We start from the raw sequence: 42055 nt of genomic DNA, 5'->3' as shown, positions 1-42055 counted from the left end.
TAACCATTAATTTGTAGTCACTTTGATCAGCCATTGCAGCAGCTGAGCAAGTTAATAATGAGCCAAGAGCGATGGTTTTTAAAAGTGTACGTTTCATGATTATCTTCCTGTTTGGTTAGTCGTACTTATTGGCGACAACGTAACTTTAGATAAATCCTCTTGCCCCGACAAACGATAAAAACAAACCTAATAAGTGAGAAAATCTAACCTATAGACTTTAGTCTAACACCTGCTTTAAATAGCGTTTCTTTCATTCTCAAAAAATACAGCAAAAACAGGTGAGTTAACAACGTTGGCGGTTAATTTGTAACGGCCCACTTATAAGTAAAACTGAGTTAGTTAGCAGTCAACTTTTTATGTGGGTTTAAAAAAAACATTTTTTTCCACCCTTGGCTTTGTGTTGTAAAAAGCCACGGCATAGGCATAAGCGATAATATAGAATAATGCACATGGGGTTGCTTTCCTGCAGCATTACCGGTATCACCCAGTAAACCAATTTGACTGTTTATGCTAACTACATCCCCTGCACTTACATGGTAGTCATTTAAATGTGCAAAATAATGCACGCGCCATTTTGCACCAAGTACCGCAACCACTTTGCCACCTCGGTTTAGTTCACCTGAAAAAATAACAATACCGCTTGTTGCAGCAACCACAGGCGTGTTTTTAGCGCCAAAAATATCAACTCCTTTATGTACACCCGAGCGCCCCCACGGCTCATACCAAAACGTATTGTGGTTCCAATCTTTACTTGTAGCGCCTTGCACAGGAATTACTAGCTTCTCAGGAATGAGTAAACCCACTATTAATAAAATTATAACTGCGCCCAAAGTCCACTTTAGTAGTTTCAATGCATTACCTTTGCTGTGAATAGTCATTAAATTATTAATTACAATATCTGAACGCCTAGTGAGTATTGTTAGAACGAAACACTTTTTTAACGTGAACTAAACTCATTAATTTTAATACAGGTTTTATTATTAATTGCGCACTGCCAGCTATAAAAAGCCAGGTACCGCTTTCAACTAATGACTCATTTAAAAAGAAAAAGCTACCAATTAAAAACCACACCGCAATTAAAAAATCGTTAACTGCGCCTAATGCTTCATAACGGCGTTGGATAGTAATATGCTCTTGTCCTAAGTCTAAATTAAGCTGATTTTTGCTGGAGCCCATCAATACTACTCACTCTTTTTACTGTGTAATTAAAAAAACTGTTTTCACTAGCATCTAATACCAATTCGCTTAATTAAGTATTATTACGCATTGGTATAGGCTTATCTGCATAATACAATAGCAAAAAACACATAATAAAAAACGCTGGCTGATATATCAGCCAGCGTTTTTATTGGTGTAGAGTCTTTATAACCAAAAACTCACTATTGCTTGTATATTTAATTGTTTATTTTTGGTCTTTTTCTAAACGTTTTTAAGACTTAAAGCCGCATCTGCCGCTAATAACATTTCCAAAAATAAAGCTTTCTAATACGGGCTTTCTCGCTTTTAAATTTACATGTGAGTTTTATAAAAAAATTTTATTACACGCACAAAAAAGCCCCTACCTAATATAAATCGGTAGGGGCTTTTTTGTGACTCTCGCTAATTAAATTGCTTTATAAGGCAAGCTCTTCTTTAGCGCGAGTTAAGTTATGAGACACTAATGTGTTTTCAGAGATTTGTACTGCTTCGTATAAATCAGCTAATGCTGCTGTATCGTTATGCGCTTTTAAACGTGCAACGCCACGGTTGCTTAACGCGTACGATGTAAGCTGGCGTACTTTAAATTTAGGGCCTTGTGCATCTTTTAATAGTGCAATGGCTTTAGTACAAATTTCTTCAGCTTGAGCGTAATTTTTAGATTTAACGTTAAGTGCACAGCTATTGAATGACTCTTCAAGTGGCAATGGTGCAGTAGCGGTTTTGATAACCATTAGTTTGTAGTCACTTGAATCAGCCATTACAGCTGCTGAGCAAGTTAGTAATGAGCCAAGAGCGATGGTTTTTAAAAGTGTACGTTTCATGGTTTGTCTTTCCTAATTAAGTTAGTCGCGCTTGTTGCCGACAACTGAACATTAGAGTAATAGCTCAGCGCCGACAAACGAGAAAAACAAACTCAATAAGTGAAGAAAATTAACCTATAGACTTTAGTCTAATATACGTACAAATTTAAATGTTTAACAGCGTGTAAACCATCGTAATTACTGCTTGTTTTGAAAAAGGTTTTAAAACGAGTGTTATGCAGTAGCTACGCAAACAAGCCAGTGGACTGTACAAAAAACAACCTTTAAAATTTATTTTGTTTTTATGCTTTTGGCGACTTTTCCTACGCTCAAGCCTTGCACTAAAATTGAAAAAACCACCACTGCATAAGTTAAGGCCAATAATATATTACGCTGCGATCCATCAGGTAGCTGCAACACCAGTGCCACCGAAATACCACCACGTAACCCTCCCCAGGTTAACACTTTCCATGCACCGCTGGGCAGCTCGAGCTGTTTATTAAAAATAGTTGTTGTTAGGCCAACCACAATAAGACGTGCGCATAGCGCAATTAAAATGGTTAAAACGCCCGCCACCAGCAAATTAGCTGAGTACACAATCATTACCACTTCAAGGCCGATTAGCACAAATAAAATGGCATTTAAAATTTCATCAATTAGCTCCCAAAACAAATCAACATAGTGGCGTGTTTTATCACTCATGGCTAAATTACGGCCATGATTACCCACCATTAATCCCACCATAACCATCGCAAGTGGCCCCGATAAGTGCCAGTGACTCGCCAATGCATAACCGCCTATAACACCCGCTAGCGTAAGTAATACTTCTTCTTGGTAGCTATCTATTGCTTTTAATAAATAATTTAAAGCACCGCCTAATATTAAACCAAATATTATACCGCCCCCCGCTTCAACAGCGAGTGTATGAGCCACTGAGTATGTAGTTGGCATATCACCACTGGTTAAAATTCCTAATAAAAGCGCAAATACCACCACGCCTATACCGTCATTAAATAGCGACTCCCCCGCTATTACGGTTTCAATACTTTTAGGCGCACCAGCAGAGCGTAAAATACCCATGACCGCTATCGGATCGGTTGGCGAAATCAACGCACCAAATAATAAACACCATATAAACGGTAAATTAAATCCCAATAAAGGCACTACTACATATAACGCTGTAGCAATAATCACTGTTGAAACTAGCGTACCCACACACGCTAAAATACCTATGGGTAATTTATAACGTCTTAAGTCACTTACATTAACGTGCAGCGCCCCAGCAAAAAGCAGCATTGAGAGCATGCCGTCGAGCAATACATGAGTAAAATTGAGTTGATCAAGTAGGCTTACTTCGTAATCAATAAGTTCATCAAACCCTAAAAAGCCCAAAAATATGGCCGCAATAGACACTAAAAGCGAAATAACCATCACCCCAATGGTGGTTGGCAGGCCAATAAACCGATGATTTATATAAGCAAGTAATGCGGTTATAGATAAAAAAATCGCGCTAATTTCAAATATACTCAACGTACTCGTGACATCCATAATCTAGCTCTCTTAAATTTAAAGCCTAATAAGTAGTTTCCACTTTTATGATTTGCACTTTTTAACCGTGCAACGCAAAAAGCCCATGTTAAGAATAAACCTAACATGGGCTTTTTATACACTGGCTTAATTAAAGCATGTTTAGTGCTTTTTTATAGCGCAAGCTCTTCTTTAGCAAGTGTTAAATTATGCGATACCATTGTACTGTTAGACATTTGCGCTGCCTCGTACAAATCAGCAATGGCTGCTGTGTCATTATTTGATTTTAAGCGCGCAACACCTCGGTTACTTAACGCGAATGACGTAAGTTGGCGTACTTTAAATTTAGGGCCGTCTGCATCTTTTAAAAGTGCAATTGCTTTTGTACAAATTGCTTCAGCCTCTGCATAGTTTTTTGACTTAACATTAAGTGCGCAACTATTAAATGACTGCTCAATTGGCTGCGGTGCAGTCGCTTGTTCGATAACCATTAATTTGTAGTCACTTGTATCAGCCATTACAGCAGCTGAGCAAGTTAATAAAGAGCCTAGAGCGATGGTTTTGATAAGTGAGCTTTTCATGATTATATTCCTGTTGAGTTAGTCGTGCTTGTTGCCGACAATTCAACTTTAGAGAATTTACACAAAACCGACAAACGATTAAAACAAAACCAATAAGTGAAGAAAATTAACTTATAGACTTTAGTCTAATGCCAAACTAGTAAGCAATTCATAGCAAGTGCTTTAATTATAATTAGTAAACACCACCTAATTTAACTCCCTTATCAATCGCAAACCTATAAACTCCCTCGCCCATATGCCATAATCTAAATAATTCATTATTTTAGTAACTTGGCGCGTATTTAGGCGTTTATAAGTTAACTACTCAGGGTTTTCAGCATGGCATATCAAGAGCAAAATCAAGCAACAATCTACTGGCACGATTATGAGACCTGGGGGGCGAGCCCTCAAAAAGATAAGCCGAGCCAGTTTGCGGGGATTCGTACCGACCTTGATTTAAATATAATTGGCGAGCCGCTTATTGAATATTGTAAGCCGCAAGCGGATTACTTGCCTCACCCTGAGGCATGTTTAATTACCGGTATTACGCCACAAGTGGCGATGCAAAAAGGTTTGGTTGAGGCTGAGTTTATAGCCAAAATTCACGCTGAATTTAGTGCGCCAAACACCTGTGTTGCTGGTTATAACAGTATTCGCTTTGATGACGAAGTAAGCCGTTATAGCTTTTACCGTAACTTTTACGACCCGTACGAGCGCGAATATAAAAACAATAACAGCCGCTGGGATATTATTGATTTAGTACGTGCATGTTATGCGCTGCGCCCTGAGGGCATTGAATGGCCGTTAAAAGAAGACGGCAGCCCGAGCTTTAAGCTTGAACATTTAACGGTAGCTAATGGCATTGAACACGCCGCTGCGCACGATGCGCTAAGCGATGTAACTGCCACTATTGCACTGGCTAAACTTATAAAAGAAAAACAACCAAAGCTTTATAACTTCTTTTTTGGGCTGCGTAATAAAAAAGCGCTTGGTGAGTTAGTTGATGTATTTAACATGACGCCGCTGGTACATACCTCGTCACGCATTCCTGCAACGCAGGGCTGTACTACGTGGGTGGCGCCTATGAGCTTTCATCCGGTAAATAAAAACGCCGTTATATGTTTTGATTTAACCCAAAACCCGCAAGTATTGCTTGATTTAAACGTAGAAGAACTACGTAAACGTTTATACACCAAACGTGTTGATTTAGCCGAGGGTGATTTACCTGTTGGTTTAAAACTGGTGCATTTAAACAAGTGCCCTATTTTAGCGCCTGCTAAAACGTTATTACCTGAAAATGCAGCCCGTTTAGGCATTGACCGCGAGCAATGCCTCGCTAATTTAGCTATTTTAAAAGCCAATACCGAGCTTCGCGATAAAGTAACCGAAGTGTTTAATGAAAAAGGCGATTACAGCGCAACCACTAACGTTGATTACTTACTTTACGATGGCTTTACAAGCCATGCCGACAAAGCTAAATTTGCGATTATTCGCGATGCTAAACCAGACGAGCTAGCGGGCTTAAATTTAGATTTTGAAGATAAAAAGTTCAATACATTACTGTTTAGATACCGCGCACGAAACTGGCCTGAAACGCTCAACCAGCAAGAGCTTGACCAATGGCGTCAGTATTGCCAAAACAAGTTAATGCACGGAGAAGATCAACCCTCAATTAGCGCACAAGATTTTATGATCACCCTTGAAAATTTGGCCCATGAGCACGACGACAGCGAAAAAAATCTGACCATCTTAAAGGCTTTATATAACTACGCGCAAAGCATGTAATTTTCTTTTAGTTTATTTGTATAGCGCATATAAAAACGCGACGCTTTAATTACTAAAGCGTCGCGTTTTTGTTTAAATTACGGGCTTTGCCCATCACGCCAGCAAGCTGCGCATCTACCTCGGAATACTCAAAACGTTATTTTTTATGCAGTGCTTCAATGCGTGCTAGTAAGCTTGATGTATCGTATCGGCCGCCACCAAGCGCTTGTACGTCGGCGTAATATTGATCAACCGTTGCGGTCATCGGTAACGTAGCGCCGTTGTTTTTAGCTTCATCAAGCGCGATGCCTAAATCTTTGCGCATCCAATCTACGGCAAAACCAAACTCGTACTCACCTGCCCACATTGTTTTATAGCGGTTTTCCATTTGCCACGAACCCGCAGCCCCTTTTGAAATGGTTTCAATTACTTTTTCACCATCAAGCCCTGCTTGTTTGGCAAAGTGTAAGCCCTCGGCTAAGCCTTGCACTACGCCGGCAATACAAATTTGATTAACCATTTTACATAACTGCCCTGCGCCCACATCGCCTAATAACTGGCTAAAACGGCTATATGCTGCCATTACGGGTTGCACTTTAGTGAAAACAGCTTCGTTACCGCCTGCCATGACTGTAAGCACGCCGTTTTCAGCACCTGCTTGTCCGCCTGATACGGGCGCGTCTATAAAATCTATATTTTGCAGGGCTGCTTTTTCTGCTACTTCCCGGGCTACTTCGGCCGATGTAGTAGTATGGTCAACCAAAATGCTATTAACGGCCATCCCCGCTAAAACACCATTTTCACCATAAACAACCGCACGTAAGTCATCGTCATTACCTACACACATAAATACAATATCAGCATTATTTGCAGCTTCTCGCGGCGTGGTAGCAAAGCTTCCTGCATACTCATCTACCCAGCTTTGCGCCTTTGCTTGAGTGCGGTTATATACACACACATTAAAGCCCGCTTTTGCTAAATGCCCTGCCATTGGGTAACCCATTACCCCTAAACCTATAAATGCAACATTGATTGACATAAAAGTGCCTTATTTTCCTGCTAACTTAGAAACTATGCCCGATTATGTCAATCGGCTGCTTAAAAAGCGAATTAAGTCTTTATAAATTTCCAACGTAAGGAAATAAGTAGGTAACCATGGATAGTATTTATCAATTTAGTGCCCCTTTGTACAACAGCGAAAGCTTTGCGCTTAGCCAGCTAAAAGGCAAAACAGTACTTATTGTTAATACAGCAAGTAAATGTAATTTTTCGGTGCAATTAAGTTCGCTAGAAAAGCTCTATCAGGAATATAAAAATAGCGGTTTCACTATTTTAGCGTTTCCGTGTCATCAATTTGGCCAAAACGAGCCGCTTGATAACCTCGCGATTAAAGACTTTTATCAAGGGCAATTTGACGTGTCGTTCAAAGTGTTTGGTAAGGTAATGGTAAATGGGCCCGAGGCGCATCCGCTGTTTAATTATTTAAAGTCGCATACCCGTGGTATTTCGCAAAACCGCGCAGTAAAGTGGAACTTCACCAAGTTTTTAATTAACCCACAAGGTCAGCTCGTTGCACGTTATGCGCCGCGCACCAAGCCCGAAACGCTTAAACAGGTCATTGAAGCAAATTTACCTAGCGCACTAAACGCTAATAATTTAAATAACGCAAAAATAATACCCAACTTTAATGCATTAAAAGGCGCTTAATTATTCTAAATCAATAAATGGGTGGTTACTCAAGCATGCTTTATTAAACTAGTTTAAGGTTACGTATAATACCAATCGGCAATAATACTTAATCATTTTTAGGGGCTAAACGTGTCGCTATCTGCGCTAAAAACTCTCATTTACGACTGCATGGATGCAGAAGGTAGAGCAATGCAGGAGCAATTGCCGAGAACAACTAAATAGCGAATTTTTTGCCTTACTATCAACGCGTTTTTACATCCTCAAAATAGAACGCTTGATTATGCGCATTGGTATAACAGCTAGGCTTTGGAGTAAATAACATGAACATTGCTTTTTTTAGTACGCAAAAATACGAGCAGCCTTTTTTTGAGCGCAGTATTAACAAACACCCTCAAATAGAGATTTGTTACTTTGAGCAAGCACTGAACGAGCAAACAGCCCTGCTTGTTAAAGGGTTTGATGCTGTGTGTGTATTTGTAAACGACACAGTTAACGCCCTCGTTATTGAGCACCTTGCTGAGCAAGGAATTAATACTATTTTACTTCGCTGCGCAGGGTTTAATAATGTTGATTTAGTGGCCGCCAAAGCACACAACATTAAGGTATTACGAGTGCCCGCATACAGCCCAGAAGCCGTAGCTGAGCACTGTGTTGCACTTATGCTTACCCTTAGCCGTAAAACACATAAAGCCTATAACCGCGTACGCGAAGACAACTTTGATTTAAACGGTTTATTAGGCTTTAACTTACACGACAAAACAGTTGGCATTATAGGCTGTGGTAAAATTGGCCTTGCCCTTTGTAATATTTTAAATGGCTTTGGCGCGCATGTTTTAGTGTGCGACCCTTATGCAACACCTGGCAATTACACCATCACCGATTTAGATTCCCTGCTTACTCAAAGCGATATAATTTCACTGCACTGCCCACTGAATGAGCAAACACACCATTTAATAAACGACGATGCATTTAATAAAATGAAACCTGGGGTAATGCTAATTAACACTTCGCGCGGTGCGCTACTTAATAGCAAAGCGTGTATAAATGCGCTTAAAACTAAAAAGCTAGGGTATTTAGGGCTTGATGTGTACGAGCAGGAGTCGGAGCTATTTTTTAAAAACCATAGCGACGAGATAAACCAAGACGATATATTCTCGCGCTTAGTTAGTTTTAAAAACGTATTAATAACTGGCCACCAAGGCTTTTTTACTCAAGAAGCCCTGAGCGAAATTGCCAATACCACCATACAAAACGCAATAGAAATTAATGAACAGAGACCTTTAACAAATGAGGTTTTATAAAGCCGCGGCCCACTAATTTGCTTTACCCGTTTTGCTATTTACATAACGGGTAAAGCTTAAAATACTTTAGCCAAACGCAACGTTTGCAAAAACAAGAGTCATTAATACTGGGCACACAAAACGAATGTATTGAGCAAACCAGTAATGCGTGCCGGTGCTGGCTTTATGAAGCTTATTACCGCGTTTCCACATCCAACCTGCGGTTATGAAATAAAATAGCCCCATAAGTGGAAGTTGGTACTGAGTAAATAGCATGATTACTAAACCAAATAACCACTCAAAGTTTAATATTATTGCACTAGCGCATATTAACACCACTAGGCTAACGGCCCAGGTTGCTTTAGTACGATCTACGCGGTGGTTTTCTACTAAAAACGCTACCGGTATTTCTGTGGTAGAAATAGTAGATGTAACCGATGCAATCGACATAAGTACAAAAAACAGTAACCCAATTAGTAAACCAATTTCGCCCATGGTACTAAAAAGCTCAGGTAAAATAGCAAATATAAGCTGCCCTTCACCTATAAGTTTTCCGCCGCTAAACACCTCTACCCCGTTATGCTGCGCTACATAAATTGCAGGCACTATCAGTAAACCTGCTAAAAATGCCACGCTGGTATCAAGTAGTGCAACGCTTGCAGTTAGTTTTGGCAGGTTTGCATCTTGCTGCAGGTACGAGCCATAAATCATCATGCAGCCAACCCCTAATGAGAGCGAGAAAAACGCCTGCCCCATTGCAGCAATAATTAAATTTGGATCAAGCACTTGGCTAAAATTAGGAATTAAATAAGCAGCAAACCCTTCGCTGGCGCCTTCTAAACTGGCTATATAAAAAATTAAGCCTATTAGTAGCACCAATAACAATGGCATTAAACGGCGTGACCAGGTTTCAATCCCCGATTTAACCCCTTTTAAAATAATACTGGCGGTTAAAATAAGCATAAGCGGCGTAAATATAAAATTACGCACCATAGAGTCGCTGTGCAAAAATTCGCTTGCTGCGGTAAAACCAAAAAATGTAGTAATAGGCTCTATCGCGTAAGAGAGCATCCACCCAGCTACAATAGAATAAAAGCTAAGCATAACCACAGCGCCCGCAAGGCCAATATATCCTGCGGCAGCCCCTACTTTTTTGTTGGTATTTTGCCACGCATTACCCAATGCTTTTACTGGGTTTGCTTGCGCTTGGTGGCCTAAATAAAGTTCGGTATAAAGCGCAGGTAGCGCAAGTAAAAATATAACTACAAAGTAAACCAATAAAAATGCACCGCCACCATGGTTGGCCGCCTGCGTAGGAAAACCCCAAATATTACCTAAACCCACTGCTGCGCCTGCAGCGGCTAAAACAAAACCAAAACGGCTTTGAAATCCATCACGCACTTGTGCCATACATCTACAAATTCTGTTATTCTTTCATTATTGTGAATTAAACCATATTTAATGCCAACTGAGTAATAAAATTGCTTTTGGCATAAATAAGCGCTGTTAACCGCTCATAATTACAGCACTCACTTATTTTAAGCGCGTATGACTAACCACTTTTTTAAAAACACCCTAAGTATTGCTCCCTCTTTTTATAGCGATTTATCCCCTAGCAACAATACTATTTTAGTGTTTAATGCCAACACACTTAATGTAGAACACCTTGATTTAACCCAGTACCTAAGCCCATTTGAGCTAAGCGTTATAAATCGCCGTAAACGCATGCAAGCAAAGCAAGAATATGTAGCATCGCGCATATTACTAAAGCAACTTGCAAAGCATACTCAGCCCCAATACGCACACATACCGCTTAATAAAATGAGCACCCACTTTAATGAAGAATGCTCAAAACTGCAGCTCCATATAAACCACACCGTTATAAATACCTGTATTTCGCACTCGCATGGCTTAGTTGGCGTTGCACTTAATGTTACTAAGGCGGAGTTTGGCTTTGATATTGAAAAAATAAACTTAAAACGCCCATTCGAAAAGCTCGCTAAGCATTTTTATCATAAGGCTGAAATTGCCTTAATTACCGCGCCTTTGGCTATAAAAGAGCAAGCCCACCGCTTTTTTAGAATTTGGACCTTAAAAGAGGCACTCGCTAAAGCAACTAGCCGCCCAATAGCGCAATTGCTTAGCCCAAATGTATTTGATGAATTTTCTTTGTTAAACCTTACAGCATCGAGTAACACCATAACGGTTGCCAATGAGGAGTTTGATATAAGCGTGGCGCATAAAAAAAGCACCGACTGGCGGTGCTTTATACTTAATAACTTAGATACTTAATAACTTGGCTTTAAAAGCTTAAGCAGCGCTTTCTAATAAGCGGCTGTGTATTGCTTGTACCACGGTATCTGATTCGCTTTGCTCTACTAAAAAGCATAAGTTGTGCTTACTTGCACCATGACAAATTAATCGAATATTAAACTCTTTTAATACGTTCATTAAGTTCATTTCGTGCTGGCGTAGCTGTATTTCAGAGCCTATAAGTGCCACTAAGGTTAAGTTGTTTTCAACCGATACATGACAAAATTCGGCCAATTTATCTAAACACGCTTGCTCAAGCTCAGGTCGCGAGGCATTAGGCGCGTTATCGAGCGTAATGGCAACACTAATTTCTGAGGTAGTAACTAAATCTACCGATATATTAAATTCACTTAAAATAGTAAATACACGGGCCAAAAAGCCACTTGCTAATAACATTTCTGGGCTTTTAAGCGTTAGCAATATTTGGTTTTTACGCTGCGTAACGGCACGAATACCTGGCTGCTGCGATTTTTCACGCTCAATCCACGTTCCTCCGCGCTCTGGCTCGCGGCTAGAGCCTACAAATACATTAATATGGCTACGGCTTGCTGGTAAAATAGTCGCAGGGTGCAATACTTTTGCGCCAAATGTCGCCATTTCTGCGGCTTCATCAAAGCTTAAGCGGGCAATTGGCGTTGCCTTAGCGCATAAACGCGGGTCGGTGCTAAAAATACCCACTACATCGGTCCAAATGTGTACACTTTTAGCGTTAATAGCCTCTGCTAATAACGCCGCACTGTAGTCAGAGCCACCACGACCAAGCGTTGTGGTTTGGCCAAATTCATCACTACCAATAAACCCTTGTGTAACTATTACTTGCTCATCTAATAACGGAATTAACAGATCTTTAGTGGCTTGTGCAGTGGCCGCAACATCGGGCGTTGCTTTACCAAATTGGCTGTCGGTTTTAAGCACTTTGCGCACATCAAACCTATCTGCATTTAAGCCTTTTAAGCGCAGCACTTGAGCAAATAAATAAGACGATAAACGTTCGCCAAAGCTAAGCAGCTCATCGTGTTGTTGATCAGTGGTGAGTGTTTCAAGGGCTAACGTTTGAAACGCTTTTAACGTCTCGTTAAAACCTACGGCTAAATCGGCATCAAGTGACAGCTCATCTAAAATAGCCTGTTGAATAGCCAATACGCCATCTATATGTTCTTGGCGCTGCTCTTTACTAAGGTCGGGTTTGCACAGTGCAACTAAGTGGTTAGTTACGCCGGCACTGGCGCTCACAGCTACAATACGTACGCTTTTATCTGCAACAATAATTTCGCTACAGCGACTCATCGCTTCAAAGTTTGCAACACTGGTTCCGCCAAATTTGGCAACGATGTAATCTGATTTTGCGCCTGATACTGTTTGTGGCACTGATTGGGTAGTCATTTCGTCTCCTTTCGCGGTATCCAAACCGCTAAAAAACAAGAAGAACTTGGCAAAGGAATGCAAATAAGATGTGTCCGCTGCCAGAAGCTCTCCACCTAAGTTGGTGACAGTTTTGGGGATTCAGCCCCATAAACCGAAAAACACGGTTGACGTAACCTTGTTTTCCTCGGCGAGTACTTCCCTCTTTAATGGTTATGGGCGTTCGTCACCTACCATTAAATACCTAAGTATCGCACCTCTTCTGAATGTTGTATTAACCTGTGGCTAATAAAACAAAACCCCACTGTGTAGCGGGGCTTTGAAAGTTATCGTTTAGACGTCTAGCTGTCAAGGTGTTTTAGTTAATATAACGCGAATAATTTAGCCAAGGTTTACATTGCTGGCTACTTTTACAGCGCTTAATGTAACTCGCCTGTACGCCAGCTAAAAAAATGTGTAAATTAAGCCAGTTAATAACGAGTACTTTTTATTATAAAAATATAAAAACTACGCTCTGCTTTAAGCGTAGTTAACTCATTACTAGGATGTATCACCGCATTATGATCCCAGCTAAAAAGCTGCTTAATACCCTTAGCGAACATTGGGGTGTTTTAGAGCTATTATTTAAACGTTTTAAAATGGCCGACTTTAGCCTCAAAGACGTGCAAAACGCCATTAAGCAAAAACAGCCCACATGGACAAACGAGCGCATATACAAAGAAACAAATCGTTTGCTCAATCAAGATATACTTATTCCATTGGCTAAATCATCCCAGCTTGAAATAAACCGCGCCATTGCCGATTTTGCGACCTTTTTATTACAAGAAGAACACATAGGTTTAGCACAAGAAATTAGCGTTTTGGTTGATGATTTAGCACGCCTAGGAAACCGATTAGATAATGCCGGCGAAATAGAAGACTTTGACGATTTACGCCGCTATAGCCGCATTATGGATGATCGGGTACGTAAAATAATGAAGCTTTACGCGCACAACGAAAACGCTATTTTAAACATTGTTGAGCAAGCTAAATCTGATCACGCGGTGCAATCTTTGCAAAAGCGCTACAAAGCGGTAATAGAAGCCTTTGACGAATACATAGAGCCGATGCTTGAAATGGTCGATATTCGCGGTGACTTTCATGCCTGTTTTACACTTATTGAGCAGCAAATAAGTAAGCAAATAGAGCACATTGAACGCTCAGGCAAAGCCTACAACGACAAACGTATGCTTGAGCAATTGCGTACTCGGATACTCGAAATGCATTTAGTTGGCCGAGAAAGCTTACGCAAAAGTGCCGATATGCTTATGCCACTGCGCGAAGAGCTACGCCGTAATAACCTAATTACCCGCCAGGCAGCAAAAGTGCTTGGCCTTGTGCGTAAAAATGGCGTAGACAACATGCTAAGCGCGGTACAACCAAATTTTGTAAGCGATGCGCAGCGTTATTCGCTTGGCCAGCAGCGTCATATAGTTGCCTATATGGCAAGCTTGGTAGAATTTGAACACGAAGAATACCAGCTCCCAGAGCAACAAGACGTGCCGGCATTTGTTACGCCAAACATTCCTGATTACCACGATGTTAAAAAAAGCTTTGCAAAACGCTTTAATAAAAAGCGTAAAAAGCCCCAGCCATTGCTGCAATTTTTAGATGAAAGCTACCCAGAATTAGACGCCGACGAAATGCTATTTTTATATCAAAAACTAGTCAGCGACAGTGAAATTGACATTAGTCAAAGCGATGAAAAAACACGCGTAAAAATTGCCGGCCAGCATTTTTCGTTATACCCATTTAATTCTGCGCCTCAGCCAGATACACAGGCAGACGAGTAACACATGACACATATAAACTTAGACGAGCTTACGCACCTACAAGCCATTAATAAAAAATTAGGTGCGGGTTACCATATTTGCGAACAAGACAACGTAATGTGGCAAGAGCTTGACCAGCACATAGAATCTTATAGCGCCTTATTTAGCGCCCTTGGCCACGATTTAAAACACGACAGCCGCGGCTTTTACTACTTTGCCAGCGACGAAAGCACGCCAAACATGGGTAAAATATCCCGTGCTATTGCACTGACTATTTACATTTTAATTGAGCACTTTGCCAATACGGGTAAAGACCCAATGCGTGCCCTATTTGATGAAGTAAACGATTTAGAACTGATGCAAACCTTAGTGCAAATTAATAAACACTTGTTTGATCAGCTTGAGATATTTTCGGGCTCAGATTTACGAAAAGACGTATACCTGCGCATGGTACGTTTAGGCCTTGCCCGCGAAGTAGAAGGCGGCTTTATCCTACAAGCGCCTATTCACCGCTATATTGATGCACTTATGGAAGTAAACGAAGAAACCTACATTACAGAGGACGAGCAATGAAAAACTTATACGGACTAAGTAAACTCGCCCTACTTAATACCGCAGGTTATGCAAAGTGTGTTATTCCGCTTGATAAAAGCAGCTCTATTTGTGCACCAAACAATACCGGTAAAAGCTCGGTTATAAACGCCCTGCAATTTCCGCTAATAAATGATTTGCGCCTAACCGAATGGGACGGGCACGATTTAGATGAAACCCGTAAATTTTATTTTTCATCGGATCAGTCGTACATTTTGCTCGAAGCCAACCTCCCCCATGGCTCGGTGGTTATTGGTGTAGCAGGCCTTGGTAAAATAGCCGGTTACGCGCACCAGTACTTTTGTTATCAAGGCAAACTTGATTTAGCGCAGTACACGCAAGGTAATACCATTATTAAGTTTACCAAGCTGTTTAATCATTTAAAAACGCAAGGTTACAACCCTATAGAGCTTAAAGCACAAGAGCTAAACGCCCTGCTTACCGGCGGCGCAACCCCTTTTGACGGCGACATTAATTTAAAAATGATCCCGCTAAATAACGTGCAAGACTCCGCCATTTATAAAGAAATTTTTAGGCGTATTCTTAACTTACACAAATTGGGTGCAAGCGATGTTAAACGCTTTATGCTACGTGTGTTTGAACGCCATATGTCTAACTCTAAAGTGGACTTTTACGAGGTATGGCGTCGCTCGTTTGATAAAGTAAATCGCGCTAAACGCGAATTAAAAGCGCTTGAATCAATGCAAGAGCCAATAACAGCGCTTGAATCAATGCTTGAAAACCAAACCGTGCTTAAAGGTAAGTTAGCGGCCTACGCGCCTAAAATTGATCAAGCATTAATAGACTTTGATACCTACCAAGAAGAGCAACTAAGCGAACTAGCCATTGCCCTTGAAGACATAGAGCACGAAAAACACGAGTTTGAGCAAAAGCAAAGCTTATACGTACAGCAATCGCGCGATATAGAACGCAGGCAAACCCAAATTGAGCAATGGTTTTTAGATTACAGCGCTCTTAAAAGCGAATTTGAACTGGTAAATAAAGCCACCCTTAAAACCAACCTTGGCCAACTTAAGCAAGACTACGAGTCACTTTCGCACTCTATTACCAGCGCACAAGGGCAAAGCCTGCACACGCTTGATTACCGCATTAGCGAAACGCAAAAACAAATTAAAAGCTTAAAACTGCAGCTTAAAAACCTTGAGTTTAATTTGTTTACCCGAATGCGCGAAGACCTATCGCTTAAAGAAGTAGAAGAAATATCGCGCATTTTAAACCCCGATATACTCTCGTTTGCCACCACCAGCAATGGCGATATAACCATTGATGATGAAGACGCCTTTGGGGAATTTTTATCGCTATTAAGCGAAAACGTTAAAGGCGGTGTACTAACCCTGCCAGGGGCAAGCATTAAGCTTAAAAAACTTTCCCCAGTGCAAATGCAAAGCGGCGAAAACAAAGCCCAGCTTAGCGCTCAGCTAGACGCGCTGGAACGCTCGTTAAAAGAGTTTAAACAACAGCGCGAAGTAGCCGCTAACGTGGCCGATAAACAAAAAGAAAAAGATGCACTTTACGATGAGCTAATGAGCGCAGAGAGCGCCCTAAAACGCTTAGAGCAATTTGAGGTAATGCAGCAATCGGTAGAAGCGCAATCCATGCTAAAAGAGCAGTTATTAGCAGAGCGCGAACAAGTTGACGACTACCTACAAGACATTCAAAAAAATAGTGGCTCAATTGCAGACAGGCGCTCGTTAATTAAATCTAAGCAAGAGCAAATTAATCGCCAAACCGAGCGCCTACGCCAAGTTAAAAGCGAGCGAATTGACCACACGCTTGATTTATACAGCGGTAAAGTAACCCCGTATATGATTGATATAACAGTCGACTTTGATAACTTAAGCGACTTAGTACATCACTTTAATAAAGACTGCCAAGAGCTGCGCAACTTTGACATAAACGTACGTAATACCTATTTGCATGTATATAACGCGGGTATTACTAAGTTCGATAACGAAAACGACGAATTTACTAAATACCAAAAGTTGATTAGCGCATTCCATAACCTTGATAACGAACGCGATGCCGTTGAGCGCCAAGGCCGAGTAGCCCTAACCGAAGTAGCCGCCACAATTAAAGGCTTGCGTGAAGACTTAGACCGACTTCGCCGCGAAATGAACAGCTTTAATAAAGGCATAAGCCAGCACCGTATTTCTAACCTTCAAGCGTTTAAAATTAACGTAATACCGCGCAAAATGCTGGTTGATAGTATTGATACCATTATCAGCACGTCGCATCAGTTTGAACAAGGCGACACCCTTGATTTATTAAGCCAAGAACCTTACAGCGAAAGCGCGGTAAACGAAGCAAAAGATCACCTAATAAAACTTGCCTCCGACAAAGCAGGCCTTACATTAACTGACTTATTTGATATTCGTTTTGAAGTGGTTAACCGCGCAGGTGAAACCGAGCACTTTGAAAAAATCGATTCAGCTGGCTCAAACGGGACCCGTATTACTATTAAGTTATTATGTGGCATGTTGTTTATTCGTTACTTATTAAGCGATCAGGAACAAAACCTTTACCGTATACCTATTTATATTGATGAAGCGGCCGACATTGATCCGCAAAACCAAAAAGCAATCATAGAAACGGCACTAAGCTTTGGCTTTGTGCCAATTTTTGCCTCGGTTAAGCCGCAGGTAAGCTGTGATTACATTGTACCTATTCGTTTAGTAAAAGATGGCGCCCAAAACTGGGTAGACGAAAAAGACTGGATTGAAGTTGAACACAATTAATTGGCCGTTAAGGCAAACCAACTAAACTAAAATATGGGATGTTAAACTAATACACATTTAAACGATGTGTGTTATTTTAAATTAACGCATTTTATTGGAGCAAAGGTAATGAAAAATATACTTATTGTTGCAGCGCTGACATTACTTACAGCCTGTACGCAAACCCCAGACTGGGATTACGACAAATCAGCCAACTTTAGTAATTTTAAAACATTTGCTTGGGTAGAAAACGCGAGCCTAACCAAAGACACCACAAACTACCAAATTAACGGCTTAATGGAAAAACGTGTACGTACTGCCGTTAATAAAGAACTTAGCCAAACATTAGGTATGAGCTTAGTAGACCCAGCCCAAGCTGACGTACTAGTTAACTACCATGCATCGGTAGATAAAGAGCTAGAAGTAGACAGCTTTAACGTAGGCTACGGCGCACGTTGGGGATACTGGGGTACGGGTTTTCAACGCGACATTAGCGCCCGCGAATACGAAGTGGGTACGTTAGTGATTGATATTATTGACCGCGAATCAAACCAACTTGTATGGCGCGGCGCAAAAGAAGGCCGTTTAAAGAAAAAACAATCGCCTGAGCAACGCGAAGCATCAATTAAAGAAACAGTCGCTAATATTTTAAGCAACTTTCCGCCGCAAAAGCAGCAGTAAGTTTAAAGTTAGTTTTTAAAAAGCTCACAAAATGTGAGCTTTTTTGTTAATAAAGGACTCATACCTTGGCATTTTTAAAATATTTTACAGTCACTCTGTTCGTCTTTTTTGCTTCGCTCCCCGCACATGCGGAAAATTTAAAATTAACACCGGGTTTATGGCAAGGCATTTACAAAAATAATTTTGAATACAATGTACTGGAAATAAAAGAAAACGGAGAACACCGTTTAATCATTGCAAGCATTGCCAATGCATTTTATAGAAATAAATCAATTGCTTTTAATAATAACGATATTAAATGCAGTCGCCTTAATTGCACTATTACACTCATTAGTCCTAACAAAGAACATCTGCAATTTACATTAATTTTAAGCCGTTTTTTAGATAATTCATTTGAGGTGTTAGAAATTTACTCTAATGCAGAAGATGATTTTGTCATGTCAAAAACATACCGATTGGAAAAACAAGTAGGGCAATCTACCGTCCATACGTTTATAGATAAATACCGCTCTAAAATAGATGAGTTAGCAACTATAGAAAAGTCTGGCTTATATGGCTTTTGGGTAGGATTATTAAATTTAGACGGCAATCAAAAACTCGTAAGTATTGAATTTCACCCAAATAAAGAGTCATATTTCACCTATTTTGCAAGTGGAACCAATGACATAATCAGCACCACTTTTATGCCACAAGATATTCAAGAAATAGACAACGTACTGGAAATCACGACCAGCAATCCACTCTTCGCAAATAAGCTAATTATTCATAAAGACAACCGAGAACTCAAAGGCTATATGTATTCAAACCACAAAGGTACAACTCTTCAAACTGGCTCGTTTAAATTGTATCGCTTTGAAAGGCCTGAGTAACCTGTAATCTAAGTATAACTCTATGACAATTTATACTTATACAATAACTCAAAAGGTATATGGCAATAGTCATTTGGGTGGTTGGTTAAACGGTCTTGATGCTCAGGATCGCTTGGTACGTAATTAGTTAGCGGCTCTACCTGTACAGCAATTTTATCGGCATCGCTGCGCTTTTTGATATAGTTGTTTGCTGCGTCTAAATGGGTTTGGTGTTTACTGTAAATGGCAGTGCGGTATTTAGGGCCTACGTCATCCCCTTGTTTATTAATGCTGTATGGGTCAATAATTTCAAAAAAGTAGTCAAACAGCTTATTTAGGCTAACGGCGTTTAGGTCAAAAATTACCTTTACGCATTCTGCGTAACCATCGTATTCGCCATCTGTAGTTTTACTTAAACCATTAGCGCGCCCTGCCTGTGTGCTAACAACACCTGGCAAATGCTTCATAAACTCTTGTACGCCCCATAGGCACCCACCAGCAAAGTAAATAGTATTGTGTTCTTTAATATCCATTATAAATGTTACCTAATGAGAAAAGTGTGAATGGTTATCAAATGCAGATATTAACAAATTAATGTACAATCGCGCACAAAATTACTGCTGTTACATTTGGCTATTTTATCATGCTCAAATATGAGCTTTGAAATTAATTGTAACCGCAGCTACAAATAAAAAAACGACGAGAAACACATGAACCGCACACCACACATTATATTGCCTGCACTATTATGCAGCGTTACTCCATTTGCTTATGCTAATACGTTATCTGATGAGTCTTCAATCGAGCAAATAACAGTGGAGGCTTCGCCTACTGCGAATAAACTGCCTGTAGGTACATTTGACTCGCCTATTTCTAATTTAGAATACGATCCGCGTGTAGATCTTCAATCGCGCAATATGGCTGAGGCGCAAGCTGATGTAACTATTCGTGGCGGTATTTTTGAAAACACCGGCTTTAGAATAGGCAGTGCTACCCTGCTTGACCCGCAATCTGGTCATTATTTTGCTGAAATTCCCATTGCACCGCAAATGCTAAGCGGCCCAGCAGTTCTAACCGGTGCCGATAACGCACTGTACGGTATGAACAGCTCTGTAGGTACGGTTTCGTTTGGTTGGAAACCGATTATTACTGGCGGTAGTGTATCGCTTGGTACTGGTACGAACGACTTTAATCTTCAAAGCATTCATGCTGCTAAAAACACACAACTTGATAGCTTAGCTGGCTATACCTTAGGTTTTGAAGGTGAATATTCTCACTCGCAAAGTGATGGCACTATTGATAATGGTGACCATGACTTTTCGCGCGCCTCAGCTCGCGTGCAATTGGCAAGTGAGAATAGCCAAACCGATTTATTTTATGGCTCGCAAGATAAGTTTTTTGGCTGGCCCAATTTATACACTCCCTTTGGCGTTAACGAAACTGAAGATTTAGAAACCCGCCTTTGGATGCTTAATCACAAACAAAACTACGCTAAAAACAGTAATTTTGAAGTATCGGCGTATTACCGCACCCATGACGATCACTATATTTACTCGCGCGAAAACCCAAGTGCATTTGAAGCGTTTCATAAAAGTGAAGTTAAATCGCTTGCTCTTTCGGGCCGCCATGCACAAAGCAATGCGTTTGCAATTAATTACTCAGCACAATTTATTGATGACTCGATTGAATCAACCACACTTGAAAACAATTTTACCTCACGAAAATATTATAAGCTGAGCGTATTGCCTCAATACACTATGGCGCTAAAAGCTAACCAACAGCTTATATTTCGTTTAGGGGCTGCGTATGACGATACAAACCGTGATGATGCTGAGGTATCTGCCATTGGTGATATAACCTTAAATACCCAAAATAATGACGGCACAGCGCAAAGTGTTTATTTATCGTACGCGCAGGCGAGCCAAGTTGCAGGCTATACAGCTATTGGCGGCAGCGATTCTGGCGGGTTATTTAGAAGTAACTACAACCTTGAGCGCGAAACTACTTCAAACTTAGAGCTAGGTTTATTACTTGAAGAGCAAAGTTGGCAGTTAAACTCGTCTATTTTTTATCGAAAAGATAATAACTTAACCGATTGGACCTTTAATTTTGACTCTACCTCGGCGCGCTTTGCAAACCCCGTTGATATTGATACTGCAGGGGTTGAATTTTTAGCGACTAAGCACTTTGATACAGCAAAACTTATTGCTAGCTACACCTATTTACATAAATCAGAGAACTACGGCGCAGCCGATATTGATGCCAGTTTTTACGCGTTAAACTTCCCCGATCACCGTTTAACACTTGGCGCTGTGTATAACCCAACTGATATTTTAGAATTTAGAATAGATAACGAATGGCGTACACAACACAAAAATGCACTTAGAAACGGCAATGACAACGCGTTATTTACCCAACTCACGCTTAAAATAACCCCGCCTCAGTTAAGCAATTTATTTATTACTTTAGCGGCTGACAACTTATGGGATGAGTCGTTTGAAGAAATACCTGGTACACCAGGGCGTGGTGAACAATATACATTAAGCGCAACGTATAGTTGGTAAAATTAAAGCGGCGTTTACAAACTCAATTTATACTTTGATTTGTAGACGCTGTGTTTATTGATACAAAAGCATAGTTTTTATGCAAAAAATATTGCACAAAGAGAAGCGAATGAGGAGTAAATGGGAAAACACAAACCAACTACTGCTTAAAGTTAATCTCTTCCTCTAAAAGCGCAGCGCCTCTTGCCCTCTTTGTGAGTTACTCACTTTATGGCCTTAAGCCAGTAAAAGCAGCGCGTTTTTATATAAAGCAAAGCTAAAAAGTTGCACAAAGAGAAGCGAATGAGTCGTAAATGAGAAAACACAAACCAACTATTGCTTAAAGTTAATCTCTTCCTCTAAAAGCGCAGCGCCTCTTCCCCTCTTTGTGAGTTATTCACTTTATGGCCTTAAGCCAGCAAAAGCAGCGCGTTTTTATATAAAGCAAAGCTAAAAAGTTGCACAAAGAGAAGCGAATAAGCAGTAAATGAGAAAACAAAAGCCAACTACTGCTTAAAGTTAATCTCTTCCTCTAAAAGCACCGCGCCTCTTCCCCTCTTTGTGAGTTATTCACTTTATGGCCTTAAGCCAGCAAAAGCAGCACGTTTTTATATAAAGCAAAGCTAAAAAGTTGCACAAAGAGAAGCGAATGAGGAGTAAATGAGAAAACACAAACCAACTATTGCTTAAAGTTAACCTCTTCCTCTAAAAGCGCAGCGCCTCTTGCCCTCTTTGTGAATAAATCACTTTTACAGGCTTCGCTTGTCACGTAAGCAAGCTTTACGTCTACAAAACAACCATATATCTACACATTTGCGGTAGACGCAGAGCTTGCTCGCGTGAACAGCGCAGCTTTTAATTACTTAAAAAAATTACGCAGTAATAGATAAATGTAAATATATGTGTATTAACACCGTAAGCTAGGTTAACTGCTCAAGTTCGGTAATAAGCGCTAGAGCCTCTGCATTAGTTGACCCACATACATCGCGCGTGGCGCTAAAATCGCTACATACTTTAGGGCGGCTTTCATCGCCAAATAGTTTACATAAATTGTTCTCATCAAGCTGAATACAACGCTCTCCGGCTTTTTTACCGTTTGGCATACCGGGGATTGGCGAGCTAATACTTGGGGCAATGCAACATGCGCCGCAGCCTAAGCGACATGCCATAGGCTCTGTTTTCATAAATACCTCTGTTAGTTAAAGCCAGGCCTTTGTATTTAAATTTACACCCTGCCTAGCCCATTATTTATCTGTAATACACATATGTAATGCTTTGTTACATCTTAAAACGCCTTGTAAACACTTTATTGCGTATTATTGCCTTGTCACCAAATATATGAAGGAATGCCTTGTGGCTACTAAAAAACAAATTTTATTACCAGTCGCGGTTTTAGCAGCCGGGATTGCACTCGCTTTTGGCCTTTCAGCCATGAAAACGCCACCAGAAGAAAAACCAGAGCAAGACACTCGCCCACTTGTCGCTGCGCAAAACGTAAACATTGATGCAATAACGCTCGATGTTAAATCGTACGGCGTAGTAAAACCTAAAGACCGTACAGAACTGGTTGCACAAGTAAGCGGGCAAGTTATTTCAGTAGCCGAACAATTTGTTGAAGGCGCGTTTGTTAAGCAAGGCGATATTTTAGCACGAATTGATCCAAATGATTACGAGGCCGATTTAATTGAGGCCGAAGCAGGCCTTGCCCAAGCAAGTTCAGCGCTTGAAATAGAACGCGCGCAAGCTCACGTAGCTAAAGCCGAATGGGAACGTATTAAATCAGACTCAAGCGATGCAATTGCATCGGAGCTTTATTTACGTAAACCACAACTTGCAGAAAAAATGGCAAACTTTCGCTCTGCCCAAGCCCGTGTAAAACGCACTAAACGTAATTTAGAACGCACGTACATCAAAGCCCCTTACGACGCTATAATAAACCAACGCACCATTAGCTTAGGCTCAGTGGTTAGTGCGGGTAGCAAGTTTGGCGAGCTAAGCGCTACCTCAGTTGCAGAGGTACGTTTACCGGTTGCAGATAAAGAGCTGCAATACTTAGATAACGGCGGTATTGGCGCATTGGTTACGCTTAACGCTGAATTTGCCGGCAAGCAAACAACCTGGCAAGCCAAGGTTGTACGAAGTGAAGGTGTGGTAGATCAAACCAGCCGTATGAGCTATTTAGTTGCTCAGTTACCAACTCCGTACGCTGATAACACCAAACCACTGCGTTTTGGCTCTTATATAAATGCCACCATAAAAGGCCGCGCGCTTGATAACGCGATTATAGTGCCACACCATTTAGTTAAAAATAACAAAATTGCTATTTTAAACGACGATCACACCCTGAGTTTTAAAACGCTTAATATTGTACGTGAACAAAACGGTATGGTGATTGCAAACCAAGGCTTAAACAGTGGCGAGCAACTTATTACCTCTGCCCTTGAATACCCAACAGAAGGCATGGCGGTTAAGCTGGAAGGCACTGAGCCTAAAAGCGATGTGACTCAATTAGCACTTAAAGAGGATACACCATGAGTACCTCAGAAAAAGGCTTAATTGCATGGTTTGCACGTAACCCAGTGGCGGCAAACCTCATCATGATTTTTATACTTATTGGCGGGCTTTTAACAGCGCTGACAATTCGTAAACAAGCATTCCCGCAGTTTGAAAGTAACTGGGTGAGTATTCAAGCGGTATACCCAGGCGCAGCCCCGCAAGAGGTTGAAGAAGGCATAACCATAAAAATTGAAGAAAACCTTGAGGGTACCGAGGGTATAAAACGTTTAATCACTTACTCTAACCGAGGTTATGCGCAAGCGTGGGTAGAAATAGAAGAAAAATACGACCTACAAGAAGCCCTAGACGAAATAAAAGCGCAAGTTGATTCTATCAATACCTTTCCGGCAGGAATGGAGCGCCCCGTTATTCAACGAGAAAAATTTCAGCAAGAGGTGATGATCCTCGCGCTTTATGGCGACATGAGTTACTACCAGCTTAAAGAGCTAGGTAACGACATAAAAGATGAACTACTCGCCTTACCTGGCGTTAATTTAGTCGATTTTTACAGTGGCCTAGATTACGAAATAGGCATAGAGATAAGCCCTGATAAACTACGTGAATATGGCCTAACTTTTAGAGATGTTTCAAGTGCGGTGCAAAATTTTTCTACCAATATGTCGGCAGGGCAAATTCGCTCTGACACTGGCTATATTTCAATGCGTGTTGAAAAACAAGCCTACCGTGGTGGTGAATTTGCAAAGCTTCCGCTTATAACGCTTGCCGATGGCGCACAGATTAACTTAGGCGATGTAGCAACGATTAATGATGGCTTTGAAGAAGGCTTACTTTACTCTAAATATAACGGTAAAAACTCACTCACGTTTGAAGTAGATGCCTCAAAAGATCAAGACATTACCGATGTAGCTAAAATTCTTAAAGGCTACATGGCAGAAAAACAATCGAAACTTCCACAAGGCGTAAAGCTCTCGCCTATTGTTGATTTAACTTACTACCTTGAAGGTCGACTCGATATGATGATCGACAACATGGTATGGGGCGGTATTTTAGTAATGATAGTGCTGGCACTGTTTTTACCGCTGCGTTTAGCTTTTTGGGTAATGATGGGCTTACCGGTGTCTTTTTTAGGTGCCTTTTTGTTTATGCCAATTGGCTTTTTAGACATCACCATAAACATGGTGTCGTTATTTGCCTTTATTATTGTACTTGGCATTGTGGTCGACGATGCCATAGTCGTGGGTGAGTCTGCCAGTGCCGAAATAGAAAAACACGGCCACAGCCTTGATAATGTTATTCGCGGAGTTAAGCGCGTTGCAATGCCTGCCACTTTTGGTGTTTTAACCACTATCGCGGCGTTTTTACCGCAAGCTATGGCATCGGGCCCAGGCGCTGCGTTTTCTAAAGCCATTGGTGTGGTTATTATATTGTGTTTGATTTTCTCGCTGATTGAATCAAAGCTAATATTACCTGCGCATATTGCAGCCATGAACCCACGTAAACCTAACCCTAAAAACCCATTACATAAACTGCGTAATGTGGTTGATAGTGGCTTAAAACACTTTGTACAAAACTATTACACGCCTTTTATAGGTCATTGTATACATTATCGTTATACCGTAATTATTGGCTTTTTATGTATATTAATAGTCAGTGCAGGTATGTTTGCAGGCGGCTTAGTTAAGTTTGTGCCTAACCCTAAAATACCGCATGATTTTCCGCGTATTACGCTTGAAATGAACCTGGCCTCTTCGGAGCAAGCCACCCTTGAAACTGCCCGTAAAATAGAAGATGTATTACTCAAAGTAGATAAAGAGCTTGAAGAGCAATACGGCCAAAGCATGATCCGCGATTTATCGGTAAGCCTACGTGGGCGTACTCAAGCAAACATTATGGCTATTTTAGTAGAGCCACACTTGCGCCCTATCGACACCTTTGCATTAAGCACCCTGTGGCGCGAACAAATGCCCCCGCTTCCAGGTGTTAAAACGCTTAATATTCAAGATAATATTTTTAGCGGCGGACGTGATGACGGCGACGTAAGCTTTAGGCTACAAGGCAAAGATGCCGATGAGCTAAAAGAAGTAGCTGGTAAATTAAAAGCTAAACTACAAAGCATGGAAGGTGTAGGCGATGTAAACGACTCACTGCAAAGTGCCACCGACGAAGTACAGCTTGATTTAAAACCACTGGCCTACAGCATGGGACTTACACTTGCCGACGTTGCATCGCAAGTAAGCTTTAGTTACTACGGGTTAGAAGCACAGCGTATTTTACGCGAAGGCGAAGAAATTAAAGTAATGATTCGCTACCCAGAAAGCGAGCGTAACTCAATTAGCAACATTCAAAATGCGCGTATTATTACCCCAACCGGCGCAGAAGTACCGTTAAGCGAAGTAGCCGAAGTTAGGCTAGTAGATGGTGTAAACCGTATTCGCCGCGAAAACTCAAACCGTACTGTTAATGTATGGGCAGCAGTAAATACTGACCAAGTTGAGCCGTTTGCTATTGCACAAGAAATTCGCGATACCTATTTACCTTCATTGCTTAAAAGCTACCCAGGCGTTAAAAGTAATGTGGCTGGACGCGTACAAGAAGAAATGGACAGCGCCGATGAGCAGTTACGCGACTTTGCTATATCTCTGATGATTATATTTGCCTTATTGGCCATTCCGCTTCGCTCTTACTCGCAGCCGCTTATTATTATGTCGGTTATTCCATTTGGTGTAGTAGGTGCAATGTTTGGTCACGTAATATTAGGTATGACTATGAGCGGGCTGTCTATGTTTGGCATCATTGCTGTAGCGGGCATAGTCGTAAACGACTCCCTCGTAATGGTTGATTTTGTAAATAAAGCACGCGCAGAAGGCATGGCCGTAAAACAAGCCGTTATGCAAGCCGGTGCAAAGCGCTTTAGAGCTATATTGCTTACCTCAATCACTACATTTATTGGGGTAATGCCAATTATTATGGAAACCAGCTTACAGGCTAAAATAGTTATTCCTATGGCGGTATCGCTGGCCTTTGGTGTGCTATTTGCCACGGTAATTACTTTAATACTTATACCTTGCCAATACGTAGCACTAGAAGACGCTAAGCGCCTTACCCGTAAGCTACTTGGTAAATCGCAACCTATAAGTATTCAACCGACACCCACTGCCAAATAATTAAAGTTTCTCTCCCAACCATTAAAGCTCGGCCTAATACGCCGAGCTTTTTATTGCCTAAATATTGCGCTGCATTATTAATACTTTTTATAAAGTGTTTCAAATAAATTATGGGTAATTATTTTAATTATATCAGCGTATTATGCGCCCTCAATTTAAAGCATCGCTAACGCATTATAATTTTATTGCTTAGATTAAGCTTACACCGCAATGGTTTTGAGCCGCTTGTCAGTTAAGTGCACTCCACTTAGTTCTAATAACGTGTGCGTGTTGACCTTTGGCGTTTGAATTTGCAGCAGTATGTTTGGTTTTTAGGCAAGGCAGAGCCTATGAAGTGTGGTTACTCCCCATAAATGGGCGATAACGTAGCATAAATGCCAAACATACGCTGCCCTTTGGGTTCTGCCTAGGGGCGATAAACTCTTTGTTGCCTACATGGATGTAGGTAAGGGGCGTGAGCAGGACGCGGAAGCTTTGCTCGGTTTTTACTTATTCTTACAGGGATGTAAGTCATTAGAATAACGCAGGAGCAGTTATCGAGCCCACTAGGTTACAAACCTCGCGCCGCGATTTAATCGCCCCTAGATTGAACAAATTTCAATCCGCTAAGGTCAACACGCCCTAACTAAAAAAGGGGTTAGCAATACGCTAACCCCTTTTTAATATACACTTTTAAATGCAGAAATTATTCACCGTCTACAATGATGCGAAGCATACGACGAAGTGGCTCTGCAGCGCCCCATAACAGCTGATCGCCCACGGTAAATGCGCTAATGTATTTTGGACCCATGGCTAATTTACGAATACGACCAACAGGAATACTTAACGTACCTGTTACTTTAACTGGGGTTAAGTCAGTTGCACTAATTTCGCGCTCATTAGGGATAACTTTAACCCACTCGTTGTGCGAAGCTAAAATTTCTTCAATTTTTTCTACGCTAATGTCTTCACGTAATTTAATGGTCATCGCTTGGCTATGACAACGCATTGCACCAATACGTACACATAAACCATCAATTGGCACAGGCTGTTTAGAAGAGCCTAAAATTTTGTTCGCTTCAACCTGAGCTTTCCACTCTTCTTTAGACTGGCCACTTGGCATTGGTACGTCAATCCAAGGAATTAAGCTACCGGCTAGCGGCACGCCAAATTGGTCTTGTGGTAAATCGCTTGAAGCCATTTTTTCGCTCACTATTTTATCAATTTCTAAAATAGCTGAACTTGGGTTATCTAGTTGCTCGGCAACGCTTGAATGAATAGCGCCCATTTGTGCTATAAGCTCTTTCATATTACGAGCGCCGGCACCAGAGGCCGCTTGGTAAGTCATTGGGCTTACCCACTCAATTAGGTCTTGCTCAAACAAACCACCTAAAGCAAGTAGCATTAACGAAACGGTACAGTTACCACCTACAAAAGTTTTTACGCCTTGCTCTAAACCTTGTTCAATGACATCTTTATTTACAGGGTCAAGTACAATAATGCTGTCATCAACCATACGAAGTGCAGAAGCTGCATCAATCCAGTAACCATCCCAACCCGATTCACGTAATTTAGGGTAAACCGCTTTGGTATAATCACCACCTTGACAGGTAACAATAATATCCATTTTAGCAAGTTCATTTACATCACTTGCATCTAATAACGGTTTTGCGTCGCCAGCAATATCAGGGCCGAGTTGCCCAGCTTGTGAGGTGGTGAAAAAGGTGGTGTCGATATGTGCAAAATCACTTTGCTGTTGCATACGTTCTAATAACACAGAGCCAACCATGCCACGCCAACCGACCAATCCTACTTTTTTCATTGTTTTTTCCACTGTTTGATTCATAAAAGATGCCTTAATACATTAAAAATTAAAATTCATTGCGTGAGAATTAATTTTTATTAAAACCAATCATATTAAGTTATTAATCATTTATAGCGGCAAATTAATAGCGAGATAACAAGCCATAAATTTTTATATGTAGCTGTTCTGCATCAAAAATTTATAACGCCGTTCGCGCTTTATTGAGCACACTAGAATGACTAGTTATTTAAGTTGATTAGTGTAAAGCTAACCTAACACCCCAAGCGCCCTAAAACTAGTGAATAAAGCGAAACTTAAATATTTTTCATAGTCATAAAAAAGCCCTGTATTAAATACAGGGCTAATCGGTAGTTAGGTTTTATTATATCCCCCTTCCTTGGGAAGAAAATTAAAACTCGTAGCTGTAACTTAAATCAAACGTTACACCTTGCTCTTTTGAGCGCACTATAATGTCTGATTGTGTTACCTCTTGATCTTCATCGAGTAAGTTTTTAACTTTAAACTTAATCTTAGAATTAAAATCAGGGTAATAAGTATAAACTAAATCAAGTGAGTGAAATGGTTGCTCATACGCGTCATCTCTATTAGCAACACCCGCTGCTAAAATTCGCTCACCAAATACGTTATAAACTAATGAACTGCTGTGCATGCCATCTAACGAATCGTAGTTTAATTGTAAATTAACTACGTATTCAGAGTGGCCAGTCATACGTTTTTTAGGATTAGTTAATGTACCCGCCAGTGCTGGGTCAATAGACGCTTCAGAATCACTTAATGTGATATTACCGCTAGTAAATAGGCCTTCACTTACAAATGTTAAGTCTTGTAGCCATTCAGCTTCAATACCATAAACTTCTGCTGTTTCACCATTTATAAACGATGCTGAGTAATCTTCATCACCAATGTTTAAAACTGTTTCAATTGGCGCTGTAATATCTTTATAAAACGCCGCTACGCTAAATGAATTACCAGCTTGTCCATAATATTCATAACGTAAGTCGTAGTTTTTAATTGGGCTACTTTTAATCCCCGTACGACCAAAGGTTCTAATGTCGGTCAAAGGGTCGTAATACGTAACAGGCACTACTTCACGAAAATCAGGGCGTACTACTGTTTCACCATAACCTAAGCGCACTTGGTAATCATCGCCACCTACATAGGTAACAGACAGTGCCGGGTACCAATCATCGGTAATAACAGAGCCTGCTTGAATTTTATCTGGATCGTAAAAGGTATTTAAATCGTCTTCATCAAAAATAAGGCTCGATGTACCGATAGAAGATTGTTTAAATTCTTCATAACGAATACCACCGCTTATTCTTATCCATTGATCATAAAACACATCGAAAGACGCATAACCTGCATCCACCTTTTGCGCAGCAATGTAATCATCGGCATCAGGGGCTGTTGGCTCATTAAAGTCAACTAACACAGCGTTATTATCAATAAAGTCGTCAGTTAAAAAACCACTATTATTAAGCGCATCAGTGCTACCGTCGTTTATTGAAATACCTGAGCCGCCACTGTTGTTTATAGCAAAGCTTGAGGTATTAAATATTCGGGCTCTGTCAGAAAAATCGTAACCAACTTTAAACTCAACTTCCATAGACTCAAAGCTAAGCGGCAGCGTTAAGTTACCACCGTACGATTTAACACGCTCTTCCATATTGGTGTATGACATAATTACACGGTTATCATCCCCTGTAATAGTTGAGCCGGCATAGCTGCCATCACTATTATAGGTGTCACGAAACTCAAAATCGGCACTGGTAGGTATATCTGTCGTTGCTTTAGCTTCGGTGTACTGCCAATCGGCACCAATACCAAAATAATCTAAAAAGGTATGTTGGCCCATAACTTGAGTAATGTTTAATTGGCGTTCTTCGTAATTAAACTCATGATTACGGTTTGCAATCCCATCACCCGCAATACTAAACGTAGAACTACCCGCAGGGCTTTGCGAAATAGCAATTTCAGACTCATCTTCATTATCAATAATGTAAAGCTGTTGAGCAGAAATACTGTGCGTACCTAAACGGTATGACAAGCTTAATGAACCGTTATAACTTTCGGTTTCAGTGGTCACTTGCGAATTTTTGACTGTGTTGTAACACGAGTTACTCACATCTTCACTGGTCGCTAACGACGTTGTACAATCAACATTGCCTTCTTCGTTTTCTAAATCTTGGGTGATAACTGAGCTAAAACGTTCTTCAAAATCCCATTCGTTTTTGTAAGCACCTGCCAGTAAAAACCCAACCTTGCCGCCAAAATAGCTCTCTTCAAAACTATCACCATAGTGGGCTTTAATATTATAACGCGGGTCTAACGACTCTTCTTTTAACTCATAATCGCGAGGAAGCGACTTTAAAAGTGCGTTATTAACAGCAGTTGCTTGCTCTGCACGCGTTAAATCGCCATCTTCAAAGCCTTCACTACTAACAATATTGCCAATACTAAAATCACCACGGTATGTTGAAATAGCTTGTGATAACTCACTTGGAATGCCATTTTCGTTACGATTGTAGGTAAAGCCATCACTTGATGCCGTATCGTAACCTGCCCCCACTTCAATGCCTGCTGTAAATTCACTCGGTGCGGTTTTAGTTCTAATATCTATATTACCGCCACCAAACGCTGCTGGCATGTCTGGAGAGTAAGCTTTTTGAACAGCCATACTTTCAATTATACTTGCAGGGAAAATATCCAGCGGAATAACGTTACGGGTTAAATCTGGGCTTGGGATGTAAGCGCCATTTAAACGCGCACTAGAGTAACGCTCACCAAGGCCCCTAACGTAAATAAACTTACCATCAACAAGCGTTAAGCCTGTTACTCGACGAAGCGCAGATGCTGCATCGCTGTCGCCCGTGCGTGATAATTGTTCAGAGCCTAAAATATCGGCAACAAAGGCTTGGTTTTTACGTTCTTCTACAACTGCCGCAGCGCTCCCTTGTAAACGCGTACCTACAGCAACAACTTCTTCTATTTCTTGTTCGTTTGTTAACTGTTCATCGGCTTGTGCAGCAATTAAGCTAGTCGAATGAGCGACTAAACCTAAACCAATTGCCCAGGTAATTTGATTGAGTCTATGCTTTTTAGACATGAGATAATCCTAATCAGGTTATACAAAAGAGGCGCCTGACGCTTAAATAACAAGCCACAAGGCGCCTTTAATCAGAGGTTATAATGGTGTGCTATTTAGTCAGCATTTGCTGCTGTAACAGCCGCTTCAACCCATTTATACCAGCTAGAGTCTGTATCCTGATCCGATACCGCACCAATGTAGTTTACGCTTTCAAAAAATGAATCGCTTGTGCTTAAATCTGTTGCAGTAACCGTTACTTCTGCAGCTGCTGTGTTCGTTGCAAAACCGTTATCTGCAAGTACTGCAACATCATCAGTTAAGATTTGGTTAGCACCGTCATTTTCAAACCACGCTGTTTTTGTTTGACCTTCTAATGGGCCGCTTGCAAACGTATCTGTATCAGTAAAGTTTGCAGAACACGCCATTACAGAGCTTGTGAATGAGATTTTATCTGCTTGTGCTTCACCGTCGCCTGAGAACTCAATACATTCCGTGTTAGTTGCGTTTTGCTTAACGATAACAGTGTTGTAAATGCTTGAATTAAATTGGTCATCAAACTTGTAAGCTTGTGAAGGGTCGTCATCACGTACCGAGTTACCATCTGTAGTTACAACCGTTACATTGGCAACCGTTGGGTTAGATGGAGACACTTGCTCGGTAGAAGAACCTTTAACACCATCAGACTCAAAGCCATTGTTACCCATGTTAACAACAGTGCCGTCATTTAGTGTCACAGTACCGTGTTGAATAAATAAGTACTGAGCTTTACCTTGCCAACCTGCGTCAAAGTCAAACGAATCATCTTGAGTATCTGTTACCGCTACGTGTTTAAGCGTTGTAGCACCACCAAAAATTTCAATACCGTCATCAAAACCTTGGTGAATGTGTAGGTAATCAAACTCAGAACCAGAGCCAACTGCATTTAGTGTTAGTGAATTCAAATCATCGCCTTCACCACCAACGCGAGGGCCTGAACCTGCGTACCAAATTTTAGCCCATTTAATATTACCGCTAGAGTCTGCATTATCGTTACCACCAAAGTAGCTTGTAATACCTTCAGAGGCTACGTTACACGTACCACCGTCACGCTCTGCATCAGTACATTGGTCAGTAATGCCGTTACCATTAATGATGATACCGCCCCAATCTGCGTAGCGAGCGCCTTCGCCTGCTGTATCAAAACGGTCAAACGCGTTTGCAGAAGTAAATACAACCGGCTTTTCTTCAGTACCTACCGCTTGAATTTTTGCACCACGTGCAATACGTACAATTGCTTCACCTGAGCCAAATGCTAAAACGGCACCTGGTTCAACGGTCATTGTTGGACCATTTGCTGGTACTTCAAAGCCATCTACAGTGCTGCCATCTTCGCCAATTTGTAATGCATCTTCAAAAACGTGAACACCGCCATCAGGTAGCTCAGCGAAAGTAATGTTACTTGTGATAGAAATTGTTTTGCTTGCAAACGAGTCGTTGTATAAACAATCAATGCCACTTACTACGCCTGTTACCGTACCTGCATCTGATTCGTAGCTTGCACAAACAGCTTCTTCTTCAGTTGTTGAACCAGTTGTATTGTTTGAATTATTAACACTGTTATCTGTTGACGAGCTGTTATCGTTTACAGTAGGTGTAATTTCGATATCGCCGCCACAGCCAGCTAGTGTCATTGCAGTTGCTACTAGGCTGACCTTAAATAAATCAGATAATTTCATTGTTCACTCCGTTAAAGTATTTAATTATTTTGTTAGTGCATTAAGTAAAAACTTAAGTCACTTTAAGGCACGATACTCATGCATTAAGGTGACCTGAGTTATCGGATGCAAATAAGATACTGTAGAGATATGACAAACCAGTTACAGTTTAGTAACCATAAGATGACAATGGTAATTAATTTAAATTCAACAACTTAATTATTTTAACAACGAAAAAAACCGCCCTAAGGCGGTTTTGGTGTTGCGATTATGAAATAGGTAAACGCTTCTTTATTTGTAAAATAGCGTTAGGGTATAAAGTTAAAGTAACGCGGCTTTAAGTGTTTGCGCATGCACTTTTTCACGCTTAACATAGTTAATCCACTGCTTTGCTAAACGTTGTGATTTATCATGCTTTTGGGCTTGTTCAAACGCTAAAATAGACGCATCAAAATTTTGCATATTGTACTGTGCCATACCTAGCGCAACGTAAGCGTTTGATTCAAAATCAAGGCCGCCTTTATCAAGCGCCTTACGCGCAGCATCAGCCGCTTCTTCGTATTGCTCAGTGTTAACAAACACTTCTGCTAGGCGTTGATCGTACTTACCATGCTCTGATAGGTCAGCCGCTTTTGCAAAGTAGCTAATCGATTTTTCATCTTCTTTAGCTTGGATCATGGCCTCTGCAATAAAGGCATAGTTTTTCGCTGATTTTTCTACAATGCCTTTTTCTATCGCATCACTCATTGTTTTAGCTGCTTTGTATGCCAGGCCGTTATAAAGGTAAGTTTGCGATAACTGTCGTAAATCAGACTTGGTTTTTAAAAAGCCTTGTTGATACGCCGCTTCGATTACTGCTAGTTGCTCTTTTTCTTTGCCGGTTTCTCCGTACATACCAGCTAGCTGAACCCAATACTCTGGTTTATTGTAAAGTTTAACCATGCGCTCAAGCACTGCCACTACTTTATCTGTTTGATTAAGTGAGTAATACATAGCGCGCTGTAGTACCAGCCAGTTTTCTTTAGGGGTTTTACCTTCGCTGTCGCTAAGAGCAATAACTTGATTAATGTACTCAAGCCCCTTTGGGTATTCTTTTAACTGGTAGTAAGTTTGCGCTCTCAGTAAGTAATACCCTTCTGTAATAGGTTTGGTATTTATTTCATCCCACTTATCTAAAAACGCGATAACTTTTTTATACTCGCCGTTTGCCATTGCAAGCTGCGCTAAGCTAAACGTGGTACTTAAACGTAATGACTCAGGAATAGCCTCTTCGGCTACCACTTTTTCAAACGAGGCAATGGCTTTTGGCAAATCATTTTCGTTGTAATAAATAAAGCCATAAAAGTTATGCATCATCGCAATTTCATACGAGTTCATACTTGAAGCTCGCTCTTGAATGCTATCAAGTGCTTCAAGCCCGCCTTTTACATCGCCATCATCAGCGAGCTTTTGCGCACGAGCAAGCTGGCTATAAACCTTTTCGCGCAGTGCGGGTACACGCTTTGTTTTTTGCTCTTGCTCTGCATGGGCAGTTGCTACGTTTAGCCCCGGCACAAGGCTTAGCGTACTTGGCACAACAATACTTGCACTGATCGCGGCAGTGCAAAATAATGCCAGTTTTAAATTTTTAGCTGTAGGTAGTAATTTCATAATCGCCTCGCTATTTCATCCAATTAAGATAAGTTAACCATTAATTTGGAAAGATATTTTGTTTTGAACACCCGCTACTTCAACGGCTTCACCATTTACTACGCGCGGTTTATATTTAAATTTAAGTGCGGCATCCATCGCTGCTCTATCAAACAGTGACTCAGGAACCGCTTTTACTACTTGCGGGTCACGTACAGTACCTTGCTTAGTTACTGTAAATTCAACAATTACATAGCCTTCAATACCACGCGACAAAGCACGACGCGGATACACTGGAGCTACTTTTACAATGGGTAGGTATTCACCATCACTTGTTTCAAGCGCTAAGCCACCCGCTAGGTCAACGTCGCTGCCTACATCCGCACCAAAATCAAAATTATTGCTGGCCGCGTTTGCATCATTATTTTGCATTTGCGGCGACTCCATAGGAGGTGGTGGCTCTTTTGGTGTAGGTGGCTTTTGCGGTTTACGCTCTTTCTTTTGTACCGTTTCTTCTTTTTTCAAACGTACAAAGTCTAAAACGTTTCCTTTTACTGGCTCCGACATGGCACCTTCACCACCGGTGATCAGAGCCTGCATGCCTAAAAACAGCATAAAGGTCACTACACCTGCTACTATTAATGCTACTAAATATCGCAACATGGCTAACCCTTAAGACGCATCTTGTGCAGCAATCGAAACATCAAACGCACCTGCAGCACGCGACGCATCCATTACTTTGATTAACATATCAGTGGTGGCTTTTTTATCAGCTTGAATAACCACGCTCCCTTGTGGGTTTTCTGCTTTTAAGCGTTCGATATTGGCTTGCACTGCACGTACATCGATTTGACGTTTATTAATCCAAATCTCGCCTGTATCAGAAATAGCCACTAAAATATTAGCGCGTTCTTTTTTAACCGCTGTTGCGGCTTCTGGGCGGTTTACATCAATACCAGCTTCTTTAACAAACGAGGCGGTAACGATGAAGAAAATAAGCATGATAAATACAACGTCTAACATTGGGGTCATGTTAATTTCTTCAGCTTCGTCTTCTTGTAATAGGTTTCCTAACGGGGCTCTCATTTTTATTCTCCTAGGATGAGCGACTCTATAAGCCGCTTATCAAAATGTTACTTAATGGTCTAAAACCATGCTGTCTTCAAGTAGTTCAACTTCGCGCTTGGCTCTGCGCTGTAAAAACGTAGAGGCAAATACACCCGAAAGTGCGCCAACCATACCTGCCATGGTTGGAATAGTTGCTTTAGAAACACCTGATGCCATAGAGCGCGCACTACCCGTACCGGTAATTGCCATTACATCAAATACTTCAATCATTCCCGTTACTGTGCCTAACAGGCCAAGTAGCGGACACAATGCAACCATTACATTTATCAGTGCTAAGTTGGTGTCTAAACGCATTGAAGCACGTGAAATCATCCCCTGGCGTATTTGCTCAGCATTCCAGCTATTGCGCTCTGCACGGTTTTTCCACTGCGCTTTTACGTTTTGTTTGTAACTACGAAAACCTTTGAAAAAATAAATAAATCGCTCGAGTATCAATAACCACATCGCGAAGATTAACACCCCGATGACCAAGAGGACTTGGCCACCAGTGTCGAGAAAATCACGGATAGCATTGATTGAGTCAATCAATAGCACCATGGTTTATGCTCCCTTCTCGCTTCGCTGTGCGATAATACCTGCGCTTTGCTCTTGAATAGTAAGCAGAATGTTTTTAGCGCGTGTATTAAGTAGGGTGTATAAAAATACCGTAGGAATTGCCACAACTAAGCCAAGCACCGTTGTTACCAATGCTTGCGAAATACCACCAGCCATTAGTTTAGGGTCACCTGTACCAAATAATGTGATTGCTTGGAAGGTGTTGATCATACCGGTTACTGTACCTAGTAAACCTAGCAGCGGCGCCACCACCGAGATGATTTTAATAAGCGTTAAATTACGCGTTACTTTTGGCATTTCACGTAAAATAGCTTCGCTTAATTTAAGCTCTAACGTGTCGTGGGCAACATCAGGGAACTGATCTTTAACTTTCATCACGCGGCCAAGAGGGTTGTCATCGCGTGCTACATCATCTTTAAGTTGACGACGAATTTTACCGCCCATAATCAGTAATGAGAAAAAACGTTCAAGTGAGATAAGTAAAGCAATAACACCTACACCTAAAATAACGTAACCGACTGTACCACCTTGGTGTACACGCTCTTCGGTATCTGGAGCTTGCACTAATAAACCTAAAATTGAGCCACCCGTTGGGTCAAGTGCAAACTGCACAATACCATTTTTTGCATTTTGTAACTCTTCTGCAGTTGCAGTAAAACGTGCTACAGGCTGGCGATTTAACTCGCTTAAGGTATTTGTTACTGGGTTAAATTCTAGGTATTTACCGTTAGAGATTAAGTTAAAAGCACCTACACGTACCACTTCTTGTTGTGCTTTTTCACCACCTTGTACAATTACATCGGTAGTAAAGCGGCTTACTTTACCTTGCTCTGTCATTTCGCGTTGTAGCTCAAACCATACTTTTTCAATATCTTCGATAGAGGCAAGCTTTGAAGTAGAGCCCATTTTTTGTGCTAGCTCATCCATAAATGTGCTACGACCCGCAATTTCAGCTGATACCACAGAGGTAGCGAACTTATTGCTAGAATCACCAGCAACTTGCTGAAGCACACCAAATAGCTCTTTTAAAGAACCCATTCGTTTAGACAGTGTATCTGTTAAGTTAGCAAGTTTAATTTCGTTTTCTTCAAACTGTGTTTCTAAGCGCTCAGACTCAGCAAGCATTTGATTACGTTTTGCTTGTGTGTTGTTAAGCATTTGCACTTGTTCGTTTTGGCGCGCCATAAATTCTTGTTCGCGTTGCTTGTTTTGCGCGCTTTGAGCCGATTTGCCTTCTTCAAGTGTTTTTAATAGTGAGTCTAAGTCCATAGGCTCAGCTGCCACACTTGCGCCTGCAAAGCTTAGGCTTGCAGCAAAAAGGGCCATTTTTGTCATTTGAGTAAACAGTTTCATCTTCAACCTCTTATTCTGCTGCGTGTAATGGCAGAGTTAACATATCTGGGGCAAGTTGCTTACGTGCGATACGTAAACCTTTGTTGATTTGGCTAATTGTTGAGTCTGGTAAAGTAACAAACGATTTTGTTTCTTCATCCCAGCTACCAGCTTGCTTACCATCACGTGTTAAATAAATAAGCTCTAAGCGGCCAATGCGTAAAAAGTCTACTTCACGCTCTTTACCGTCTACCGTTAACAGTGAGGTGTAGGCTTCAATAGTGCGTCCGTAATCAACTTCTACTTGATATGCTTCTAATACGCGGCGGAATTTTTCGCTTGAATTAATATCTGCACGGTCCATCATGGCGTTTAAAGAGCTAATACGCTTAGTGCGCTCTTCTTGCAAAAATGGCACATCAAGTGCTACAAATTGCTCAAGCCCTTCAATCATGCGCAGCATTAGTGGTGTGATCTGACGCTCAATAATAGAGACCTGATCCATTGAAAGGTTAAGTGACTCCATTTCTTCAATTTGGTTATTTAACTGTTTAGTTAATTGCGCGTTATAAACAGTTAAACCATCAATTTCTTTATTAAGGGTTTTAAACTGTTGAAGACGTCCTTGCATTGAATCAGCAATCTTGTCTATTTTTGTTTGTGATTGCGCAGCTGATTTATTTATTTCACTGCTTTTATCGATAACCTTTTCTAAATCATTGGCATGTACTGCAGCACTTGCTGCTACAATACCAGCTAAGATCAATGGTTTAACGCCTTTCATCGCATACACCTTTACTCGTTAATTAGCGGATTTGCTAGTTTGTTGTTTTAGCCTAAACTGACTTGTTTTAGGCTAAAGATTTTCAATGAGTGAAATTGTATAGATGAATAATGACAGGCATGTTGCGCAAAAAAGTCTATTTTGTTACAGCTGTAACATTTGCGTCTTATATCGGGGTGTTTATATGCAAAGCGTGTATTAAAGCAGCAAATACACGCATTTTGGCTAGTTGTTAAGCTAATAAAGCGTTAATTGTGTTTAGTGTTTGCTGGTGATCCGTGTAATTTATTTTAATTGCAATGGCTTTATTATCAGTTATTAATACTAACGAAGGAAAGCCTTGTATTGGCAAACTTGCACTAAATGCTAACTCCTCGTGTAATTTTTGATTCAAAGCCTCTGAGCAAAGTTCCTCGGAAAACTGTTGTTTATCTAGGCCTATTTTTTCAGCTAAGGTAATTAGAGTACTTTCATCAGATGGGTTTTGAGCATGTAAATAATAAGCATGTTGAATTGCCTCTATCATTTGTGGCTCTTTATTATACGCTCTGGCAATAATCGCCGCTCTGCAGGCTGGGTAAGTAGAGCGCCTTGGCTTACAAACCTGCCAAAAATCAAAATTAAACTGTGTGCCCAACATCGCACTAATTTTATGCCACGTGCTTTGGAGCATGGCGCGTATATTTTCTGGCATGGGCTCTTGGCTATCTGGAGCAAGCCCCCCTACTTTGTATTCTATAGTCAGCTGCGAAGCTAATGCGGCTTTTAGTTTTAACCACGTCGGTTTATATCCCCAGCACCAACTGCACATAGGGTCGTGTACATATATAAGTTTAGTTTGAGTCATAGTGTTCCTGTGTGATTTGATACAACTTTGTTACGCCCTTGCTCTTTAGCTAGGTACAGGTATTCATCTGCTTGTTTAAGTGCACGGCTGTAATGATCCACATTATCAACCTGTGCCACACCAATACTACAGGTAATAAATACCCGTTTATTATCGCTGGTTAAGATAGCTTGTTTTGCGACACATTGTCTAAAATCATCGGCTAATTTTGTAGCCACTGGGGCTGTCTCTTTAGGTAAAATCACCACAAACTCTTCGCCTCCATAACGGGCTTTAACTGCGGAGCTTGGAAATTGTGAATCAAGTAATTTGGTAAATTCTATCAATACTGTATCGCCAAAATCATGACCATAGGTATCGTTTAGTCGTTTAAAATAATCTAAATCAAGTAATAAAATAGAAAACGGCAAGTAGTTTTCGGGCGTTTTAGCAGCTAATTTTAAAAAGTGAGCGGTGATGAAACGTCTGTTAGCGCCACCCGTTAACTGATCTGTATAGGCATCTTGCGTTTGCGCAAGGGTTATATCAGCAATTGCCAGGTGACTTTTATGCCTGAAATATTCACCTATAAACGAAAAAATAAACACCAGTGTAAAAGAGGCTAAAAAACGAGACTTTTCAATACCGCCATAGTTAACTTGGCCAAAATCAGGCCCGTATAAAATAACACTGCAGCACAGTAATAAGCCTAAGCCAAGCCTGCAGCCATGCTTTACACCTAAAGAGGCAAAACACACTACAGGGTAAAACATTAGCCAATAAAGCGCGGTATTTTCTTTTCCGCCGGTATACGTAAGGGCCACACACATAATAAACACTATACACATACTTATAAGTGCAACCATTTCCAGCTTGGCTGTTTTTATAAAATAAAAAGTGCCGCTAATAAGCGTAATATTAACCGCGATTAACGACGTGGTAAGAATAGGCGAATACACCGTGTAGTTAAACACCACCAACATAGAGATAACAATAATAGCAATGGCTATCATGGTGAATAGTGAAAATGCTTGGCGCTGTTTATCCGAGCTATACACCTTATCAATGTTAATAAGGCTTAACCAACTTTGTCCTGTAACCGATTTTTTTGGCATATTTTAAACTCTAAACTTTTGAACCATTTGCTCTAAATCACTAAATTGTTGTTTAAGTTTAGTACATTCATTGAGGGTGTTTTTTAAATTTTCTTGGCTTTGTACCGATAACTCACTCATGCTTGTAATGTCTGCGTCGAGCACTTTAACAAGGTCGTTTTGCTCAACAGTGGCATTGGCAACACTATGATTAGCATTGCTAATTTGTTTTATTGACTCTATTATTTGGCCCATTAACACGCTCACACCTTCAGCGTGCTCTACGCTTTTTTCACTGTCTTGAATGCTTGTTTTCATCAGCTCTACCGCTTGGTTTGAGCCTCTTTGTAATTGCCCTACGGTATCTTCAATCTCTTGGGTAGATTGCTGAGTACGATGAGCTAACTGGCGTACCTCATCAGCAACAACAGCAAAACCGCGCCCAGCTTCGCCTGCTCTTGCAGCTTCAATTGCCGCATTTAATGCAAGTAAGTTGGTTTGCTCGCTCACACCTTTTATCACCTCAAGCACTTGCCCAATACTAATTGTATGCGCGTTAAGGCTATTAATAGTGTGTTGCGCTTGTTCCATATTGGCTGATAACTGATGAATACTATTAACGCTGTGCAATAAGGTTTGCTGGTTTTGTGTTGAATGCTCATCTGCATTTTTAGCTATTACAGAAGCGTCACTGGCGTTATTAGCAATAGCCATAGCCGATTGCGAAAAATTATTA

34 protein-coding genes and 1 riboswitch (1 of these 35 only partly in view) are annotated in these 42055 nt (G+C 40.9%); of the genes, 12 read left to right on the top strand and 22 right to left on the bottom strand.

Annotated elements, in window-relative coordinates; all coding sequences use genetic code 11:
• Positions 1-335: 335 nt before the first annotated feature.
• The 5 genes from PSH54_RS11570 to PSH54_RS11550 all read right to left on the bottom strand — a co-directional run bounded on the left by PSH54_RS11570 (position 336) and on the right by PSH54_RS11550 (position 4108).
• Positions 336-851 carry a M23 family metallopeptidase gene (locus PSH54_RS11570; RefSeq protein ID WP_443197772.1) on the bottom strand — a complete coding sequence of 172 codons (516 nt, stop codon included), beginning with the start codon at positions 849-851 and terminating at the stop codon, positions 336-338.
• 55 nt (positions 852-906) lie between these two features.
• Complete coding sequence (locus PSH54_RS11565; protein ID WP_004587206.1) at positions 907-1176, bottom strand: YrhK family protein; 270 nt, start codon at positions 1174-1176, stop codon at positions 907-909.
• A 437-nt stretch (positions 1177-1613) separates the two neighbouring features.
• A complete protein-coding gene (locus PSH54_RS11560; protein ID WP_004587203.1) occupies positions 1614-2021 on the bottom strand; it encodes a hypothetical protein in 408 nt (135 codons plus the stop codon).
• A 270-nt stretch (positions 2022-2291) separates the two neighbouring features.
• On the bottom strand, positions 2292-3548 hold the full coding sequence (locus tag PSH54_RS11555; protein ID WP_273606194.1) for a cation:proton antiporter: 1257 nt from the start codon (positions 3546-3548) through the stop codon (positions 2292-2294).
• 152 nt (positions 3549-3700) lie between these two features.
• Positions 3701-4108, bottom strand: a complete 408-nt coding sequence (locus PSH54_RS11550; RefSeq protein ID WP_004587201.1) for a hypothetical protein — start codon at positions 4106-4108, stop codon at positions 3701-3703.
• A 318-nt stretch (positions 4109-4426) separates the two neighbouring features.
• Between PSH54_RS11550 and sbcB the strand changes: the two genes are divergently transcribed.
• Positions 4427-5872 (top strand): exodeoxyribonuclease I, encoded by a 1446-nt coding sequence (gene sbcB, locus PSH54_RS11545; protein ID WP_096041538.1) that lies wholly within the window; start codon positions 4427-4429, stop codon positions 5870-5872.
• 136 nt (positions 5873-6008) lie between these two features.
• Here sbcB and PSH54_RS11540 read toward each other — a convergent pair whose 3' ends face one another.
• Entirely contained in the window at positions 6009-6890 is an 882-nt protein-coding gene (locus PSH54_RS11540; protein ID WP_029773952.1) for an NAD(P)-dependent oxidoreductase, read from the bottom strand.
• A 116-nt stretch (positions 6891-7006) separates the two neighbouring features.
• Here PSH54_RS11540 and PSH54_RS11535 point away from each other — a divergent pair, with 116 nt between their 5' ends.
• Positions 7007-7558, top strand: coding sequence for a glutathione peroxidase (locus tag PSH54_RS11535; RefSeq protein WP_004587708.1), 552 nt, complete (start codon positions 7007-7009; stop codon positions 7556-7558).
• A gap of 302 nt (positions 7559-7860) precedes the next feature.
• Positions 7861-8841, top strand: coding sequence for a 2-hydroxyacid dehydrogenase (locus tag PSH54_RS11530; RefSeq protein ID WP_273606193.1), 981 nt, complete (start codon positions 7861-7863; stop codon positions 8839-8841).
• Between the two features lie 66 nt (positions 8842-8907).
• On the opposite strand, the gene PSH54_RS11525 is transcribed toward PSH54_RS11530, so the two are convergent.
• The gene (locus PSH54_RS11525; RefSeq protein ID WP_273606192.1) at positions 8908-10230 is read right to left on the bottom strand and encodes a sodium-dependent transporter; all 1323 of its coding nucleotides are present in this window, start codon (positions 10228-10230) and stop codon (positions 8908-8910) included.
• A 138-nt stretch (positions 10231-10368) separates the two neighbouring features.
• On the opposite strand from PSH54_RS11525, the gene PSH54_RS11520 reads away from it, so the two are divergent.
• Positions 10369-11112: a 4'-phosphopantetheinyl transferase family protein gene (locus PSH54_RS11520; RefSeq protein WP_138684989.1), complete on the top strand. Its 744-nt coding sequence runs from the start codon at positions 10369-10371 to the stop codon at positions 11110-11112.
• 18 nt (positions 11113-11130) lie between these two features.
• Here PSH54_RS11520 and lysC read toward each other — a convergent pair whose 3' ends face one another.
• Positions 11131-12516 carry a lysine-sensitive aspartokinase 3 gene (gene lysC, locus PSH54_RS11515; RefSeq protein WP_273606191.1) on the bottom strand — a complete coding sequence of 462 codons (1386 nt, stop codon included), beginning with the start codon at positions 12514-12516 and terminating at the stop codon, positions 11131-11133.
• A gap of 76 nt (positions 12517-12592) precedes the next feature.
• Positions 12593-12765, bottom strand: a riboswitch (Lysine riboswitch).
• A gap of 290 nt (positions 12766-13055) precedes the next feature.
• On the opposite strand from lysC, the gene PSH54_RS11510 reads away from it, so the two are divergent.
• The 5 genes from PSH54_RS11510 to PSH54_RS11490 all read left to right on the top strand — a co-directional run bounded on the left by PSH54_RS11510 (position 13056) and on the right by PSH54_RS11490 (position 19182).
• Positions 13056-14327, top strand: coding sequence for a hypothetical protein (locus PSH54_RS11510; protein ID WP_273606190.1), 1272 nt, complete (start codon positions 13056-13058; stop codon positions 14325-14327).
• Positions 14328-14330: 3 nt separating this feature from the next.
• Positions 14331-14879, top strand: coding sequence for a condensin complex protein MksE (locus PSH54_RS11505; RefSeq protein ID WP_273606189.1), 549 nt, complete (start codon positions 14331-14333; stop codon positions 14877-14879).
• Entirely contained in the window at positions 14876-17653 is a 2778-nt protein-coding gene (locus tag PSH54_RS11500; protein WP_273606188.1) for an ATPase, read from the top strand. Before PSH54_RS11505 ends, PSH54_RS11500 begins: the two co-directional genes overlap by 4 nt.
• 108 nt (positions 17654-17761) lie before the next feature.
• Complete coding sequence (locus PSH54_RS11495; protein ID WP_004587699.1) at positions 17762-18313, top strand: DUF4136 domain-containing protein; 552 nt, start codon at positions 17762-17764, stop codon at positions 18311-18313.
• 65 nt (positions 18314-18378) lie between these two features.
• Complete coding sequence (locus PSH54_RS11490; RefSeq protein WP_273606187.1) at positions 18379-19182, top strand: methionine sulfoxide reductase; 804 nt, start codon at positions 18379-18381, stop codon at positions 19180-19182.
• Between the two features lie 20 nt (positions 19183-19202).
• On the opposite strand, the gene PSH54_RS11485 is transcribed toward PSH54_RS11490, so the two are convergent.
• Entirely contained in the window at positions 19203-19694 is a 492-nt protein-coding gene (locus PSH54_RS11485) for a peptide-methionine (S)-S-oxide reductase (protein ID WP_273606186.1), read from the bottom strand.
• 177 nt (positions 19695-19871) lie between these two features.
• Between PSH54_RS11485 and PSH54_RS11480 the strand changes: the two genes are divergently transcribed.
• Positions 19872-21725, top strand: coding sequence for a TonB-dependent receptor plug domain-containing protein (locus PSH54_RS11480; protein WP_273606185.1), 1854 nt, complete (start codon positions 19872-19874; stop codon positions 21723-21725).
• Positions 21726-22624: 899 nt separating this feature from the next.
• Here PSH54_RS11480 and PSH54_RS11475 read toward each other — a convergent pair.
• A complete protein-coding gene (locus PSH54_RS11475) occupies positions 22625-22888 on the bottom strand; it encodes a YkgJ family cysteine cluster protein (RefSeq protein WP_029774574.1) in 264 nt (87 codons plus the stop codon).
• A gap of 169 nt (positions 22889-23057) precedes the next feature.
• On the opposite strand from PSH54_RS11475, the gene PSH54_RS11470 reads away from it, so the two are divergent.
• Entirely contained in the window at positions 23058-24239 is a 1182-nt protein-coding gene (locus PSH54_RS11470) for an efflux RND transporter periplasmic adaptor subunit (protein ID WP_154945952.1), read from the top strand.
• Positions 24236-27385: an efflux RND transporter permease subunit gene (locus PSH54_RS11465; RefSeq protein WP_055255739.1), complete on the top strand. Its 3150-nt coding sequence runs from the start codon at positions 24236-24238 to the stop codon at positions 27383-27385. Before PSH54_RS11470 ends, PSH54_RS11465 begins: the two co-directional genes overlap by 4 nt.
• A gap of 685 nt (positions 27386-28070) precedes the next feature.
• Here PSH54_RS11465 and asd read toward each other — a convergent pair.
• The 12 genes from asd to PSH54_RS11405 form a co-directional block, all read right to left on the bottom strand.
• Positions 28071-29210 carry an aspartate-semialdehyde dehydrogenase gene (asd, locus tag PSH54_RS11460; RefSeq protein WP_039972138.1) on the bottom strand — a complete coding sequence of 380 codons (1140 nt, stop codon included), beginning with the start codon at positions 29208-29210 and terminating at the stop codon, positions 28071-28073.
• A gap of 367 nt (positions 29211-29577) precedes the next feature.
• On the bottom strand, positions 29578-32295 hold the full coding sequence (locus PSH54_RS11455) for a TonB-dependent receptor plug domain-containing protein (RefSeq protein ID WP_004586338.1): 2718 nt from the start codon (positions 32293-32295) through the stop codon (positions 29578-29580).
• Positions 32296-32390: 95 nt separating this feature from the next.
• Entirely contained in the window at positions 32391-33992 is a 1602-nt protein-coding gene (locus tag PSH54_RS11450) for a hypothetical protein (RefSeq protein ID WP_273606184.1), read from the bottom strand.
• A gap of 300 nt (positions 33993-34292) precedes the next feature.
• On the bottom strand, positions 34293-35621 hold the full coding sequence (locus PSH54_RS11445) for a tetratricopeptide repeat protein (RefSeq protein ID WP_273606183.1): 1329 nt from the start codon (positions 35619-35621) through the stop codon (positions 34293-34295).
• 33 nt (positions 35622-35654) lie between these two features.
• Entirely contained in the window at positions 35655-36260 is a 606-nt protein-coding gene (locus tag PSH54_RS11440; RefSeq protein WP_029772986.1) for an energy transducer TonB, read from the bottom strand.
• Positions 36261-36272: 12 nt separating this feature from the next.
• On the bottom strand, positions 36273-36686 hold the full coding sequence (locus PSH54_RS11435) for an ExbD/TolR family protein (protein ID WP_004586342.1): 414 nt from the start codon (positions 36684-36686) through the stop codon (positions 36273-36275).
• Positions 36687-36737: 51 nt separating this feature from the next.
• The gene (locus PSH54_RS11430) at positions 36738-37265 is read right to left on the bottom strand and encodes a MotA/TolQ/ExbB proton channel family protein (protein ID WP_273606182.1); all 528 of its coding nucleotides are present in this window, start codon (positions 37263-37265) and stop codon (positions 36738-36740) included.
• A gap of 3 nt (positions 37266-37268) precedes the next feature.
• Positions 37269-38636 carry a MotA/TolQ/ExbB proton channel family protein gene (locus PSH54_RS11425; protein WP_024031703.1) on the bottom strand — a complete coding sequence of 456 codons (1368 nt, stop codon included), beginning with the start codon at positions 38634-38636 and terminating at the stop codon, positions 37269-37271.
• A 10-nt stretch (positions 38637-38646) separates the two neighbouring features.
• Entirely contained in the window at positions 38647-39399 is a 753-nt protein-coding gene (locus PSH54_RS11420) for a DUF3450 domain-containing protein (protein ID WP_273606181.1), read from the bottom strand.
• 232 nt (positions 39400-39631) lie between these two features.
• Positions 39632-40246 (bottom strand): DsbA family protein, encoded by a 615-nt coding sequence (locus tag PSH54_RS11415; RefSeq protein WP_273606180.1) that lies wholly within the window; start codon positions 40244-40246, stop codon positions 39632-39634.
• The gene (locus PSH54_RS11410) at positions 40243-41340 is read right to left on the bottom strand and encodes a GGDEF domain-containing protein (RefSeq protein WP_273606179.1); all 1098 of its coding nucleotides are present in this window, start codon (positions 41338-41340) and stop codon (positions 40243-40245) included. Before PSH54_RS11410 ends, PSH54_RS11415 begins: the two co-directional genes overlap by 4 nt.
• A gap of 3 nt (positions 41341-41343) precedes the next feature.
• A protein-coding gene (locus PSH54_RS11405; protein WP_248443580.1) for a methyl-accepting chemotaxis protein crosses the window boundary here: on the bottom strand, positions 41344-42055 show its final stretch. 1178 nt of this gene lie beyond the right edge of the window; the window shows 712 of its 1890 coding nt (coding positions 1179-1890); its start codon lies off the right edge, out of view; it ends in the stop codon at positions 41344-41346.

The sequence above is a fragment of the Pseudoalteromonas sp. Angola-30 genome, from assembly GCF_028599215.1.
Lineage (GTDB): Bacteria > Pseudomonadota > Gammaproteobacteria > Enterobacterales > Alteromonadaceae > Pseudoalteromonas > Pseudoalteromonas atlantica.
Note: the sequence above shows the minus strand (reverse complement) of the source record. Positions and strands in the feature narration are given on the sequence as shown.

Bases quoted from the DNA above. Each gene is read 5' to 3' on its own strand.
- PSH54_RS11420 (WP_273606181.1), bottom strand. From the start codon at position 39,399: ATGAAAGGCGTTAAACCATTGATCTTAGCTGGTATTGTAGCAGCAAGT.
- PSH54_RS11565 (WP_004587206.1), bottom strand. From the start codon at position 1,176: ATGGGCTCCAGCAAAAATCAGCTTAATTTAGACTTAGGACAAGAGCAT.
- PSH54_RS11500 (WP_273606188.1), top strand. From the start codon at position 14,876: ATGAAAAACTTATACGGACTAAGTAAACTCGCCCTACTTAATACCGCA.
- PSH54_RS11450 (WP_273606184.1), bottom strand. From the start codon at position 33,992: ATGAAATTATCTGATTTATTTAAGGTCAGCCTAGTAGCAACTGCAATG.
- PSH54_RS11415 (WP_273606180.1), bottom strand. From the start codon at position 40,246: ATGACTCAAACTAAACTTATATATGTACACGACCCTATGTGCAGTTGG.
- PSH54_RS11455 (WP_004586338.1), bottom strand. From the start codon at position 32,295: ATGTCTAAAAAGCATAGACTCAATCAAATTACCTGGGCAATTGGTTTA.
- PSH54_RS11475 (WP_029774574.1), bottom strand. From the start codon at position 22,888: ATGAAAACAGAGCCTATGGCATGTCGCTTAGGCTGCGGCGCATGTTGC.
- PSH54_RS11555 (WP_273606194.1), bottom strand. From the start codon at position 3,548: ATGGATGTCACGAGTACGTTGAGTATATTTGAAATTAGCGCGATTTTT.
- PSH54_RS11495 (WP_004587699.1), top strand. From the start codon at position 17,762: ATGAAAAATATACTTATTGTTGCAGCGCTGACATTACTTACAGCCTGT.
- PSH54_RS11520 (WP_138684989.1), top strand. From the start codon at position 10,369: ATGACTAACCACTTTTTTAAAAACACCCTAAGTATTGCTCCCTCTTTT.
- PSH54_RS11535 (WP_004587708.1), top strand. From the start codon at position 7,007: ATGGATAGTATTTATCAATTTAGTGCCCCTTTGTACAACAGCGAAAGC.
- PSH54_RS11505 (WP_273606189.1), top strand. From the start codon at position 14,331: ATGACACATATAAACTTAGACGAGCTTACGCACCTACAAGCCATTAAT.
- PSH54_RS11550 (WP_004587201.1), bottom strand. From the start codon at position 4,108: ATGAAAAGCTCACTTATCAAAACCATCGCTCTAGGCTCTTTATTAACT.
- PSH54_RS11530 (WP_273606193.1), top strand. From the start codon at position 7,861: ATGAACATTGCTTTTTTTAGTACGCAAAAATACGAGCAGCCTTTTTTT.
- PSH54_RS11480 (WP_273606185.1), top strand. From the start codon at position 19,872: ATGAACCGCACACCACACATTATATTGCCTGCACTATTATGCAGCGTT.
- PSH54_RS11540 (WP_029773952.1), bottom strand. From the start codon at position 6,890: ATGTCAATCAATGTTGCATTTATAGGTTTAGGGGTAATGGGTTACCCA.
- PSH54_RS11485 (WP_273606186.1), bottom strand. From the start codon at position 19,694: ATGGATATTAAAGAACACAATACTATTTACTTTGCTGGTGGGTGCCTA.
- PSH54_RS11525 (WP_273606192.1), bottom strand. From the start codon at position 10,230: ATGGCACAAGTGCGTGATGGATTTCAAAGCCGTTTTGGTTTTGTTTTA.
- PSH54_RS11560 (WP_004587203.1), bottom strand. From the start codon at position 2,021: ATGAAACGTACACTTTTAAAAACCATCGCTCTTGGCTCATTACTAACT.
- PSH54_RS11425 (WP_024031703.1), bottom strand. From the start codon at position 38,636: ATGAAACTGTTTACTCAAATGACAAAAATGGCCCTTTTTGCTGCAAGC.
- PSH54_RS11465 (WP_055255739.1), top strand. From the start codon at position 24,236: ATGAGTACCTCAGAAAAAGGCTTAATTGCATGGTTTGCACGTAACCCA.
- PSH54_RS11435 (WP_004586342.1), bottom strand. From the start codon at position 36,686: ATGAGAGCCCCGTTAGGAAACCTATTACAAGAAGACGAAGCTGAAGAA.
- sbcB (WP_096041538.1), top strand. From the start codon at position 4,427: ATGGCATATCAAGAGCAAAATCAAGCAACAATCTACTGGCACGATTAT.
- lysC (WP_273606191.1), bottom strand. From the start codon at position 12,516: ATGACTACCCAATCAGTGCCACAAACAGTATCAGGCGCAAAATCAGAT.
- PSH54_RS11430 (WP_273606182.1), bottom strand. From the start codon at position 37,265: ATGGTGCTATTGATTGACTCAATCAATGCTATCCGTGATTTTCTCGAC.
- PSH54_RS11510 (WP_273606190.1), top strand. From the start codon at position 13,056: ATGATCCCAGCTAAAAAGCTGCTTAATACCCTTAGCGAACATTGGGGT.
- PSH54_RS11410 (WP_273606179.1), bottom strand. From the start codon at position 41,340: ATGCCAAAAAAATCGGTTACAGGACAAAGTTGGTTAAGCCTTATTAAC.
- PSH54_RS11445 (WP_273606183.1), bottom strand. From the start codon at position 35,621: ATGAAATTACTACCTACAGCTAAAAATTTAAAACTGGCATTATTTTGC.
- asd (WP_039972138.1), bottom strand. From the start codon at position 29,210: ATGAATCAAACAGTGGAAAAAACAATGAAAAAAGTAGGATTGGTCGGT.